This is a genomic window from Streptomyces sp. NPDC048659 (assembly GCF_040650575.1).
In the GTDB taxonomy this organism is placed as follows: domain Bacteria; phylum Actinomycetota; class Actinomycetes; order Streptomycetales; family Streptomycetaceae; genus Streptomyces.
This window is the reverse complement of record NZ_JBEZHM010000002.1, coordinates 1-57127: the sequence shown is the minus strand read 5'-3', so window position 1 is coordinate 57127 and position 57127 is coordinate 1. Positions and strand designations below refer to the sequence as shown.

The following is a 57127-nucleotide window of genomic DNA, read 5'->3' as shown; positions in this document are numbered from 1 at the left end:
CCTCCGGGTCCGGCGTCACTGGTCGCGCGGGCGGCCCGACGGCCCCCGCCGGTGATCTTATAGACCCGGTGCCGGGGTCTGCCGGGATGTCAGGACGGCTTCCAGGAAAGGCTCCACGGCCTCCCGCCAGGCGTCGGCGTGCTCGTAGTGCAGGAGGTGCCCGGCGTCGGGGATCTCCGCGTACGCCCCGCGCGGGAGGACGCGGACCATCTCCTGGGCCTCCGCGCGGCCCAGCTCGCCGTCCAGGCCGCGGACGACGAGGGTGGGGCAGCGGACCTGGGCGAGGGACTCCCAGTGGGCGTCGTGGACCCAGGTCTCCCGGGAGGTGAGCATCTGGTCGGGGTCGAAGACCGGGCGCCAGCCGTCGGGGTGCTCGGCCATCACCTCGGCGAAGAACTCGCCTCGGGCCGGGTGCGGGCGCTCGACCCAGGGGTCCGTGTCGCCGAACCAGGCGCGGACCGCGTCCAGCGAGGCGAAGGGGACGGGCCAGCGGCGGAACCAGTCCCGCCACTCGCGCTGGGAGGCGGCGCCGAGGGCGGAGGCGCGCATGTCGCAGATGACGAGGGCGCGCACGAGGTCGGGGCGCTCGGCGGCGAGCTGCCAGGCGGTGAGGGCGCCCATGGAGTGCCCGACGAGGGTGACGGGGCCGAGGCCGAGGCGCTCGACGACGGCCGCCGCGTCGGCGACGTACGCCTCGCGCGTGAAGGGGCCCGCGGCGGGCTTCTCGCTGCCGCCGTGGCCGCGCTGGTCGAGGGCGACGGTGCGGTGGCCGCGGCCGAGGCGGGTGGCGGCGCGGGTCCAGTGGGCGGCGTGGCCCATCAGTCCGTGGAGGAGTAAGACCCCGGAGCCGTCGGCCGCCGCGGGGGCGGTGCCCTCCGTGAAGTCCCAGGCCACCAGGCGTACGCCCTCGGCCCCGGTGACGTCGAGTCGTCGCACCATGCTGCTCGGCACCCCCTCTTTCCCTTGGAACTGCGCCAGACTATCGAACCCGTATTCGAAAATGCGCTGCTGCCGCTCAACACCCCTCGTTCGAGTGACAACGCTCAAGGATTGGCGGGCGCGGCCGAGGGGAGATCTTCAGCGGGAGGCGGACCGCTCGGGGAAAACGGTCCGTGGGGAACGACCCTGGGAGCTCGGGGCTCCGGGTCGGCACAGGGGAGGACGGGCCCCGGCGCCGCACGGCGCCGGGGCTCTTCGTCGCGGTGACGCGCTGCTCATGAAGGCCGGCCCTCATGCCCCCAGCGTGGCACGCGCGGGGGCGGGGGCGTGGCGATTCCGCCGTAAAACGGGCCCCTGGGGAGGGGAGGCGGGAAGGAAGCCGGGGGTGAGGGGGCGGTGCCGCCCCCTCTCGGCTCAGCGCTTCGCCACGAAGACGTGCGCCGCCACCTCCGAGTCCAGCTCCGCCGCCTCGCCGCTGCTGCCCACCAGGACGCCGCCCGGGGACTCCGTCACCGAGACGACCGAGCCCGGCTGCACGCCGGCCCGGCGCAGGGTGTACATGAGCTGGGCGTCCGTCTGGATGGGCTCGCCGATCCGGCGGACGATCACCGTCTTGCCCTCGCCGCCCGCGTCCAGGTCGGCCAGCGAGACCATCGAGTCGTCCAGGAAGGACTCCGCCTCGGCCTTCTCGCCCAGCTCCTCCAGGCCCGGGATGGGGTTGCCGTACGGCGACTCCGTCGGGTGCCGCAGCAGCTCCAGGACCCGGCGCTCCACCGCCTCGCTCATCACGTGCTCCCAGCGGCACGCCTCCGCGTGGACCTGCTCCCACTCCAGGCCGATCACGTCGACGAGCAGGCACTCGGCGAGCCGGTGCTTGCGCATCACGCGGGTGGCCAGGCGGCGGCCCTCCTCCGTGAGCTCCAGGTGGCGGTCGCTGGCCACGGCCACCAGGCCGTCGCGCTCCATCCGGGCCACGGTCTGGCTCACGGTCGGACCGCTCTGGTCCAGCCGCTCGGCGATCCGGGCACGCATGGGCACCACACCTTCCTCTTCGAGCTCAAGGATGGTGCGGAGATACATCTCCGTGGTGTCGATCAGTCCGGACATACGTGCCCCTCGATGAGTCGTGCGCTGGCCCTGCCCCAATTCTGACGCATCGCGCCGACAACCGGGGGCGTCCCGGGGTGAGGCGGTATTGACAGAGCAATGGTCCAGACCGCACCGTGATCGGCGACCACGACGAGAAGGAGCCGCCGCCATGGGCGAGAGCAAGCTGGCCGGACAGTTCTTCGACGCCGCGATCGGCCTGCTCCAGAAGGTGCGGGACGAGGAAGCGGACGCCGTCGCCGAGGCCGGGGCGGCCATCGCGGAGGCGGTGGCCTCGGGCAACCGGCTGTTCGCCTTCGGCGCCGGCCACTCCTCGCTGGCCGCGCAGGACGTGGTCTACCGCGCGGGCGGCCTCGCCCTGATGAACCTGCTGGCCGTCCCTGGTGTCGTCGGCGTCGACGTGATGCCCGCCACCCTCGGCTCCGCCCTGGAGCGGGTGGACGGCCTGGCCGGCGCGGTCCTGGACTCCTCCCCCGCGCGGGCCGGCGACGTGCTGATCATCATCTCGCTGTCCGGGCGCAACGCGCTGCCGGTCGAGATGGCGATGAACGCGCGCGCCCTCGGCCTCACCGTGATCGGCGTGACCTCCGTGGCGTACGCGACGGAGACCCGCTCGCGGCACGTCTCGGGGTCGTACCTGAAGGACCACTGCGACATCGTGCTCGACTCCAAGATCGCCGTCGGCGACGCGGAGCTCACCCACGAGGGCATCGAGGCCCCCTTCGCCCCCGCCTCCACGGTCGTCACCAGCGCCCTGATGCAGGCCACCATGGCCGCCGCCGCCGAGGACCTGGTCCGCCGCGGCATCGAGCCGCCGCTGCTGCGCTCGGGCAACGTGGACGGCGGGCACGAGTGGAACGGGCGCGTGATGACGGAGTACGGGGACCGGATCTTCTTCCGGCACTGATCCGTAAACCCGGGAGGGGGCGATGGCGAACACTCGCCATCGCCCCCTCCTGTGACTTCCGGAGCCTCCCGCGTCTCCTACGAGACGTAGTACCCGGCCACGTCCGCCAGCAGGTCCACGGACCCCGCGTGGTTGTAGAAACTCACCTTGCCGTTCACCACGGGCACCACGACCAGGTTGGGGATGGTCGTCCCGGCGGTGAAGTTCAGGTTCGACGCCGAGGTGCGGACCGTCCCGTCCGGGAAGACCGACACGAAGCCCCCCGCGGTGGGGGCGACCGCCGTCACGTTCATGACGACCGCCGTGACCCCGGTGGCCGGGATCCCGCCCACGCCCGCCACGTCGAGCGTGACCGTCGACTTGGCCCCGACCCTCGCCTTGGGCACACCGAGCCCGGCACGGGTGTCCATGAGCCGGGTGGGGGTGATCGGCCGGTAGGCGGAGCCCGTGGCGTCCATGGTGAAGTAGCCCGCCACGTCGGCGATCAGGTCCACGGTCCCGGTGTGGTTGTAGAACCTCACCTCACCCGCTTCCGAGACGGGCACCACCACGAGGTTCGGGATGGTCTGCCCGGCGGTGAAGTTCACGTTCGACGTGCCGACGGAGTAGTGGTCCCCCGGTCCGGCCGAGACGTACCCGGCCGCGGTCGGCGCCGCCGCCGTCACGTTGAGCACCACGGCCGTGACCCCGGTGTCGGGAAGGCCGCCGGCGCCCGCCACCTTGAGCGCGACGCTCTCCCGCGCCCCGAGCCGCGCCTGCGGCACGCCGAGGCCGGAACGCGTGTCCATCAGCCGCGCGGGCGTCACGGGCTTGTACGTGGCTCCCGAGCCGTCCGTGACGTAGTAGCCGGCGATGTCGGCGACCAGGTCGACCGAGCCCGCCTTGTTGTAGAAGGTCACCGCGCCGTCGCCGGCGGCCACCGGCACCACCACCAGGTTCGAAATCGTCTGGCCCGCCTTGAAGTTCAGGTTCGAGGCGGAGGTGCGGGCCGTGCCGTGGGGGTACGCGGAGACGAAACCGGCGGCGGTGGGTCCGGTCGCCGTGACGTTGAGGACGACCGCGCTGACCCCCTTGGAGGGGACCCAGTGGCGGTTCGTCACCTGGACGGTGACCGTGCCGCCGGGGCCCACCTTGGCCCGTGGCACGTCACCGGTGCCGTAGCGGGTGTCCATCAGCCGGGTGGGGCCGAGCGGTACGAAGCTGCCGAGGCCGGAGGTGGGCGGCGTGACCGTGAACGTGCCGGGCTTGGCCACCGTCCCGTTCGCGTGGACCTTCACCTGCCAGTCGCCGAGGGAGGCGACGCTGAGGCCCACCGTCACGGTGAGGGACCGGCCGTCGGGGGAGAGCGCGGCCGGCGTGGCCCGCAGCGTCTTCCCGTCCTTGGTCAGCTCGACCGTGTCCCTCTTGCTCAGGGAGGTGCCGTGCACGGTGAGGGTCGCCAGCGAGCCGCGCGGGGCGGACGCCGGGGAGACGGACGAGACCGACACCGGCACCCCGCCGCAGACCCGCCGGGAGTTCCGCTCCGTGTCGCAGACGACCTCGCCCGTGTACGACACCTGGGACGTCGACTCGGGCAGGCCGAGCACCAGGACCGCCGGGGAGGGCACCCCGGGCGCGGTCCCCGCGCCGATCGCGCAGCGGTAGCCCCGCGCGGTGTTGCCGCACGCGTTGTTCAGGCCGGTGTCCCAGAGCGACGGAACGGCCGTGGCCGCCGTCCCCTCGGGGTCGCTGATCCTGGCCCAGAACTCGTCGCCGGTCACGGTGGGCAGCACGGCGCAGACCGCCGTGCGCTCCTCGTCGAGGGTCCCCGCGGGCGGACGGTACCCGTCGCGGAGGTTCAGCACCCGCGCGCACTCGGGGGCCGGGCCGGCCGGGGTCGCGATCCGCAGCGCGTCGAAGCGGTACGTGGCACTCGGCCGCTGGACCGGGGCGGAGACGAGGACCGCGTACCGGGTCGAGCCGGTGACGTTGCAGCCGTCGGCGCAGCGCGTGGTCCGGCCGGCCTCGTCGACCACCGTGGCTCCCGCCCCGTGGTCGCCCCGGAGGTTGAGGTACAGCACGTCGCCCGCGTCCCGCGTGGTCACCTGCCGGCAGCCGAGCGAGCCCGAGATGCCCTGCTTCCCCTCCTGCGAGGGGCCGCCCACCGCCGTCGCGGGCTGCACCGCGCAGCCGGGGGCCGCGCCGGTCAGGTCACGCCGTACGACGTTGAAGGCGTCGAGCGGATCGGTGCGGACGAGCACGGTGTAGGCCGTGCCCGGCGCGAGCACGCAGACCGCGTCGCAGACCCGCGTCCCCCGGGCGTCCAGGACCGTGTGCTCGGCCCAGGAGTACCGGGTGGGAAAGCCCTGGCCAGGGCCCGTCTGGACCCACTCGCCGTCGCTCGCCTCGGTACCGATGGCCTCGCGCCTCGTCCGGTCGTCGGCGGGGATCGTGAAGCAGTGCGCGAAGTCGTCCGCCCCGCCTCGCACCGCCGTCTTCGCGGTCGACTCCGTGAAGTCGCCGAGCGGGACGACCGGGCAGTCGTTGGGCGTGTCCGTTCGGTAGACCGCCAGGCGGTACGGGCCGGCCGGCGCGTGCGTGGCACCGGTGGAGACCAGCACCCGGTGCGGGGCGGGACCGGTCAGCTCGCAGGTGGTCGCGGCCAGGGCGCCCGCCGCGCAGACGCGCGTACCCGTGCCGTCGACGACCTCCGCGACGGCGCCGGACTCGCGCGGGGTGAGGGCCTCCATCCGGGCTCCCCCGGGCAGGGACAGGGTCAGGCAGTCGATCCCGCCGCCCGCCTCGATCGTGCCCGTGAGCTTGCCGGGGCCAGCCTCGGCGCAGCCCTGCGCGGAGGACCGGTCGAGGATCAGCGTCGGGTCGCCGGTGGCCACGCGGTAGGTGCCCTCGGCCGTCAGCAGGCACCCCTCCGCCGCGGCGCACACGAGCGTGCCCGCCGCGTCGTACACGGCGAGCCGGACGCGCGAGTCGGCCGGGGTGACGCCGAAGACGTCGTACGGGCCCGTGGCCGGCGCGGTGAACTCCTTGCAGGTCGCGGCCGGCTCCGTGGCCGTCGGCGCGGAGCCGTACGCGTTCACGGGCACGACCGCGCAGTCCCCGCCGACCGGGGCGTCCGCCGCCCACGCGGCTCCCGCCGGGAGGACGGGGGTCAGCAGGGCGAGCACGGTGACGAGCGTGGTGAGCAGAGTGGTGTACGGCCCCGATCTGGCTTCCGTACACGAAAGTTGGGACATTCCCGTTCCCCCCGGAGCGGTGTCAAACCGACGCGCGGTTCGGTTCCGCGGTTCGGATGTGCGGTGATGATCGCACAGCCGAACGACAGTCCCGCCGGAAGGGCGACGGGGCCGTCAGCCGCCGTCCAGCGCCGCCGCGACGCGGCCCGCCACCGTCTCCGCGTACACCGCGTCGTCCCGCTCGAAGGCGGGGCGGGACGGGGAGCGCAGGAAGGTGGCGACGCCCAGCGTGCGCGCGCGGGCGCGGAGCGGGACGCACAGGGCGTGGGCCATGCCGGGGGGCCATAGGAGCCCGGCGGACCAGTCGGGGGCCGGGGCCGCGCCCAGGGGCCCCGCGGCCCCCGGGCGCTCCGTGGTGGCGCTCGCGCGGGTCGGGCCCGGGCCTGTCAGGGAGCGGAGGGCCGGGTGGGTCGGCGGGTACGGGAGGGGGATGCCGCCGGTGGCCGTGCGGGTCACCGGGCCGGGGGCGCCCGACGGGGTCGCCAGGGCGCGGACCAGGCGGCCGTCCGGGAGGGCGCGGTCGACCAGGACGTGGTCGGCGAAGCCCGCCACGGCGAAGTCCAGCAGGACCGCGGCGGCGTCCTCCGGGTCCTCGCACTCCGCCGCCGCCACCCCCGCGCGGTGCAGCTGGTTCCAGCGGAAGCGGAGCCGGTCCGCCTCCCGCTCGGCCAGCCGCGCCTCCGTGACGTCCTGGAAGAGCCAGCCGACCCCCAGCGGGACCGGCTCCGGCTCCTCGGCGAGCGGGGAGGAGAGCCGTACGAAGCCGGAGCGCCAGCAGCGGCGGCGCTCCCCGCGCGGGCCGTCGAGCGTCACCCACAGGTCGGCGGGCGCGGGCGGCGCCCCGGCGGCCAGCACGTGCTGGACGGCGGCCTCCAGCTCCTCGGCGCCCCGGGTCACGAGCTCGCCCAGCGGGCGGCCCAGCGGCGTGGTGCGGGCGGTGCCCAGCGCGCGGGCCGCATAGGCGTTGACGACCGCCGGGCGCAGGTCGACGTCGACCAGGACGACGCCCCAGGGCGCCTCCCCGAACAGGGCCTCGCTGAGCGCGAGGGAGCGCTCCAGGTCGACCTGGACGTGCACCTCGCTGAACGCGCAGTACACCCCGGCCGGTGCGCCGTCGGGGCCGCGCACGCCTGCCGTCTGGGTGCGGACCAGGACCCGCCCGCCGTCCTTGCGCAGCAGCGCGAACTCGTGGACCTGGCGGCCCGGCGCGGTCATCGCCCGCATCAGGCGGGCCAGGGTGTCCTCGGCGTCGGCGCTGCGGGCCGCCCAGCCGTCGAAGCCGCGCCGGCCGACCGCCTCCCCCGCCGACCAGCCGAGGATCCGTTCGGCCTCGCGGTTCCAGTGGGTGACCATCCCGTCGGCGTCCAGCGCGCACAGCGCGGCGTCCATGCCGTCGAGCAGCGCGGCCAGCAGGTCCGCCCCGGGAACACTCGCCGTCGAAGCACTCATCCGACACCCCCCGCCTCATTGAACTGGAAACGTGACCCAGGACACAGCCCGTTGCGGAAAATAGGTTGAGCGGGCGCGCGGAGCTTCCTATGGTGAAGGCACACGTGAAAGGAGGTGATCCGAAAAAATGGTTTCTTTTCGGACTCGTGAGGTGACTGCGGGCTAGCGCCTGCCGTCGCACTCTTGTGCACCTCGGCAGGCCCTCTGCCGACACCATCGCAGTCACCCGACCCGTGGGCCGCCGGTCAGTCCGGCCGGCTCCCGTCCGAACTGCAGCGGACGGGACCAAGGCCCACGGGTCGTCTGCGTCTGCGAAGGCGCGGACGCCCCGGACCGTTCAGGGCGCCAGGCGCTCGACCCGCCAGGTCTCGCCGTCCGCACCTTCCATGCCCTCGGGCCCCGCCTCGCGCACGTACCGCAGCCGGTCGTGCAGCCTGTTCTCGTGGCCCTGCCAGAACTCCACCGTCTCCGGCACCACCCGGAAGCCGCCCCATTCCGGCGGCACCGGCACCTGCTCGCCCTCCGGGTGGCGGGCGGCCAGCTCCTCGTACCGGGTGAGCAGTTCGGCCCGCGAGCCGATCACCGACGACTGCGGGCTGGCCCACGCGCCGAGCTGCGAGCCGTACGGGCGGGTGCGGAAGTACGCCGCCGTCTCGTCCCGCCCGACGCGCGCCGCGCGGCCGGTCACGACGACCTGCCGGGCCATCGGGTGCCAGGGGAAGAGCAGCGAGACGTACGGGTTCGCCGCCAGCTCCCGGCCCTTGCGCGAGCCGTAGTTGGTGAAGAACACGAAGCCCGCCGCGTCGTAGTGCTTGAGCAGCACCGTGCGCGAGGACGGGCGGCCGTCGGGGGTGGCGGTGGAGACGACCATCGCGTTCGGCTCGTGGATCGCCGGGGTCGCGGCGGTCTCCTTGAACCAGCGCGAGAACTGTTCGACCGGTTCGGGTGCGAGGTCCGCCAGGGTCAGCTCCATGGTGCGGTACTGCTCGCGCATGTCGGCGGGATCGAGAGCGTCGGTCACGGGGGCCATCCTGCCGTAGCGCCCGAGTCTGCCCGGCACCACGGGTCGCTAATCCTTCATCGCCGATTCGGCGCAGTGTGCCGGATGTCACGCTTCCCCGCATCATCGGAACCGTACAGACTCATGCGCTGGATCACTGTTGCGTCCCGCCAACCGGCCGACGGAATGATTGATCATCGATCAGGCAGCGCTCGCACCGCCCGCACAGCGGGTGCGGCGCACACATCGCTATGGAGGAGCCGCCTCATGTCTGACTTCGTACCGGGGCTCGAAGGAGTCGTCGCGTTCGAGACGGAGATCGCCGAGCCCGACAAGGAGGGCGGCTCGCTGCGCTACCGCGGCGTCGACATCGAGGACCTGGTCGGTCACGTCTCCTTCGGCAATGTCTGGGGCCTCCTGGTCGACGGCGCCTTCAACCCCGGCCTGCCGGCCGCCGAGCCCTTCCCGATCCCCGTCCACTCCGGCGACATCCGCGTCGACGTGCAGTCCGCCCTCGCCATGCTCGCGCCGGTCTGGGGCCTCAAACCGCTCCTCGACATCTCCGCCGAGCAGGCCCGCGACGACCTCGCCCGCGCCGCCGTCATGGCCCTGTCGTACGTCGCCCAGTCGGCCCGCGGCCAGGGGCTGCCGATGGTCCCGCAGAGCGAGATCGACAAGGCCGAGACCGTCGTCGAGCGCTTCATGGTCCGCTGGCGCGGCGAGCCCGACCCCAAGCACGTCAAGGCCGTCGACGCCTACTGGACCTCCGCCGCCGAGCACGGCATGAACGCCTCCACCTTCACCGCCCGCGTCATCGCCTCCACCGGCGCCGACGTGGCCGCCGCCCTCTCGGGCGCCGTCGGCGCCATGTCCGGCCCGCTGCACGGCGGCGCGCCCTCCCGCGTGCTCGGCATGATCGAGGAGATCGAGCGCACCGGCGACGCCACCGCGTACGTCAAGCAGGCCCTCGACAACGGCGAGCGGCTGATGGGCTTCGGCCACCGCGTCTACCGCGCCGAGGACCCGCGCGCCCGCGTGCTCCGCCGCACCGCCAAGGAGCTCGCCGCGCCGCGCTTCGAGGTCGCCGAGGCCCTGGAGAAGGCCGCCCTGGAGGAGCTGCACAACCGGCGCCCCGACCGCGTCCTCGCCACCAACGTCGAGTTCTGGGCGGCCATCGTCCTGGACTTCGCCGAGGTGCCGGCGCACATGTTCACCTCGATGTTCACCTGCGCCCGCACGGCCGGCTGGTCGGCGCACATCCTGGAGCAGAAGCGCACCGGGCGCCTCGTCCGGCCGTCCGCGCGCTACACCGGCCCCGGCGTCCGCGACCCGCGCGAGATCGAGGGTTACGAGGACATCGCGGGCTGAGCGGGCTGGGCCTGCCGGCCCTGGTCGAGGAGCAGGTCCGCGTGGTGGCGGGCCGCCGCCAGCGGATGGGCGCGCAGCTTGCCCTTCAGCTCGTTCCGGCCGTACTCGGCGAACAGCGGGTTCGCCGGGTCGGCCGTGACCCCGGGCGCCGACCCGGCGTACGGGAAGACGAGCGGGGCGATCCGCGCGTCGAGCCGCGGGTTGTAGAAGAACGGGACGGAGAACCGTTCCGTCGCCCCGGGCGGTGAGACCACGCGGTGGTGGGTGGCGACGAGGTAGCCGTCCGTCGCCACCTCCAGGAGCTCGCCCAGGTTCACCACGAACGCGCCCGGCAGCGGCGGCACGTCGTGGAAGACGCCGTCCTCCCGCTCCACCTGGAGCCCGCCCACCTGGTCCTGGAGCAGCAGCGTCAGGAAGCCGTAGTCCTTGTGCGCGCCCACGCCCTGGTCGTCGCCCTCGCCGCTGCTGCCCGGGTAGCGGACCAGCTTCAGGTGCGGGTGGGCGCGCGGGCCGAAGGCGTCGGCGTAGAAGTCGGGCGCGGCGCCGATGGAGGCCAGCAGCTCGCGCAGCAGCCGCTCGGCGACGCCGCTGAGCCGCTCGATCCAGTTCAGCGCGGCGAGCCGCAGCTCCGGGAGGGCGGCGGGCCACTGGTTGGGGCCCTGGAGCCACCAGTACGGGGGCTCCTGCGGGCCCGGCACGTGCGCGGGCCGCTCGGCGCCGATGTCGAGCTGGTCGCGCCAGTCGCGGGCGCCGCCGGTGCGCTCGTCGCCGATCCGGGTGTAGCCGCGGAAGTGCGGCGAGTTCGTCGTGTCCAGGGCGAGCCGGTCGGCCTCCGGCAGCGCGAAGAAGGCCCGCATGGCGCCGGTCAGCGCCCGCGTCTCGGCCTCGGTCACGCCGTGCCCGACGAGCTGGAAGAAACCCACGTCATGGGCGGCGGAGTGGAGCTGGGCGCGCAGCAGCCGGCGGGCCTGCGGGCCACGGTCCGCTGCGGAGAGGTCGACGATGGGGAGCTGCGAGGTGTAACTCATGGTGTGCGTCCGCGGGGGTGTACGGCGCCCGTCTCCGGTGCCGGACGCGCGGCGGGCCGTGCCGTGCCGCGTCGTCCGCCCCGGACCGGGCGAGGGGGTCGGGCCTGGGGTCAGGGACGACCCGGACAGCCCATGCTCGCGACGCGGAGCAGGTCCACGTGGCGACGACGTACGAGCGAAAGCATGGCACCAGCGTACTGCGGGGGGCGCGGAGCGGGAGTGGCTGTGGCCGCCGTCACGCGGGTGTGTGGGGGGTACGGGGCGGGGGCGGGCGGAGCCCGGTTCGCGCGCGGTGGTGCGGGGCCCGGCTCGCCCAGGCGCGGGTCGGCCGCCGGTCACCCGCCGGTCAGCCGAGGGTCTCGTCCAGGATGCGGGCCCACTGGGCGACGACCCGGTCGCGGCGGGCGCGGTCGTCGGTGAGGAGGGTGGCGAGGCCGAGGCCGCGGGCCATGTCGAGGAGGCCCTGGACGGATTCGCGGACCCCGGGGCGGGACTCGTCGGCGCCGAGGAGCTCGACGGCCATGCGGTGGGACTCGCGGCCGACGCGGGCTTCGAGTTCGGTGACGCGGGCGCGCAGCGGCTCCTGGTCGGAGGCGGCGACCCACAGGTGGAGGGCGGCCCGGAAGAGGGGGCCGGTGAAGAGGTCGACGAGGGCGGCGACGGCCTCCTGGCGGCCGGTGGCGGGCAGCTCGCGCAGGGCCTGGGAGCGTTCCTCGGCGACGTACTCGACGGCGGCGGTGAACAGGTCCTCGCGGGTGGGGAAGTGGTGCTGCGCGGCGCCGCGCGAGACGCCGGCCCGTTCGGCGACGACCGCCACGGTGGAGCCCGCCCAGCCGTGCTCGGCGAGGCAGGACACCGCGGCCTCCAGGAGCCGCTGCCGGGTGGCGCGGCTCCGGTCCTGCTTCGGGCCGGTCAGAGCCGCCATGCTGGGTCCCGTCGTTCGAGGAAGGCCGTCATCCCTTCGCGTGCCTCGGCCGAGGCGAACAGCGACGCGGACAGCTGGACCAGCTCCTCCGCGTCCCGCTCGAAGGCTTCCAGGACTCTAGCCGTGACCAGCCGCTTCGAGGCGCGCAGCCCCTGCGGCGAGGCGGCGCGCAGCCCGTCCAGTACGGCGTCCAGGTCGGCGGCGGGGGCGGTCACGAGGCCCATGGCGCGGGCCTGCTCGGCGCCGAAGCGCTCGCCGGTCAGGTAGTAGCGGGCCGCCGCCCGCTGGTCCAGCTTGGGGAGCAGGGTCACCGAGATCACGGCGGGCGCGACCCCGATCCGTACCTCCGTCAGCGCGAAGTCCGAGGTGTCGGAGGCCAGCACGATGTCGCAGGCGCCGAGGAGTCCGAGTCCGCCCGCGCGGGCGTGCCCGTCGACGACGGCGACGACCGGTTTGGGGAGTTCGACTATCTGTCGCAGGAGGTCGACGAAGGCGTACGGCCCGGGCGGCGCCTTCAGGTCGGCGCCCGCGCTGAACGTGGCGCCGGTGTGGGTGAGCACGACCGCCCGTACCTCGGGGTCCTTGCCGCAGGCGGCCAGCGCCTCGGCGAGCTCGGCCACGAGGGGCGCCGAGAGCGCGTTGCGGGTGGCCGGGGAGTCCAGGGCGAGGGTGGTGACGCCCCGGTCGGCGGTGATGTCGATCAGGCTCATGTGCGGTCCCTCGGTTCTCTCTGCTCGCGCAGCTCTCGGCGCAGGATCTTCCCCGACGCTGCCCTCGGGACCGCCCCGATGAACTCGACTCGGCGGATCTTCTTGTACGGGGCGACCCGCGCGGCCACGAACGCCGCCACCTCCTCGCCGGTGAGGTCGGCGGCCGACGGCTGGCGGACCACGAACGCCTTCGGGATCTCCCCGCCGTCCTCGCCGGGCACCCCGATGACGGCGGCGTCGGCGATGCCCTCGTGGGTGAGGAGGAGCGCCTCCAGCTCGGCGGGGGCGACCTGGAAGCCCTTGTACTTGATGAGCTCCTTGACCCGGTCGACGACGTACAGCCAGCCGTCCTCGTCGACCCGCCCGATGTCGCCGGTGCGCAGCCAGCCGGCCTCGTCGATCATGGCGGCGGTGGCCTCGGGCCGGCCCAGGTAGCCCTTCATCACCTGCGGGCCCCGGAAGGCGATCTCGCCCTCCTCCCCCGGACCGGCGTCCCGCGCGGGGTCGTCGAGCGAGACCAGCCGCATCTCGGTGGAGGGCAGCAGCTTGCCGACGGTGCCGGGCGGAGGGTTCCCGGCGGCGAGCGGCACGAGGTGGGTGGCCGGGGACATCTCCGTCATCCCGTACGCCTGCCGGACGGGCGGCAGCCCGAGCCGCGCCGAGCACGCCTCGGCGAGGGCGGCGTCGAGCGGGGCGGCGGAGCAGACGATGTAGCGCAGCGAGGACAGGTCGTACGAGGCCACCGCCGGGTGCTTGGCGAGCGCGAGGACGATCGGCGGGGCCACGTACAGCGCGTTGATGCGGTGCTTCTCGATGGCGGCGAGGAAGCCGTCGAGCTCGAAGCGGGGCAGCACGACGACGGCGGCGCCGCGCCGCAGGGGGGCGTTCATGAGCGCCGTGAGCCCATATACGTGAAAAAAGGGCAATACGGCGAGAATCCGGTCCCCCGGGCCCATCGGCATCAGCGGTTCGAGCTGGGCCAGGTTGGTCGCGATCGAGGCGTGCGTGAGCATCACGCCCTTGGGGACGCCGGTGGTGCCGGAGGAGTACGGGAGGGCCGCGAGGTCCGCCGCCGGGTCGATGTCCGGGACCGGCTCGGGCGCGGCCGAGCCCAGGAACTCCTGGAGCGAACGGCAGTCCTCGGTGGTGTCGCAGACGAAGATCTCCCGCACCCCGCCCGCGAGTTCGGCCGCCGCGCGGGCCGTCGCCAGCAGCGGCGACACGGTGACGATCCACCGCGCGGAGGAGTCGCTCAGCTGCTTGGCGAACTCCTCCGGCGTGGCCAGCGGGTGCACGGTGGTCACGGCGGCCCCCGCGCGGGTGGCCGCGTAGAAGGCGACCGGGAACAGCACCGTGTTGGGGCTGTGCAGCGCGAGCACGTCACCCGCCCGCACCCCCGCCTCGGCGAGCCCGGCGGCGACCCGCCGATGGAAGGCGTCGAGCTGCCCGTACGTGAGCGTCAGCTCCCCCGCCCCGGCCGCCCCGTCGATCAGCGCCGGAAGGTCGCCGAACTCGGCGGCGCCGCCGAGGACGGCGTCGTGGATGGGGAGGGAGACGGCCGGGACGTCCGGGTACTCGCTGTGAAACACCATGCGTGCGTGCCCCCTGATGGTGGGTGGATGGGTGGTGCCGAGGACGGGCGGGACGGCGTCGCTCAGTACGACTTCGGCAGGCCCAGGGACTGGTGGGACACGAAGTTGAGGATCATCTCGCGGCTGACCGGGGCGATCCGGGCCACCCGGGCGGCGGTGATCAGGCGGGCCAGGCCGAACTCCTTGGTCAGGCCGTTGCCGCCCAGGGTGTGGACGGCCTGGTCGACGGCGCGTACGCACGCCTCGGCGGCGGCGTACTTGGCCATGTTCGCCGCCTCGCCCGCGCCCATGTCGTCGCCCGCGTCGTACAGCGCGGCGGCCTTGCGCATCATCAGGCGGGCCAGTTCCAGCTCGATGTGGGCCTGGGCCAGGGGGTGCGCGATGGCCTGGTGGGCGCCGATCGGGGCCTTCCAGACCTGGCGCTCCTTGGCGTACCGCACCGCCTGCGCCAGCGCGTAGCGGCCCATGCCGATCGCGAACGCCGCCGTCATGATCCGCTCGGGGTTGAGCCCGGCGAAGAGCTGGAGCAGGCCCGCGTCCTCGTCGCCGACCAGCGCGTCGGCCGGCAGGTGCACCTCGTCCAGGACCAGCTCGAACTGCTTCTCGTCGGCGGCCAGTTCCATCTCTATGTGACGCCGCTCGAAGCCCGGGGTGTCGCGCGGGACGATGAACAGGCACGCCTTCAGGCTGCCCGTGCGGGCGTCCGACGTGCGGCCCACGATCAGGGTGGCGTCCGCGATGTCCACGCCCGAGACGAAGACCTTGCGGCCGTTGAGGACCCAGCCCTCCTCGGTGCGGGTGGCCGTGGTGGTGATCCTGTGCGAGTTGGAGCCCGCGTCCGGCTCGGTGATCCCGAAGGCCATCGTGCGGCTGCCGTCCGCCAGGCCGGGGAGCCAGGTCCGCTTCTGCTCCTCGGTGCCGAAGCGGGCGATGACCGTGCCGCAGATCGCGGGCGACACCACCATCATCAGGAGCGGCGCGCCGGCCGCGCCCGCCTCCTCCAGGACGATGGACAGCTCGGCCATGCCGCCGCCCCCGCCCCCGTACTCCTCGGGCAGGTTGACGCCCAGGTAGCCGAGCTTGCCCGCCTCGGCCCACAGGCTCGCCCGGTCGAAGCCGGGGCCGTGCCGGTGCCCCAGGGCGGAGACGGCGGCGCGGAGCGCGGTGTGTTCCGGGGACTCGATGATGCTGCTCATGCGGTCTGGTCCTCCTGGGCTTCCTGGGGTTTCTGGGCTTTCTGGACTTCCTGGACTTCCTGGGATTCCTGGGCTTCGGCCGGTACCGGCTGGTCCGGCCGGTCGTCCGGCTGTACGACGGCGAGCAGGGTGCCGACCTCGACCTGGCGGCCGGGGGCGGCGTGCAGGGCGGTGAGCGTGCCGGAGGCGGGCGCGGTGACCCGGTGCTCCATCTTCATGGCCTCCAGCCAGAGCAGGGGCTGCCCGGCCGCGACCCGGTCGCCCACGGCCAGGCCCTCGGCGACCCGCACGACGGTGCCGGGCATCGGCGCGAGCAGCGAGCCGGGGGCGGTCTGCTCGTCCGGGGCGGGGAAGCGGGGGGCGGCGGTCAGGCGGTGGCGGCCGACGTAGACCGTGCCGTCGTGTTCCGCGACCTCGAAGGCGCTGACCACGCCGTCCGCTTCGAGGCTCACCCGGTCCGGCGCGACGGACACCGCGCGGATCCCGGGCGGGGCCGTCACCTCGTGGCCGCCGGTACGGGTCGGGCGGTAGCGGACCTCGTGCGCGGCGCGGCCCTCGTACGTCCGCGTCTCGTCCCGCGAGCGCACGTTGCGCCAGCCGCCGCCGAAGCGGCCCCCGCCCCGCGCCGCCGCCGCGAGCGCGGCGGCCACGGCGGCCCGCTCCTCCCCGGCGGGCGGCTCGGTGACCGCGTCCAGGTGGTGCTCGTAGAAGCCGGTGCCGAGGCGCTCCGGGTCGGTGAAGCCGGGGTGCCGGAGGGAGGCGACGAGCAGGTCCCGGTTGGTGACGGGGCCGTGGATCCGGGCCCGTTCCAGGACGTGGGCCAGCCTGCGGGCGGCCTCGGCGCGGGTGGGCGCGTGCACGACGACCTTGGCGAGCATCGCGTCGTAGTGCACGCCCACGGTGTCGCCGGAGGCGTAGCCCGTGTCGACGCGGACGCGGGTACGGGGGCGGGCGCCGGGGGCCTCCTCCGTCGCGTCCGGGAACTCCAGCGTGTGCAGCACCCCCGTCTGCGGGCGCCAGCCCGCCGCCGGGTCCTCCGCGTACAGCCGGGCCTCGATGGCGTGGCCCCGGGGCGCGGGCGGCTCGGGCGGCAGCGGGGTGCCCTCGGCCACCGCGAGCTGGAGGGCGACCAGGTCCAGGCCGTGGACCTCCTCGGTGACGGGGTGCTCGACCTGGAGGCGGGTGTTCATCTCCAGGAAGTGCGCCCGCCCGTCCGCGACCAGGAACTCGACCGTGCCCGCGCCCGTGTAGCCGACGGAGCGGGCGGCGGAGGCGGCGGACGCGTACAGGGAGTCGAGCAGCTCCGGCGGGAGGCCGGGGGCCGGGGCCTCCTCGATGACCTTCTGGTGACGGCGCTGGAGGGAGCAGTCGCGGGTGCCGAGCGTCCAGACCGTGCCGTGCGCGTCGGCGAGGACCTGCACCTCGACGTGCCGGCCGTCCTCGACGTACGGCTCGACGAACACCTCGCCGTCCCCGAAGGCGCTCAGCGCCTCGGCCGAGGCCGCCGCCAACTCGCCCTTCAGCTCGTCCAGTTCGCGGACTATCCGCATCCCGCGCCCGCCGCCGCCCGCCGCGGCCTTCACCAGGACGGGCAGGTCGGCCTCGGTGACCTCGCCGGGGTCGAGCGGCGGGATGCCGAGGAGCTCCTTGGCGCGGGTCTTGGAGGCCATCGCCTCGATCGCGGCGGGCGGCGGCCCGATCCAGGTGAGCCCGGCGCCGGTCACCGCCTCCGCGAATTCCTTGTTCTCCGAGAGGAATCCATAGCCGGGGTGGATCGCGTCCGCGCCCGCCGCCCGCGCCGCCGCCACCACCAGGTCGGCGCGCAGATACGTCTCCGCCGGTGTCGCCCCCGGCAGCCGGACGGCCGCGTCCGCCTCCCGTACGTGCAGGGCGCCGGCGTCCGCGTCGGAGTACACGGCGACGGTCGCGATGCCCAGCTCGCGGCAGGTGCGGAAGATCCGGCAGGCGATCTCGCCCCGGTTCGCCACAAGGACGGTGGAAATCACGAGAGCCCTCACATTCGGAAGACGCCGAAGCCGCCGCGCGCGCCCTCGACCGGTGCGTTGTGGATGGCGGACAGGCAGAGCCCGAGGACGGTGCGGGTGTCCCTCGGGTCGATGACCCCGTCGTCGTACAGCCGCCCGGAGAGGAACACGGGCAGCGACTCCGCCTCGATCTGCGCCTCGACGAAGGCGCGCATCCCGGCGTCCCCCTCCTCGTCGTACGGGCGCCCCTTCGCCTCCGCCGAGGCGCGCGCCACGAGCGAGAGGACGCCCGCGAGCTGCTGCGGGCCCATGACGGCGGACTTGGCGCTCGGCCAGGCGAAGAGGAAGCGCGGGTCGTAGGCCCGGCCGCACATGCCGTAGTGCCCGGCCCCGTAGGAGGCGCCCATGAGGACGGAGAGGTGCGGGACCTTCGAGTTGGCGACCGCGTTGATCATCATGGCGCCGTGCTTGATGATGCCGCCCTGCTCGTACTCCCTGCCCACCATGTAACCGGTGGTGTTGTGGAGGAAGAGGAGCGGGATGTCGCGCTGGTTGGCGAGCTGGATGAACTGCGCCGCCTTCTGCGACTCGGCGCTGAACAGCACGCCCCGCGCGTTGGCGAGGACGCCGACCGGGTAGCCGTGCAGCGCGGCCCAGCCGGTCACCAGGCTCGGCCCGTACAGCGGCTTGAACTCGTCGAACGCCGAGCCGTCGACGATCCGGGCGATCACCTCGCGCGGGTCGAAGGGCGTCTTCAGGTCGCCGGGGACGATGCCGAGCAGCTCGTCCTCGTCGTACTTCGGGGGCGCCGCCGGCAGCGGATCCGGCAGCGCCTTGCGGTGGTTGAGGCGGGCGACGATCCGGCGGGCCTGGCGCAGCGCGTCCGGCTCGTCGACGGCGTAGTGGTCGGCGAGCCCGGAGACCCGGGCGTGCATCTCGGCGCCGCCCAGCGACTCGTCGTCGCTCACCTCGCCCGTCGCCATCCTGACCAGCGGCGGCCCGCCGAGGAAGACCTTCGACCGCTCCTTGATCATCACGGTGTGGTCGGACATGCCGGGGACGTACGCGCCGCCCGCCGTCGAGTTGCCGAAGACCACCGCGATGGTGGGGATGCCGGCGGCGGACAGCCGGGTGAGGTCGCGGAAGAGCGCGCCGCCCGGGATGAAGATCTCCTTCTGCGAGGGCAGGTCGGCGCCGCCGGACTCGACGAGGGAGATCACCGGGAGCCGGTTGGCGAACGCGATCTCGTTGGCCCGCAGCGCCTTCTTCAGCGTCCAGGGGTTGGAGGCGCCGCCGCGCACGGTCGGGTCGTTGGCGGTGATCAGGCACTCGACCCCCTCGACCACCCCGATGCCGGTGACCAGCGAGCCGCCCACCGGGTAGTCGCTGCCCCAGGCGGCGAGCGGGGACAGCTCCAGGAACGGGGTGTCCCGGTCGACCAGCAGCTCGATCCGCTCGCGGGCGAGCAGCTTGCCGCGCCGCCGGTGCCGCTCGGTGTACTTCTCGCCGCCGCCCGCGAGGGCCTTGGCGTGTTCGGCGTCGAGCGCGGCCAGCTTCTCCAGCATGGCCGCGCGGTGCGCCGCGTAGTCGGGTCCGCCGGTGTCGAGGGCGGAGGCGAGGACGGTCACAGCAGTTCCTCCGGTAGGTCCACGTGCCGGGAGCGGAGCCATTCGCCGAGCCCCTTGGCCTGCGGGTCGAACCGGGCCTGGGCGGCGACGCCTTCGCCGAGCAGCCCGGTGACGGTGAAGTTGAGAGCCCGGAGACCGGGCAGGACGTGCCGCTCGACCGCGAGTTCCTTCGTCTCCGGAAGCAATTCCCGGAAGAGCTCGACGGTGAGGGTGTGCGCGAGCCAGCGCCAGGCCCGGTCGTCCCGGACCCACACCCCGACGTTGGCGTCCCCGCCCTTGTCGCCGCTGCGGGCCCCGGCGACGAGCCCGAGCGGCCCGCGCCGGGTGGGCCCCGGCGACGGCGGCGCGGGCAGCGGCGGCTCCGGTACGGGTTCGAGCTCCCGGCTTTCCGGCGGTACGGGCACGGCGACGCGGGTCCCGTCGGGCAGCACCGCCGTGTGCGGGACCTCCCCGGCGGGGACGTACGCGGTCTCGAACACTCCGTAGGGGGCGCCCTTGCCGGGCGGGGCGGTCACGTGGAAGCCGGGGTAGCTCGCCAGCGCCAGCTCGATCGCCGCCCCCGACAGGGCCCGGCCGACGGCCTCCGGGTCCGGGTCGCGGACCACGAGCCGCAGCAGGGCGCTCGCCGTCTCCTCGGTGTCCGCGTCGGGTCGGTCGGTGCGGGACAGCTCCCAACGGACGTCCCCGGGGCGGGCCTTGACCGACGGGTCCGCGAGGGCGTCGTCGATCTGGGCGCGGACCAGGGCGGCCTTCGCCTCGATGTCGAGCCCGGTCAGGACGAACACGACCTCGTTGCGGAAACCGCCGAGCCGGCACAGGCCCGCCTTGAGCGTGGGCGGCGGGGCCTCGCCCCGCACCCCGGAGATCCGCACCCGGTCCGGGCCCTCCTGCGCGAGCCGCACGGTGTCGAGCCGGGCGGTGACGTCGGGTCCCGCGTACCGCGCGCCGCCCGTCTCGTACAGCAGCTGCGCGGTGACCGTCCCGACGTCGACGAGGCCGCCGGTGCCGGGGTGCTTGGTGATCACCGCGCTGCCGTCCTCGTGGAGTTCGGCGAGCGGGAAGCCGGGGCGGCGCAGAAGGTTCGGGTCGTGGGCGGCGAAGAAGGCGTAGTTGCCGCCGGTGGCCTGGGTGCCGCACTCCAGGACGTGCCCGGCGACGACGGCGCCCGCGAGCCGGTCGTAGACGCCGGACTCGCCGGGGCGTCCGGGCCGTCCGGGCTGCCCCGGCTCCCCGGACTCGTCGAGCTTGCCTGGATCGCCTGGCTTCCAGCCGAAGAACCATTGCGCGGGGCCGGTGACCAGGGCCGCGTCGGTGACCCGGCCGGTGACGACGATGTCGGCGCCCGCTTCGAGGCAGGCGGCGATCCCGGCGCCGCCGAGGTAGGCGTTGGCGGCGAGGACGCCGTCCCGCGCGGGCAGCCGGTCGCCCTCGACGTGGGCGATCCGGGCCGGGATCCCGAGCCGCCCCGCGAGCGCGCGCAGCGCCTCCGCGAGCCCGGCCGGGTTGAGCCCGCCCGCGTTGGCGACGATCCGGACGCCACGCTCGTGGGCGAGCCCGAGGCCCTCCTCCATCTGGCGCAGGAAGGTCTTGGCGTAGCCGGTGGAGGGGTCCTTGAGGAGGTCGCGGCCGAGGATGAGCATGGTCAGCTCGGCGAGGTAGTCCCCGGTGAGGACGTCCAGGCCGGGGGCGGGGGCGGGGCCGGTGACGGCGTCGGTGCCTCCACCGGCACCCCCGCCGGTCGTGCCTCCGCCGGTCATGCCTCCGCCGGTCGTGCCTCCGCCGGTGAGCATCTCTCGGACGGCGTCGAAGCGGTCGCCGTAGAAGCCGGAGGCGTTGCCGATCCGGAGGACCCGGCCCGTGCGGCCGGAGGGGCTGATGGGGCCGACGGGGCTCACGCGGCGCCTCCTTCCGCACGCTCCCGCGCGCCGCCCTTCGGCGCATCGGCCTCCCCCGCGCCGCCCCTCGGCGGGCGCCCCGGGCCCGCCGGGCCCGCGAACGCCTGGGCGAAGCCGAGCCAGCGGGTTGCTTCCGCTCCGAGCGGAACGAGGGCCGTGTCGTCGACGTGCACGCGCTGGGTGACCAGCAGGCAGAAGTCGAGCGCGGGCCCCCTGACCACCTGGGCCGTGCCCTCGGGGCCGTACGTCCACGGCTCCCCGTCGGGGGCGGTGAGTTCGAGCCGGAAGGGCTCGGCGGGCGGCGTCAGCCCCCGCACCAGGTAGGCGTAGTCCCGGGCCCGCAGCCCGATCCAGGCCACGTGCCGCAGCCGCGCGGTGGGGGTGCGGACCACCCCGAGCGCGTCGGCGACGTCCTGGCCGTGCGCCCAGGTCTCCATCAGGCGGGCGGTGGCCAGGGACGCGGCGCTCATGGCGGGCCCGTACCAGGGGAAGCGCGCGCCGGGCGGGGCCGCGCGCAGCACCGCGAGGAGCCGTTCGCGGCCGTCCCGCCAGCCGGCGAGGAGTTCGGCGGGCGGCAGGGCCGCGCCCTTCTCGGCGCCCTCGTCGACGAAGGTGTCCGGCGCGGCGAGCGCCTCGGCCGCCTCGGCGGCGAAGGCGGCGGGGTCGGTGGCGGCGAGCAGCGCAGCCCGGTCGGTCCAGGCGAGGTGCGCGATCTGGTGGGCGACCGTCCACCCGGCGGCGGGGGTCGGCGCGGCCCACCGCGCGGCGCTCAGCCCCCGGACCAGGGAGTCGGCCTCCTCGCTCTCGGCGGCCAGGTCGTCGAGCACGGCGGCGGGATCGGACACGGAGCGCTCCCCTCGGGGATCTGCGGTCACGGGCGGTGCGGGAACGGGACTCACGGGCGGTGCGGGAACGAGACTCACGGGCGGTGCGTGGACACGACCCACGGGCGGTGCGGGAACACGACCCACGGGCGGTGCGCGGGCGGACCGCACACGTGCGTCGCGAGGAGCATGGCAGCGCCCCAGGAAACAATCAAGCACGCTTGCATGATTTTCGGATGACCCCGCGTCATCCTCCGGACGTACCCGCCCGCCCCTCCCCCGACGACTCCCGGATGACCCCGAATCGTGCCTCGCGGGGCCGAGAACGACCCTTCCCCGCTCCTAGCGTGGAGGCATGTCGTCGTCCCCGTCCCCCTCCCGGTCCTCCCGGTCCTCCCGCCCCGCCTCGCTGCTGGGCTTCACCGTCAAGGACTTCCGGGCCCAGCTGCGCCAGCTCGTGCTCACCGGCGCCGCCGTCGCCGTCGGCGTCGCCTTCCTGGTGCTGTCCGTCGGCGGCGCGGGCGCGCTCGTCCAGTCGTACGAGCAGTCGGCGGCGGCCGACGTCGGCACCGCGCCCGTCCAGGTCGCCGGCCGCGACGGCGCCCCGCTGCCCGCCGGCACCGCCGCCCGCGCGGCGCAGCTGCCGCAGGTCGCCGGGGTCGCCGAGCGGCTCGTCGGCCACGCCAACGTGCTCACCCCCACCGGCCGCCCGCTCGACGACCGGGCCCTGGTCACCTCCATCGCCGCCGACCCCGCCCTGCGCTGGCAGCGCCTGGACTCCGGCCGCTGGCCCGAACGCCCCGGCGAGATCGTCCTCGACCGGGACAGCGCGTCCCGGGCCGGCGCGGCGGTCGGCGGCACCGTCCGCGTCACCCGGGCCGCCGGCGGCACCACCGAGGCGCGCCTCACCGGCCTCCTCGACACCTCCGCCTCCCAGGCGCTCGGCTCCCAGCCCGCGATCGGCGTCCCGTACGCCCAGGCCGCGACGTACGCCACCGGGCTGCGCGCCACCCACCTGGACCTGAGCCTGCGCCCCGGCGCCGAGCCGCTCGCCGTCGCCAAGGCGGCCAAGAAGGCGCTCGGCGGCGAGATCACCGCCCGTACCCACGCCGGGGCGGTCGAGGAGACCAAGCAGAACAGCCGGAGCATGTACGCGGTGGTGCTCGCCGCCGCGCTCTCCTTCGTGCTCATCGCCATGGCCGTGGCGCGGATGGTCGTCACCAACACCTTCTCCGTCGTCCTCGCCCAGCGCGCCCGCCAGCTCGCCCTGCTGCGCTGCGTGGGCACCGACCGCGACCAGCTCCGCAAGATCATCCGCCGCCAGGGCCTGATGCTCGGCGTGCTCGCCTCCGCCACCGGGCTCGCGGCGGGCGCGGGCGCCTGCGCCCTCGGCACCCTCGCCCTCAACGGCCTCGCCGACCTCGGCCCCGTGGAACTGACCCTGATGCCGGGCCGCTGGACCTTCGTCCTCGGCGGGCTGTTCGGCGTGCTGCTCACCTTCTGGGCGGTCCGCAAGCCCGCGAAGGCCGCCTCCGCCGTCCCGCCCGTCGCCGCGCTCGCCGCCAGCGGCGCGGCGGCGCTGCCCGAGCCCGGCAGCCGCGCCGTGCGCGAGGCCGTCTCGGTCCTCATGCTGGTCTCCGGCGCGGGCCTCCTCGCGGTCGGCGCCCTCGGCGGCTCGCCGATGGCGCTGCTCGCGGTGACCCTCGGCTCGATCCTCACCTTCTTCGCGGTGCTGCGGTACGCGCGGTACGTGCTGCCGCCGGTCGTCGGCCTGATCGGGCTGGCCCTGCGCCGCCGCTTCGGCACCGTCGGCCGGCTCTCCGTGCAGCAGCTGCGCGCCAACGCGGCCCGCACCGGCGCCGCCGCGTCCGCGATGCTGGTCGGCGTGACGGTGGCGGTGTCGGCGGTGACCGCGATCGGCGTCACCAAGGGCGGCCTGGAGGAGCTGCTGGCCGGGCGGACGCCCGCGGTGTTCGCGCTGGACTCCGACGACGACCGGATCCCGGCCGACGCGCTCACGGCCCTGCGCGCCGCGCCCGGCCTGAAGGTCACCCCGGTCCGTACCGCCACCCTGACGGTCGACGGGAAGCGGACCGTCGTCGCCACGGCGGACCCGGCCGGCCTGAGCCGCGACGCGGAGGGCGTCACGGCGGCCGGCGGCCTGAAGGACGGGCAGGCACTGTCCCTCGGCGGCCCGGGAACCCTGACGGTGAAGGGCGGTGCGGCCACGCCCGCCACCCGCCTGACCGCCGTCGGCGAGAGCGGCTCGATGCTGGCGGTCTCGCTCTTCCCGGAGGCCACCGTGTACGTGAACGGCGCCACCTTCGACCGGCTCGCCCCCGGCGCCGCGGCCCGCCTGTCGACGGTCCTGGTGAACCCGGGCGAGAGCACCGGCCACGACGAGGCCCGTGCCACCGTGGACCGCGCGCTCGCCGCGTACCCCGGCATCCGGATCGCGGACACCGGCTCCGACGCCGTCATGGTCCGCACGATGCTGGACCGGATGATGCTGGTGGTGACGGTGCTGCTCGGCTTCTCGATGTGCATCGCCGCGCTGGGCGTGGCGGCCACCCTGATGCTGACGGTGGAGGAGCGCACCCGCGAGTTCGGGATGCTCCGCGCGATCGGCCTCACGGGCGACCAGCTCCGCCGGATGCTGACCCTGGAGTCGGTGCTGCTCGCCCTGTCCGGCGCCGTCGCGGGCACAGCCCTGGGCCTGGTCTACGGCTCGCTCGCGGCCCGCTCGGTGATGAGCGACAAGGTCGCCCCGCTCCAGCTCCTCGCCTCGTCGGGCGGCACGGCCCTGACGGTCCTCGGCATCCTGGCGGCCACGGTCCTCACGGGCATCGCGGCCTCGGTGCTGCCGGCCCGGCGGGTGCGGCGGATGGGCGTGGTGGACGCGCTGCGGGCGGAGTAGCGGCCTCGGGGGGCCGGGGCCTCGGACCACGGCGGCCCCGGGGACCCGGGGGGCCTCGGACCACGGCGGCCTCGGGGGCCGGGGCCTCGGACCACGGCGGCCCCGGTGCTCAGACGGCGGCGGCGGCCGGGCCCCGGCGGGGCCGGGCGACCAGTTCGCCCCCGCAGTTGGGGCACACGTCCCGCATCGCGTCCGCGCACGGCACGCAGAAGGTGCATTCGTGGGAGCAGATGCGGGCGGGGCCCCCGGGGGTGAGGGGGGTCGTCTCGCAGCGTTCGCAGATCTCGCGCATGTCCAGAGCCATGCCCCCATCCTGCGAAAAGGCCCGCGGGCGGGAAACCGCCCACGGGCCAGACATCGACAGGATCGGGACGGCCCGATCCTGTCGGTCCCCGATCGGGATCAGGCCGTGGTTCCGGCCGCCCGCTTCACCTGGGTGCGGACCGCGCCCATGCTCGCCGCGATGACGAGGGCGATGGCGAGCGCGTCCGTCACGCCGAGGGCCTGGTGCAGGACGAGGAATCCGGCGGTGGCGGCGATGGCCGGTTCCAGGCTCATGAGGATGGCGAAGGTCGGCGCGGGCAGGCGGCGCAGGGCGAGCAGTTCGAGGGTGTACGGGAGGACCGAGGACATCAGGGCGACGGCGAGGCCGAGCCCGATGGTGGACGGTACGAGGAGCCGGTCGCCGGCCTCGACGATGCCGAACGGCAGGCTGATCACCGCGCCGAACGCCATCGCCAGCGCGAGCCCGTCGGCCTGCGGGAAGCGGCGGCCGGTGCGGGCGCTGAAGACGATGTACGTGGCCCACATGACGCCCGCCGCGAGCGCGAAGCCCGCCCCGGCGGGGTCGAGCCGGTCGAAGCCGCCGCCGCTGAGCAGGACGACACCGGCGAGGGCGAGGCCCGCCCAGAGCAGGTTGGACAGGCGGCGGGAGGCGATGACGGAGAGGGCGAGCGGGCCGAGCACTTCGAGGGTGACGGCGGCGCCGAGCGGGATCCGGTCGAGGGCCAGGTAGAACAGGATGTTCATGCCGGACATGGCGGTGCCGAAGGCGACGACGGTGCCCCAGTCGGCGCGGCTGTAGCCGCGGACCTTGGGGCGGCAGACCAGCAGCAGGACGGCGGCGGCGAGCACGAGCCGCAGGGTGACGACGCCGAGGGCGCCGGCCCGGGGCATGAGCAGCACGGCGACGGCGGAGCCGAACTGTACGGAGAGCCCGCCGGCGACGACGAGCGCGACGGGCCCGAGGCGGGTGGCCCGGGACGGGCGGGCGGCGGGCGCGGCGGTCCCCACGGGCACGGGCGTGGCCGTGGGCACGGCGGCTGTCTCCTTGACCGGGCTGTCCACCGGCGCACTCCTCAGCAACTCAACAAACGATCAAGAGTCCATTACTCTGAACCAATCGGTCCAGAGTAATGGACCGACCCCCGAGGCTCCAACCCTCACGCTAAGAGCCTCCGCGTGGCATGTGAAATGCCGATTGATCTGTGGTTATGCTCCGAAGACATGAGCCGGACGACCATCGAGCTCCGCCACCTCCGCTGCTTCCTCGCCATCGCGGAGGAAGGCACCCTCACCCGCGCGGCGGCCCGCCTCCACCTCACCCAGCCGGCCGTCTCCCGCACCCTCGCGGCCCTGGAGCGCCACCTCGGCGCCCGGCTCGTCGACCGCAGCACCCACCACCTCGCCCTCACCCCCGAGGGCCGCGCCTTCCACGATCGGGCCGTCGCCGCCGTCGCCGCCTTCGACGCGGCCGTCGACCCGGAGCCGCTGCGGCGCCGCCCGCTGCGCCTGGGCCACGCCTGGTCGGCCTTCGGCCCGTACACGATCCCCCTGCTGCGCCGCTGGCAGGCCGAACACCCGGGGACGCCGCTGGAACTGCGCCGGATCGACGACCGCACCGCCGGACTGCTGCGCGGCGAGGTCGACGCGGCGCTGCTGCGCGGGCCGGTGGAGGCGGCGGGGCTCGCGACCGAGGAGCTGCTCAGCGAGGCGCGGGTGGCGGCGGTCCCGGCGGACGGCCCGCTGGCCGCGCGCGCGTCGCTGACCCTCGCGGACCTGGCCCCCGAGACGGCGGTCCTGAACCCGGTCTCCGGCACCACCACCCTCGCCCTGTGGCCCGCCGCCGCCCGGCCCCGCGCCACCGTGACCGTCGCCAACACCGACGACTGGCTCGGCGCCATCGCCGCCGCCCGGGGCATCGGCGTGACCGCCGCCTCGACGGCCGCCCTCCACCCCCACCCCGGCGTCGCCTACCGCCCCCTCACGGACGCCCCACCCGTCCCCGTCCTCCTGGCCTGGCGCACGACCGACCAACACCCGGCGGTCGCACAACTGGCGGCACTGGCCCGGGAGATCGCGAACGGAGCGGAGTCCCCCGCCCCTTAGGCGGTGCCCGGCCCCCGCTCCTCCAGCGCCTCCGCCAGGATCTCCGCCATGTGCCGGGCCGGGTGGTCCGGGGCCGTGTGGGCGATCTGGGTGCGGCAGGAGAAGCCGTCCGCGAGGATCAGGGTGTGGGGGGCGGCGGCGCGCAGGGCGGGGAGCAGGCGGTCCTCGGCGCAGGCGGCGGAGACCCGCTCGTGGCCCGGTTCGAAGCCGAAGTTGCCCGCGAGGCCGCAGCAGCCGCCGACCGGCTCGCCGGTCAGGCCCGCGCGGGCGCGCAGCCTGCGGTCGGCCGCGTCGCCCAGCACCGCGTGCTGGTGGCAGTGGGTCTGGCCGGTGACCGGGCGGTCGACGCGGGGCGGGGACCAGTCCGGGGCCAGCTCCTCCAGGGCCTCGGCGAAGGTGCGGACGGCGCCGGCGAGGAGGGCGGCGCGCGGGTCGTCGGGGAGGAGGGCGGGCAGGTCGGCGCGGAGGGCCGCCGCGCAGGAGGGCTCCAGGACGACCAGGGGCCCGGGGACGGCGAGGGCCACCGCCTCACCCGTACCCGACGGGTCCTCCGTCAGGACGTCGAGCGTGCGGCGCAGGACCTTGCGGGCCGCGTCCAGGCGGCCCGTCGACAGGTAGGTGAGCCCGCAGCAGACCCGGCCGGGGGGCAGCGCGACGCCCAGGCCCGCGTCCTCCAGGACACGGACGGCGGCCCGGCCCGCCTCGGGGGCGAGGTGGTCCGTGAAGGTGTCGGGCCACAGGGTGAGGGCGGGCGGCCGGTCCGAGGCGCGTTCGGCGAACCAGGCGGTGAGGGTCTCCCCCGCCACCCTCGGCAGCCGCCGCTCCGGGCTGAGGCCCGCGAGCCGCGCCGCGAACGGCAGCCGCGCCGCCGCGTTGAGCGCCGGGCCGAAGTGGTCGAGCAGGCGCGGCAGTCCGCCCATGGTCCAGTGCGCGCGGGGCCGCGCCCAGGTGCGCCCGGCGTAGTGCTCGTCCAGGAAGCGCGCCTTGTACGTGGCCATGTCGACACCGGCCGGGCAGTCGCTGTGGCAGCCCTTGCAGGACAGGCACAGGTCGAGCGCCTCGCGGACCTCCGCCGAGCGGGCGCCGTCCGTGATGATCTCGCCCAGCGCCATCTCGTGCAGCAGCCGGGCCCGGCCGCGCGTGGAGTGCCGCTCCTCGCCGGTCGCCCGGTAGGACGGGCACATCACGCCGGGGCCGGAATCCGGGCCCGTGGTACGGCACTTGGCGACACCAACGCAGCGGGCGACCTCGCGCCCGAGGCCCACCACGGGCAGCTCCGCGAAGCGCAGCCCGGAGTCGAGCGGCTCGGGGCGGACCAGCATCCCCGGGTTGAGGCCGCCCGCCGGGTCCCACAGGTCCTTGACCTCGCCGAACAGGCGGACGAGCTCGTCCCCGTACATGCGCGGGAGCAGTTCGGCCCGCGCCTTGCCGTCGCCGTGCTCGCCGGAGAGGGAGCCGCCGTGGGCGACGACGAGGTCGGCCACCGCCTCGGAGAAGCGGCGGAAGTGCCGTACCCCGGGCGCGGTGTAGAGGTCGAAGTCGATGCGGACGTGCACGCAGCCGTCGCCGAAGTGTCCGTACGGGACGCCCCGCAGCCCGAATTCCTTCAGCAGCGAGCGGAACGAACGCAGGTACGCGCCGAGCCGGGCCGGCGGCACCGCGCAGTCCTCCCAGCCGGGCCACGCCTCGCCGCCGCCGGGCAGCCGGGTCGCGGTCCCCGCCGCGTCCTCCCGGATCCGCCACAGCGCCCGCTGCCCGGCCGGGTCCGCGACGACCCGCGAGTCGAGCGCGTCGGCCGCCCGCACCAGGGCCCCGGCGGCCCCGGCTCCGTCGGTCTCCACGAACAGCCAGGCCCCGCCCCTCGGCAGGCCCGCCGCCGCGCCGGGGTCGCGGACCAGGTCGGCGGCCATCCCCTCGACGGTCAGCGGCCCGAGCGGCAGCAGCCCGGCCGCCGCGTCGGCCGCCGCGCCCTCGTCGGGGTAGCCGAGGACCACCAGGGTCGGTTCCGCAGGGAGCGGAACCAACCGCAGCTCGGCCTCCGTCACCACGCCCAGCGTCCCCTCGCTGCCGCAGAGGAAGCGGGCCACGTCGGCGCCCCGCTCCGGCAGCAGCGCGTCCAGGGCGTAGCCGGAGATGCGCCGGGGCAGCCCCTCGGGGTAGCCGGTGCGCAGCGCCGCCAGGTTGCGGCCGACCAGCTCGCGCAGCCCGGCGGGCGCCCCCGCCCCGTCGCGGCCCGCGCGCAGCCGCTCGCCGCCGTAGGTGACGACGTCGAGCCCGCGCACGTTGTCGGCGGTGGTGCCCCAGGCGACCGAGTGGGAGCCGCAGGCGTTGTTGCCGATCATGCCGCCGAGGGTGCAGCGGCCGTGCGTGGACGGGTCGGGGCCGAAGGTGAGGCCATGCGGGCGGGCCGCCTCCCGCAGCCGGTCGAGCACGATGCCGGGCTGCACGACGGCCGTGCGGGCCGCCGGGTCGAGGGCGACGAGGGAGCGCAGGTACCGGGTGAGGTCGAACACGACACCCGTTCCGGTGGCCTGTCCGGCGATGGAGGTGCCCCCGCCACGGGGGACGACGGGCACCCCGAACGTACGGCAGACGGCCAGCGCGGCGGCCACGTCGGCGGCGTCCCTGGGGGCGACGACACCCAGCGGCACCCGGCGGTAGTTCGAGGCGTCCATCGAGGTCAGGGCGCGGGCGGTGGCCGAGAAGTCGACGTCGCCCGCGAGCTCGGCGCGCAGCGTCCGCGCCAGTTCCACCGTGTCGTATTGGTGTGATCCCACCACTCCAGGATGTCTCAGTCCTCGTCTCATCGGGCGGACATGCCGCAACCGCGCCTCCACCGACCCGATACGCTCCGCCTCGTGGCCGATATCCAGATTCCCGCTGACATCAAGCCCGCCGATGGCCGTTTCGGCGCGGGCCCCTCCAAGGTGCGTACGGAGGCGCTGGACGCCCTGGCCGCCACCGGCACCTCCTACCTCGGTACCTCCCACCGCCAGCCCCGGGTCAAGAACCTGGTCGGCGAGGTGCGTACCGGCATCAGTGACCTGTTCTCGCTGCCCGAGGGCTACGAGGTGATCCTGGGCAACGGCGGATCGACCGCCTTCTGGGACGTCGCGACCCACGGCCTGATCGAGAACAAGTCGCAGCACCTCACCTTCGGCGAGTTCTCCTCCAAGTTCGCGAAGGCCGCGAAGCTGGCCCCCTGGCTGGCCGAGCCGACCGTGATCTCCGCCGACCCGGGCACCCACCCGGAGCCGGTGGCCGAGGCGGGTGTGGACGTCTACGCCTACACCCACAACGAGACCTCGACCGGTGTCGCCGCCCCGCTGAAGCGGGTCGCGGGCGCCGACGAGGGCGCGCTGGTCCTGGTCGACGCGACCTCCGGGGCGGGCGGCCTGCCCGTGGACATCACGGAGACCGACGTCTACTACTTCGCCCCGCAGAAGTCCTTCGCGGCCGACGGCGGCCTGTGGCTGGCGGCGTTCTCCCCGGCGGCGCTGGAGCGCGCGCAGCGGATCCACGCCTCGGGGCGGCACATCCCCGAGTTCTTCAGCCTGCCGACCGCGATCGACAACTCGCTGAAGAACCAGACGTACAACACCCCGGCGCTGGCCACCCTGTTCCTGCTCAACGAGCAGCTCAAGTGGATCAACGGCCAGGGCGGCCTGGACTGGGCCGTGGCCCGGACAAAGGAGTCCTCGGACGCGCTGTACGACTGGGCCGAGGAGTCCAAGTACGCGAGCCCCTTCGTCACGGACGCGGCGAAGCGCTCGCAGGTCATCGGCACGATCGACTTCGCGGACGAGGTCGACGCGGCGGCCGTCGCGAAGGTGCTGCGCGCCAACGGCATCGTCGACACCGAGCCGTACCGCAAGCTGGGCCGCAACCAGCTGCGCATCGCGATGTTCCCGGCGATCGACCCGTCGGACGTGCGCGCCCTGACGGCGTGCATCGACTACGTCATCGAGAAGCTGTAGCCGTAGCCGTTACGGGATACGTCCCGAGCGGCCGAGAGGCTGACGGGCCGAGGGCCCCGGCGCCGGTCCGATACGACCGGCGCCGGGCCCTCGGCGCGTCCGGCGCGGGCCCCGGTCAGCCGCGCCGGAACAGGCGCTTGGCGCCGATCACGAGGACGGTGGCGCCGGCCAGGACGAGGAAGCCGACCGTGACGTTGCCCTTCTCGCCCGGCGCGGCGGCGGCCGACGGGGTCTCGGGCGAGCCGCCCGAGGCCCCGGACGGCTTTCCGGACGCGTCCGTCCCGCCGCCCTGCCGCTCCACCCGGATCACCCGGCTTTTCTTCCCCTCCGAGCCGAACAAAAAGGCCGAGCCGTCCGGGGTGTATGTCGCCGACTCGGCCTGGCCCTGGAAGGGGGCGCCGACCGAGGTGCCGGGGCCGTCGATCCGGCCGTCCTTCCAGACGTACTCCTCCGCCAGGAGGTAGCCCCGCAGCAGCAGCCGGTCGCCGGACGGGGAGAAGGCGCCGTCGGTCACCCACGGGACCTCGCCGATGCGGCGGAAGACGTTGGTGCCGGAGGTGCTGAGGTGTTCGGGGCCCTGGTAGAGGCCGCCGCCGCTCTTGTTCTTGCTGGCGATGTAGACCCGGCCGGTCTTCGGATGGACCATCAGGGCCTCGGCGTCGCGGGCCCCGTCGGCGTACTTCACGTCGTACTGGGTGGCCCGGACGGTCTGGTCCTTCAGCTCCTTCGGCTCGGGGAAGCGGTAGATCCAGACGTGGTCCCAGGAGCCGTTGAGGTTGTCGCCGATGTCGCCCACGTAGATGTCGCCGTCCGGGCCGACCGAGATGGCCTCCATGTCGCGCGGGGTGCCGACGCCCTTCATGGTGAGGGTCGCGACCGTCTCGCCGGTGCGCGAGTCCACGCCGTAGATCAGCGGGGCGTCCTGGTCGTTGTGCGTCCAGTAGATCCCCGGGTGGGCGCGGCTCGCGGCGAGACCGCTGGACTCGGTGATCCTCGGGTCCTGGATGGTGAATTCGTGGTCGGGGTCCGCCGCGGCGGCGGGGACCGCCGAGAGCAGGACGAGGGCCGCCGTTCCCAGGGCGCACAGAGCAGGTCGCATGGACTCCAGCCTGCCACGGGCACCGCGGCCCGGCCGGGGGATCCGGGCGGCGGGGTCCCGCTGGTGGGGGGGGCCGGGTGGCGGGGATCACGTCGCAGGGGTCCGGCGGGGTCGGTGATGATGGTCGCCATGCGTTTTCTGTTCGTCGGCGACAGCATGACCATCGGACGCGCCGGCGACTTCACCTGGCGCTACCGCATGTGGCGGCACCTGGAGTCGGTGCGCCCCGGGGCGTACGAGATCGTCGGCCCGCGCGCCGCGCTCTACGAGCCCGGCGCCGACGCGCCCGTCTCGGACACCTACGCCGACCCGGCGTTCCCCGCCCCCGCCCGCCGCCACCTGGCCGGCTGGGGCGAGGGCTGGCTGCACATGGCCCCGCTGATCGGCCCGGCCGTGACGGCGAGCGGCGCGGACGTGCTGCTCGTCTCGCTGGGCCTGATCGACCTCGGCTTCTACACCAACAGCGACCAGACCACCGGCAACGTCCGCGCCTTCCTGGCCGCCGCCCGCGCCGCGAACCCCGGTGTCCGGGCCGTGCTGCTGCCGGTCATCCCGAACGTGCGGGCCGAGGAGGAGCCGGCCTTCGCCGCCGAGTGCGCCCGCTTCAACGAACTGCTCGCCAAGACCGTCGCGGACCTGGACTCGGCGGCCTCGCCCCTGCTGCTCGGCTCGGTCCCGGAGTCGTACGACCTCCGCGCCGACACCTACGACGGCACCCACCCGGGCCCCACCGGCGAGCACAAGCTGGCGGCGGCCTTCGCCGACGCGATGCACCAGGCGTGGGGGCTGGGCGGGCCGTACCGGGGCTGACCGGGGATGACCGGGGCTTGAACCGGCGCCGACCGGCGCCGACCGGTGCCGAGACCGTCCTACGGCGTGTCCGCGCCCGCGTCCACGATCGCGTCCACCTCGATCTCGACCAGCCAGCCCGGGTCGATGAACCGCGAGACCTCCACGAACGTCGTCACCGGGCGCACCGCGCCGAAGCGTTCGCCGTGCGCGCGGGCCGCCTCCCGCCAGGCCGTCACGTCGGTGAGCATGACCCGGGTGCGGACCACGTCCGCCCGCGACGCGCCCGCCTCCTTCAGCGCCGCCTCCGCGATGTCCAGGCAGCGCACGGTCTGGGCGTACACGTCGCCGGGGCCGACGAGCCCGCCGTCGGGGCCGATCGGCGCGGTGCCGGCGACGGCCACGTGGGCGCCCTTGCGGACGGCGCGGCAGAAGCCGATCTCGGGCTCCAGCGGGGAACCGGAGGGGACGTTCACGCGGGGGTGGGTGCTCATCGGCTGCTCTCGTCGGGGCGGTCGGGGGGATGGACGGGCTTACGGGTACGCGTACGGCCCGCCCGCCCGCATGGCCGCATGGCCGCTGCGGGACGGGCGGGCCCTGGCCGCCACCGACGACAGCGGCCCGGCGATGAAGCTGAGCGGCACCGAGGCCGAGTCGCTGGCCGCCCACGCCGCGCTCGACCCGTACGAGGGCTCCGCCGCCAGCAACACGGTCGCCCCGGAGTCCGACGGCTCCCCGGAGGCCACGGGCGACGGCGACGCCGCGACGGTCGGCGCGTCGACGAGCGCCGTCGACCCGGCTACCAAGGTCACCATGACCGCGAAGTCCACGCTGGAGGGCGTGCGCGGCATGGGCGCCACGGTGCCGATCGGCACCAAGGGCGAGTACTTCACCGTCAACAGCATGGGATACGTGCAGCGGCACGCCGCCGACGGCGGTGAGACGTGGGCGCGCACCAGCAGCTCCTTCTTCACCGACTGGCAGGTCAAGCCGACCCAGGTGTGGCGGGTGGAGCCGTACCCGGCGCAGATCCTGATGGGCTACAACGCGGTCTCGCCGTTCTCGGCCAACTCCGACTCCGGCTACTCCACCGGTGACCTGACCGGTGACGGCAGCCCGGACCTGGTGTTCTCCGCACAGGTCGGCACGAACCCCTACCCGCGCCCGTTCACCGTGCCGGGCTCGACGCTGAACACCGGCACGTTCGTCACCGTCCTCGACGGAAGGACCGGCCGGACGCTGTGGTCGAAGCTGTACAACCGCGCCTCCCTGGTGAAGATCGTCGACGGGACCCTGCTGGTCGCCGACGCGCCCCGGATGAGCGGCGACCCGCGCGTCCCTGCCGCCGCCACCATGACCCTGACCGGCATCCGCTTCTCCACGACCGCCGACGGCACACTCGCCCCGGCACAGACCTGGACGTATGACACCGGCGAGGCCCGGCGCGCCAACTGGGGCGACGTCCAAGACCTGGGCAGGGGCACGGTCGCCGTGTCCTGGAACCTGGCCAAGGCCACCGGTGTCGCCGGCCGGGGCCGCGTCCTCGTGCTGGACACGGCGGACGGCTCGGTGACCTGGCAGACCGACAGCATGCTGTACGCCCGGCAGCTGCGACTGGACGCCGGCCGCAAGCGGATCGTGGCGATCGAGCAGGCGGACACCACCGACGCCGTGCGCTACGAGGTCGCCGCGTACGGCCTCAAGGCCGGTCTGCGCTCGACGCTGGACAGCCGCGAGAACGTGCTGCCCACCGCCCTCGCGGTCGGCGACCTCGGCGCGAAGGCGGGCGACGAGTACGCCGTCGCGGAGTCCTCGCTCGACGAGAACCTGTGGATCAATGCCAGCACCGTCCGCGCCGTCGACGGCGCGGACGCGGGCAAGGTGCTGTGGTCGAGCACGACCAAGCGGAACGCCGCCAACGGTAAGGACGCGCCCAGCGTCTGGGGTCTGCGGGTGGCCGACGGCTCCTTGATCGCCTCCGCCCAGGACGACCGTGCCCTGGATGAGGCCGAGAACCGCGGCGGCCTGCGCTACGCCTCGCTGACCGTGTACTCCGGCAAAGGCGCCGTCAAGTGGCAGTCGAAGGGCGCCGCCGCGGCGCCCATGTACCAGGACGTCTTCACCGACGCCCGGGGCACGCACGTGCGCGTCGTCGACCAGTCGCAGAACGTCCGCACGTTCAAGCTGGGCAGCGGCAAGGCCGAGCACGTCACGCCGCTCCAGGGCGACATCGCCTACGCCAAGGGCGCCGACCTGAACAAGGACGGCATGTCCGACCTGATCATGGGCGGTTCGTCCGACGGCGTGTGGGCCTACTCGGGCCCGTCGCTCGTCGACGGCGGCAAGCCGCGGAAGCTGTGGCAGGCCACCGTCCCCGGCGCGGTCCACGACATCCAGACCGGTGATGTGAACGGTGACGGCCGGACCGAGATCGTGGTCGCCGCCGACACCGCGACGGTCGTCCTCGACGGAAGGACGGGCCGGACGCTCACCACCATCGAGGCCCCCGAGGGCCAGTTCGTCCGTTCGACGACGCTGGCCGACCTCGACGGCGACGACGAGCCGGACCTCCTCGTCCCGACGGACGCGCTCCGCGCCTACCGCGGCGACGGCCACGCCCTGTGGGCGTACCGCGCTCCCACCTCGGCCGGCGACGTGCGCTTCGCCGACCCGTCGGTGAACGACGGCCGGGTGTACGCCTCGTACGCGAGCCTCGACGCGTACGACCTCGCCGCCCCGGTGACGAACGCGGTCGCGCTGAACGCCGGCACCGGCGAGGTCCGCTGGTCCGTGGCGCCGACGCCGCCCGCCACAGCGGTCGGCGGCATCCGCACCGCCATCCCGAACGAGGGTGTCTTCGCCTCGAAGGAGATCCCCTACGCCGACGGGCACGCGGTGGTCTACCTGTGGGCCGTCAGCGCGCCCATCAAGTGGGACACCACCGCGCTCAGCCCGCAGAACTTCTTCGAGATCCGCGACGGCCGTACCGGCGAGGTGCTCCACTCCGGACTCGCGGGCGGCCTGTGGACGCACAACAGCTACTTCGCCAAGGACGGCGTGCTGTACGAGGGCGGTACGGCCTCGTTCCGGCGCTACCGGGCGAACGGCGACGACACGACGCAGCTCGTCACGCCGCAGTCGTACGGCGGTGGGTTCGTGACCGGTCCGGGCGGGCGTGCGCTCCTGGGAGCGGGCAGCGAAGCCGGCCTGTACCTCTGGGACCCGAGCATTCTCGACTCCGAGGACTCCTGGGCGCCGTCCGTCGGCAGCATCGGCAGCCTCATGGGCGCCCGCAACTACTTCGCGGGCGACCTCGACGGCGACGGCGTCGACGAGATGCTCACCCTCAACAGCGACGATCACGGCCGGGACCGTGCCGCCGCCCTGTTCGGCGGCGGGTACTTCGTCACCGACAACGGCATCCACCAGGTCACCGCGTACAAGCTCTCCTGAGCTCCCGCCGACGCGAGCCGTTGGACCGAGGCCCCCCTGGGCACACCGCCCGGGGGGCCTCGGCATGCTCGGTTACAGTGGCGCCCACATGAGCGAGCGACAGGGGAACCGGCCGGAATCCGCCGCTCCACTGCTCCGCCTGCACCTTTTCGGCGGTTTTCGCGCCACACGTGACCGCGGCCCCGCCCTCGCCGAACGCTGGCCACGGCCCGGCGCCCGCGCCCTGGTCAAGCTGCTCGCCGTGACACCCGGCCACCGCCTCCACCGCGATCAGGCCGTGGACGTCTGCTGGCCCGACGCCGATCCGCAGGCCGGGCTGCGCAGTCTGCGGGTCGCCCTGCACGCCGCACGCCACGCGCTGGAACCGGAGCTGGCTCCCCGCACCGCCTCGTCGTACCTGGTCTCCGACGGCTCCCTGCTGCTGCTCGATCCGCGGACCGTATGGATCGACACCGATCACGCGGAGGAGACGGCACTCGCCGCGCTCGCCGCCGGGGACATCTCCGCGCTGGCCCACGCCGCACGGCACTTCACCGGCGAGGTGCTGCCGGAGGACCGCTACGCGCAGTGGGCAGCGGCTCGCCGCGACCGGCTCGCGGGACTCGGGGAGCTGGTGCTGCTCGCGCTCGCGACGGCCCAGCTCGCGGCGGACGAGCATCAGGAGGCGACCGCCACCGTCGAACGGGTGCTCTCGGCGAACCCGGCCGAGGAGGCCGCCCACCGGATCCTGATGGAATCGTTCCTGCGCCGGGGGCTGCGCAGGCTCGCGGTGCGCCAGTACCACCTGTGCCGCGAGGCGCTCGACAGGGAGCTGGGAGTGCGGCCGAGGCCCGAGACGGAACGGCTGCACAGGCTGGCGCTCACCGACACGCCCGCGCCCGCCCTGTCCGCGCCGTCCCTGCCCGCACCCCTGCGGGCCCCCGCCGCGGCACCGCTGCGGGGCCGCGACGAGGTGCTGGCGCGGCTGCTCTCCGCCGCCGGGCCACCGGTGACACTGCTCACCGGCGAGGCCGGCGTCGGCAAGACCAGCCTGGCCCGCGAGGCGGCACGGCGGGCCGCGCGGTCCGGCACGGCCGTGCTGTGGGGCGGTGGACACGACGCGGAGGGGCACACGCCGTACGGGGCGTTCGCGGAGGCCCTGGACGGCTGGCTGGCCGAGTGGGACGCAGCGCGGCGCGCCCGGGTCGGCGCGGAGTATCCCGAGCTGGCAGCGTTCCTGCCGTCGCTGGGGAGTCTCCGGGCGGAGGACGAGCGGAGCCCTGAGGAAGAGCGGGACCGTCTGTTCCGGGCGAGCACCGCCCTGCTCGGCGACCTGGCCTCGGTCCGCCCGGTGCTGGTCGTCCTCGACGACCTGCACGCCGCCGACACCGGCTCGTACCAACTCCTCGGCCATCTCGCCCGGCGGGCGGCGGAACGCGGAACGGCGCTGCGGTTCCTGGTGACGTACCGGGAGGAGGAACTCCCCGAAGGCGACGCGCGCCGCTCGGTCATGGCCTCGCTCACGCGCCAGCGGCTCTGCGCGCGCGAGGAACTGGGGCGGCTCGGCAAGGAGGCGTGCCTGGCGGTGGTGCGCGACGCGACCGCCCACGCCCCCGGCGACGAACGGGCCCAGCAGGTGTGGGAACTCTCCCTCGGCAACCCCCTGTTCGCCCTCGAACTCGCCCGCCGCCTGCCCTACGGCGGACCTTCCGACAACGTTGCCCCCGACAGCGTGCGCGAACTGGTCGCCGACCGGCTCCTCCGGCTCGACGCGGACACGCGCCGGGTCGTCGAGGCGCTCTCCGTGGCCGGCGGGGAGGCCGCGCTGACCGAGCTGCTCGATGTCGCCGCACACGCGCTGCACCCCCCCGGTGTCCGACGCCGCGGCGACCGACGCCCTGGAGCGCGCCATCGCCGCCTCGCTCGTCGAGGAAAGGCAGGTGGTCATGGCCGGACGCCCTGAGGCAGGGGTGGCCTTCCGGCATCCTCTCGTCCGCCTCACCTGCTACGAACAGCTGTCCGTGGTCCGCCGCCGCCGGCTGCACACCGCTTTCGCCCAGGCGGTCCTGCGCCGGCGGCCGGACGCCGTCGACGCCCTCGCCTCGCACTTCGCGCGCGCGGACGACCCGCGCGCGGCCGCGTACCTGCGCCGCGCCGCCGAACGCGCCGCCGCGCTGTATGCCAACGACACCGCCGACCTCTACTACCGCGACCTCGTCGCCCGCCTCGACGTCGACGCCGCACGCGCACGGCTCGCGCACAGCCACGTCCTGCGCAGGATGGGCCACTTCGAGGAGGCCGCCGCAGCCCTCCGGCTCGCCCTGACCGAGTTCGAGCGCCGCGGCGACCACGACGACACGATCCTCGCCGCGGCCCTGCTCGCCGAGGCCCTCGCCAAGACCCGGGCCCCCGGCGCCGCCCGCCGGACGCTGCGCGAGCACCCGGTGACCGCCGACACCGCGCCGGAACCGGCGGCCGGCCACTTCCTCGCCCTGGCGGTCGTCCGCTGCACCCAGGGACGGTACGCGGCCGGAGCGGAGGCCGCCCGCCACGCCCTGACGGCCGCGCGGAAGGTCCCGGGAACACGGGGGCAGGGGCTGACGGCCCGTGCCTTCGCCCTTCAGGCCGCCAGTCTCGGCCTCGCCGGACACCTCGACCAGGCACGCGAGGCCGGTGACCAGGCGCTGGCGCCGGCCGAGGCGTACGGAGACCCCACGCTGCTCGGCTCGGTCCTCTCGACACTGCGCGAGAACGCGCGGCGCTCCGGCCGCCTGCGCGAGGCCGTCCGGATCGGAAGCCGGGCTCTCGCCCTGGCCGAGCAGTCCGGCGACCCGATCGCCGCCGCCTTCGAGCGCGCGAACCTCGCGGAGCTCCGTCTCCTGCTCGAAGAACCCGAGTCGGCCCGGGCCCTGGCCGAGCAGGCCGTGTCAGGCGCGGAGGCGTACGACGCCTGGTGCCTTCCGCACGCCCTCGCGACGATGGCGCGCGTGCGGGTGTTCCTGGGCGAGGCGGCGAAGGCAGCGGCCGTGGTGGACCACGCCGAGGCGGTCGCCACCACGCTCGGGGACCGGCAGGCGAGGCACGAGGTGCGCACGGCACGTGCCGAACTGGCGCTGTACGCGCGCCGCCCGGACGAGGCGCTGCGTGCCCTGGACGGCCACGCCGACGATGCCCCGGTGCTGGTGGCCTGGGCGGAACTCATGTCGGGACGCCCCGACACCGCGACGCGACTGGCGCGGGCCGAGGCGGCGCGAGCCGAGCGCACGGGCGAGCGGCTCGCCGAGATCGAGGCGCGGATCGCGCTGGGGACGGCCCTGCACCGGCTCGGCAGGACGCCGGAGGGCACCCGGGAACTGACCCGGGCCGTGGCATCGGCCGAGGCCCTGCCGTATCCGGCGGGAACGCGACGGGCGGCGTGGGCACGGGACCTGCTCGGCGAGACATCACAGGGCTGACCGGCCCGGCTCTGTATCCCCTTCCCCCGCCGTTACCGTCTTCGTGGCTCCGCAATGGGGCCTCCGGCCTTCGGGTCCGGCATGACATTCCCCCTGGTTGCGGTTGATGAGCGGTGCTGGTTGTGGTCGACCAGCCGGCCTCGATCGGGGCCCTGGCGCCGGCGGTCGCCCGGGACATGGGCTGCCCGGTCGCCTATCTGCCCGGGCTGACGATGCGGCGGATCGCCGAGCTGGAGATGATCGTCGGATTCGACGACGACCTCGCCGGCGAAGCGACCAGGGTCGCGAACCCGCTCCACGGCCTGCTCACGCAGATCCATCCATCGCCGGAGGCTGCTCAGGCGTCAGGCCGGTGCGAGTGGCGGCCTCGTGGAGCGGGGCGGCCGTCGAGGGCAGCAGGTGGAGCGGGAGCGCGAGCCGCGCTTCGCGCTGCGCGACCACGACGAGCAGATCGCCCCGGCGGACTCCAGGGCCGCCTGGAAGTGCGTACAGCCACCGAGGGCAGGGGCGCTGCCCGGAATGGGTGACTCCCCGCCGTGTCAAGCGGTTCAAGCCGTTTCCATCCTTGCGGACCCGAGATCGTCTCCGTGGAAAGACGTGAGGTAACCCTGGTCCCACCAGGGACCTCTGCCTTGACTGCACCGGGTTCGGTACCGGAGCCGTACAGCTTGCCCGCCCGCCTCACACGATCACTTGTCACTGTTCCGCGTCTCCACTCGGCTACGTTCCGTGCCGACACCGGCGCGGTGGGTGTGCTCGATGGTGGGTTCCGTGTCTTCTTCAGCCCCAGATGTCCTAGGTCCTGTCGTCAAATGTCACGCCCACATCAGGAGTGAGGCGAGGGTGACGGCGGCTTCGTAGGACTGGGCGGTCTTGTCGTAGCGGGTCGCGATGCCCCGCCACTGTTTCAGCCGGTTGAAGCACCGTTCCACCGTGTTGCGGCGCTTGTAGGCGTCGCGGTCGAAGGCCGGCGGGCGGCCTCCTCGGCTGCCGCGCCGGACCCGGTTGGCGATCTGGTCGGCCCGTTCGGGAATCGTGTGCGGGATCGCTCGGCGGCGGAGCCAAGTGCGGATCGCTTTCGAGCTGTAGCCCTTGTCGCCCAGGACGTGATCGGGCCGGACCCGGGGCCGCCCGGGTCCGATCCGAGGCACCCGGATCGCTTCCATCACCGCGGTGAACCGGGTGCAGTCGTTGGTGTTGCCGCCGGTCACGACGAAGCCGAGCGGACGGCCCCGACCGTCACAGCCCAGGTGGATCTTGCTGGTCAGACCGCCTCTGGACCGGCCGAGGGCGGGGTCGAGGAGCCCCCTTTTCGGGCCCCGGCCGCGTGCTGGTGGGCGCGGACGACCGTGGAGTCGACCGATACCAGCCAGTCGATGTCGCCCGCCGCGTCCGCCTTGGCCTGAGCGGCCCGCAGCATTCGGTCGAACGTGCCGTCCGCCGCCCACCTGCGGAAACGCGTATGCAGCGTGGCCCACGGCCCGTAGCGCTCGGGCACATCCCGCCAGGCCGTCCCGGTCCGGAACTTCCACACGATCCCGTTCAGCACCCGGCGGTCGTCCAGCCGCTTCCGCCCCCGCAACGACTCAGGCAGCAACGGCCGAACGAACTCCCACTCAGCATCCGACAGTTCATGACGACACATCACAACACCATGATCCACCAATGGTGATCATTTGAAGACACCGCCTAGGAGCGTCATATGACGGAAGAGCATCGCCCCGACCACGTGATCGTGGTCGGCTCCGGCATCGCGGGAACGGCCGCTGCGTTCCGGCTGCGCCAGGCCGGGCGCACGGTGACACTGCTCGAACGGGAGGGGCACGTCGGCGGCCGGATGTCCTCCCGTGAGGTGGCCGCCGGAGACCTCGTCTACCGGCTCGATCGCGGCGCGAGCTGGCTCTCCCGCAACTACGCTCCGATGATCGGGCTGTTGAAGGACGCCGGGCTCGCCGGACGGATGCTGTCCTGCTCGGACGAGCTGGCCGTACTCCGCGACGGACGGGTCCACCGGCTGTCCCTGGTGCAGACCTCGGATCTGCTGCGGACCGGTCTGCTCGGGTGGCGCGCCAAACTCAAGGCGGTGCGTCTGCTGCGGGACCTGACGGCGGCGGGCCGTCGGCTGAGCTGGGAGGACATGTCCGCCGCTGCCGGGCTCGACAGAGAGAGCGCGCGGGAGTACGCGCTGCGCCGGCTCGACCGGGAGCTGTTGGACTACCTGGTGGAGCCCCTGTGCAGCAGCCAGTTCCTCGCCCCGGCCGATGAGGTCTCCGCCGTCGGAGCCTTCTGCGTCATGTGGGGGACGTTCGGCGCCGCGAGCTTCACCTTCGACGGCGGGGTCGGACGCCTCCCCGGGCTCCTCCTCGACACCACCGTGATGCGCTCCCCGGAGACACGGGTCGAACTGGGCGCGCACGTCACCGAGGTGCGCCGGGACGGGGACACGGCTCTGGTCTCCTGGGAGCGGGACGGCGAGGTCCGCACGGAACGGGCCGGCGCCTGCGTGGTCGCCGTCCCCGCCCCGGCCGCGGCCCGGATCGTGACCACCCTCGACGAGCCGCAGCGCCGCTATCTCGAAGCGGTGCGCTACACCAGCGACGTGCAGGTGACCTTCGGAGTGCGCCGGGCGCCCGTCGAGAGCGCGCTGGGCGTCGCCGTACCGCAGCGGGAGTACCCGGACCTCGCCATCGTGCTGTACGAACACAACCTGGGCCCTGGTCGGGCACCGGAGGGCCGGGGCCTGGTCACCCTGATCTTCCGGCACCACTGGAACAAGGCCCGGATGACCGCCGCGGACGACACCGTGACCGCCGACGCCCGCGCGGCGCTCGCCCAGGTGATGCCGGACCTCGCCGCCCACCTGGACGAGCACAGCGAGATGGCCACCGTCCAGCGCTGGGAGATCGCCGTGATCGCCCGTCCGAAGGGCGGTTACCGGGACCTCGCCGCCTTCACCGCGAGCCTCGACACGGCCTCCCCCGTCCAGCTGGCCGGTGACCACTTCTCCTACAGCACCACCAACGCCGCCCTCGCCTCGGGTGAACGGGCCGCCCGCCGCATTCTCAACCGGCCGGTCACCACCCGTGCGCGGAGGACGGACTGAATGAAGTCGTTCCTCCAGCCCGAAAGGAGCCGGCCCCATGGCGAACGGACCGTCGGAGACGCATGAACTCCCCTCGTACGGGGACGAGGTGTTCTCCTTCACTTACCCGGCGCAGACGGAACGGCTGGACTCGCTGGGAGATGTGTGTGATCCGGCGACCACAGCCGATCTCGCGCGCTGGGACCTTTCGCCCGGGGCGCACTGCCTGGAGATCGGCGCCGGGACCGGCAGTCTCGCGCTGTGGCTGGCGGACCGGTGCCCGGACGGGTCGGTGACGGCCACCGACACCGACCTCCGGTTCCTGAGCGGGCTGGACCATCCGGCTCTGCGCGTACTCCAGCACGATGTCCGGACGCAGTCGTTCCCACCCGAGTCCTTCGACCTCGTCGTCGCCCGCAGTGTGCTGTGCCACCTGCCCGAGCGGGCCGCACTGCCGGCGCGCATGGCGTCCTGGCTCAAACCGGGCGGACGCCTCTACATCGAAGACCCCTCCTTCTTCCCGGCCGCCTCGTCACCCGATCCCGTCGTACGGCGCCTCGGTGAGGCGGTCACCACCACCCTCGCCCGGGCCCTCGGCAGCGACGTCGCCGCCTGGGCCCGTTCCTTCCCCGCCCCGTTGAACGCATCCGGCCTCGTCGGCATCGGCATGCGGATCCACTGCCCGACCCTGACCGCGACGAACACAGCCGGACGCGCCTGGGCTCTCTCCATCGCCGATCTCCTCCCGACCATCGAACGGGAAGGAGCGCTCACCCGGGACGAAGGCGTCGCCGCTCTGGAGCATCTCGCCCGTCCCGGCTTCATCGACACCGCGCACGCGATGATCGCGATGTGGGGGGTCCGGCCACCGAATCCGCACACGGAAGTGAGACACACGGGATGATCCAGGAACTCACGCGCTCGGCCATCTGGGGCGTACCTGCACGGTGCGGACCTCATGCCGAAGCCGCCGATACGGACACCTTGGAATGGGCCCAGGGCATCGGGATCTGCGAAACACCCGAGGAACTCCAGGGTCTCGGCGGCATCCGGCCCGGCCTGCTGGCCGCCTGGTGCCACCCCCGGGCCCATCGGGCGGACAGCGTACTGGTGGCGAAATGGATGGCATGGCTGTTCCTCCTCGACGACCTCATCGACGAGAGCGACCTGGGGAAGGACGCCGACCTCCTCCACGAGCACCTGCGCGACATGCTCGAAGTCGCCATCGGCAAAGAAGCGGCCGACTCGCCCATGGGACGGGCTCTGGAGGAGATCATCACGCAGGCATCCCATGGAATGGCGAACGACTGGCAACTGCGATTCCGCAGGCATGTGGCCGACTACCTGTCGGCGTGCGTGTGGCAGGCCGCCCACCGCCAGCACGGGCAGATGCCGAGCCAGGAAGCGTTCCCCGCCAAACGGCGGGAGTTCGGCGCGATCCTGCCGTCGTTCGATCTGGTGGAGCGGACGGAGGCGAGCTGCCTGCCCCCGTCCCTGTACTACTCCCGCCCCTACCAGGACCTCCTGATCGCCGCAGCCGACGTGGTGTGCTGGACCAACGACCTCATGACGGTGGAGAAGGAGGCGGCCCAGGGCGACCCGCACAACCTCGTCCTCGTCACCGCCCACCACCGCCGCCTCGACCGGCACGCCGCCACCCTCGCGGTGGCGGACGCCTGCGAGAAACGCCTGCTCGCGCACGAGCGTGCCCACCGGGACCTCACCGTCCTCACCCAGACCCTCGACGCACCGCCCTCCGCCCGGCGAAACGCCGACCGGTGCGCCCGAGCACTCATCGGCTGGGCGCGAGGCCATCTGGAGTGGGGCGCGGCCACACCCCGGTACGACGCCACGACGGCCGCCCCGCGAGCGGAGGCATCATGACGACACAGCCCGCCAGGACACCCGCCCCGCCACCCCGCGCCCCCGGCGGCCTTCCGCTCATCGGGCACGCCCTCCAACTGGTCAGGGCGCCACTGGCCTTCCTCGACACCCAGCGAGCCCACGGCGACGTGGTCGAATTCCGTATCGGCCGCCGACCCGCCTACCTCCTCAACCACCCGGACCTGGTCATGGACCTGCTCACCGGTCCCGGAGGGCGCTTCGACCGCGGCGAGATCTTCACCAAGGCCCGCCCCCTGTTCGGCACGGGCGTCGCCGTGGCCAACGGCACCCACCACTGGGACCGCCGACGCGTCGTACAGCCTCTGCTGAGCGCGGCCCGGCTTCCCGGATACCTGGACACCCTGGCAGAACTCGCCACGACCCTGGCCGACTCCTGGCACTCCGGCCAACGCCTCGACCTCAACGCCGAGACAGCTCGACTCGCCCTGAACGCCGTCGCCGCGATCCTCTTCGACCGCCCCCTCCCCGACGGGTTCGCGGACACGGTCCACCGAGCCCTGCCCACCGTGGTCACCGGACTGGGCCTCCGCGCCTACGGGCCCGCAGCCACCCTCCTCGACCGCTGGCCCGGCGGCGAACGGCGGCGCTACCGAAGGGCCTTGGCCGACATCCACCGAGTCGTGGACACCCTCATCCAGACAGATCCCACCACCCCCGCCCTGACACGCCTGTCCGCCGGCGCCGACCGCGCACAGCTCCATGACGACGTGACCTCGCTCCTCATCGGCGGCTCCCACACCAGCGGAGCCGCGGCGGCCTGGCTGTTCATCCTGCTCGCCCGCCACCCGGCCATCCGCCGCCGGGTCCACGACGAGGTCGACCGGGTTACCGGCGACCGCCCCGTCACATCGGCCGACCTGCCGGCGCTCGACCTCACCGGCCGCGTGGTGCGCGAGACACTCCGGCTCTACCCTCCGATCTGGCTCTTCCCCCGCCACGCCGCGAACCCCAGGGAACTCGGCGGCCACCGGCTCCCCGCCGGAGCGCAGATCTTCTACAGCCCCTACGCCCTGCACCGGGACCCCCGCTGGTACCGCAGACCCACAGCATTCGACCCCGACCGCTGGAACCCCGAACAGCACCCCGTTCCCCCACGCGGTGCCTATCTCCCTTTCGCCGCTGGAGTGCACGGCTGCCCCGGTGGCGACTTCGCCCTGGCAGAACTCACCCTCCTCACCGCAGCGGTCACACGCCGATGGGAACTGGACCCGATCCCGGGCAGCCGCCCCCGCCCGGCGGCCTCGGCGACCCTCGGCCCCACGCCGCTCAGCATGACCGTCACCGACCGCTCGGCCACCTAGGAGGGGTCCGGAAAGTTATGGGAGTCAGAGGCGGAGGCAGGCGAGGGTGACCATGGCCTGGTATTGGCGGGCTCGCTTGTCGTAGCGGGTGACCAGGGCCCGGTTCTGCTTGAGGCGGCGGATGCGACCGTTGATCTGGTCGATCCGCTCCGGGATCGTGCAGGCGATGCCGCGTCGTCGCAGGCCAGATGGATCTTGCTGGTCAGGCCGCCCCTGGACCGGCCGAGGGCTTCGCCTTCCCAGGGCCCCCTTTTCGGGCCCCGGCCGCGTGCTGGTGAGCCCGTACCGTGGTCGAGACTGGCGGCATTCGTGCACGATCAACGCGTACCCCTACCCAGCCAGCCAGGACTCCCGAACGGCTCCAGGAGGACTCCAGGAGGGAGTTTTCGCAGGTCAGCCCCGACAGTCATTTAGCGACCCTCCGGCCTGGCCTGCGAACCTTCACCTTGAAGATCAAAAGAAGCTCTGACTGTGGGTAAAGGCTCGCCTGAGCGTCGGCGTCGAGGAGATCATGCGTCTGGCAGAACGGCATGCGAGTCTGAGGGGGACGCGGGATGACGCGGATGATCCGGCGCGGAGCGGCGGACAGCGGCTCTGACGAGCTGGACGCCTACCAATACGCCTGCCTGGCCGGTGGGAGCCTGCGGGTCGCGGAGAGTGCGGTCGTCTCCCTCGTTGAGCGCGGGACGCTGTCCTTGGGCGCCGCTCGGCTACGCGTCATCGGTGAGGAGCGTCCCGGGCACCCGGTGGAACTCGCCGTCATCACCGCCTGTCCGCGCAGCAAGCCGGTACGGGAGGTGATCGAGGCCGTCCGGCGCTCCTCCGAGGTCGACGAACTCGCTCGCCACCTTGTCTCCCTGCGTCTCCTGCGCCGCGGACGACGCAAGCCCACCCGCGCCGGACGGCGAAGCCTCACGGACGCCGCCTCGACGGGGCGTGTGCCCGCGTACGTGCTCCACGGCCCCGCCGGACTCTCCCTCGGCTCTACCCGACGCGGGCCTGCCGGCACTCACACCGTCCCCGACGCCCTCGGGCGCACCCTGATCCGTATGGGCAAAGCCCTCGACGGCGACCACGGTGACGCAATGGACAACGGCGCGGACGGAGGCGGCTTCGGCGGTGGCGGTGGCGGTGACTGACAGCGGTAGGCATTTGCTTTCCGCTGGCGGACTCCCGGTGAAACGAACCGCCGGCTCGACGAGCGGCGCCTCACCCGCGCCCTCAGTCTCCCCGAGGTCCGTGGGCTGGTCCTCCAGCAGGACTGTGGCGTCCAGCCACTGGGCGGCTAACACTTCGTCCTGTGGGGCCAGGACTGCCGTCTGCGACGTCGTGTCTCTCCCCGTCCGGGTCCCGGCGTCCGGCTGCCTAGTGGGGGCGTCGGCGGGTAGCGTTTCGGCATGACCGAGCAGATGGAGCTGGGCAAGGGCAAGGTGCCCGACTACCCGCCGAAGACTCCCCCACCTCCGAAGAAGCCGGTCGAGCTGCCCCGCCCGGACCCGAAAGGCCCTCACAACCCGCGCCCCGACCAGCGCGCCGCCGTCATGCGGAACCGACGGGGAGTGAACTGGCCCTTCGAGTCGGCCCCTTGGGCAGCGGGACGCGCCGCTTCCCGGGTCCTGGACCAGCTCACTGCTTGGCGCTTCCCCCTCGACGACAGGCAGAAGACACAGGTCGACCAGGTCGTCCGGATCCTGGTCGCGGCAGCTGTGCGGGACGGCGGCAAACGCATCAGCGTCCACCTCGCCGACAACAACAGCGCCGCCGCGGCTATCGCCGTCTACAGCCACGACACCACACCGGTCCCCGCTCCCTCCCTGCTCGCGCTCGCGGAACTGCGCGCCGCCGGGGTATCCGACTGCGGCACCGAAACCGACCTCCAAGGCCGCTGCCACTGGGCCATCTACGAGACCGCTTAGGCAAGCCGAGCAGCGGAAGAGGGGGCCCGGCCAACACGGGGACCAGCACGACCCGCCCCCAGCACCCGGCAGCCTCGACCCCGTGGGTGATTGGATAGCGTGCCCGTCCCCGCCGTCGTGAGGGCTACGGCGGGGATCGTCGCGATGGCCAGACCGTCGGGGTGTCGTCGAGGCTGCCCGCGACCTGCCGAGCCGCAACCTGCTGCTGTACGGGCTCGGTGGCCTGGTCCTGTGGTTCATCGGCATCAAGCTGATCGACCTGCTCGTGTCGATGGTCCCGGGCCTCGGATGACTCCTCGTCAGGGAGCCGTCAGGGAAAGCCCTTCCGGCTTGCCCGGGGACGCGGCCAGGGATTGGATCAGGATCGTGAACAGCGCGTGGCTCCTCCTCGACCGGCCGCCTCATCAGGCGTCGCCGCGTCGCACGCCCCGCTGCCGACCGGGCTCGTCCGCCCTGCGCTGACACCCGCCCGCGCCGCGTCACAGGGGCGCCGTGACCCTCGTCAACCGGTCACGGCGCCCCTCTTCTCGTACCCCATCCACCTTCCCTTGGACGAACCATGTCTCCTTCCCCTCTGTCCGGACGCACCGTCCTCGTCACGGGCGCCACCTCCGGCATCGGCCACCAGACCGCCCGCCTGCTCGCCGAACGCGGGGCGACGGTCCTCGTGCACGGCCGTACCACGGAGGAGGCGCTCGCCGCCGTGGACCGGCTCGTCACCCTCTCCGGCGTACCGGCCGAGCGTCTGTGCGCCTACGGGGCCGACTTCACCCGCCTGGAGGAGGTCGAGGCCCTGGCCGCCCGGGTCGCCGCCGCTCACCCGCGACTGGACGTCCTCGTCAACAACGCGGGCATGGCCGCGCCCGAGCGGCACACCGTCACCGCCGACGGCAACGAGATCGCCTTCCAGGTCAACTTCCTCGCCCACTACCTCCTCACCCACCTCCTGGAACCCACCCTGACCAGCGGCGCCGGGGGCCGCGTCGTCAACGTGTCCTCGTCGCTGCACCGCACCGGCGCCATCCAGTGGTCCGACCCCAACCGCGTCCGCCGCTACTCCCGGCTCGCCGCCTACGCCCAGTCGCAGCTCGCCCTCACCGTCTTCGCCGCCGACCCGCGCGTCACCGCCGTCTCCGTACACCCCGGCATCTGCGCCACCAGCCTCCTGCCGCTGTACGCCCACGAAGGCGTCGCGCCGGCCGAGGGCGCCGCCCACGTCGCCCGCCTCTGCGACCCGGCGGTCGAGATCGTCAACGGCGCCTACTACGACCGCGAACACCGCGTCGCCCCGGCACCCGCCGCCACCGAGGAGCGGACCGTCAAGCGCCTCAACAAGCTCGCCGACGTCCTCGTCGGCCACACCGCCTGAAGGAGCATCCGGCCATGTCCAAGCGCGCCCGCAAGAAGAAGGCCCGACGCAAGAAGAAGGCGAACCACGGCCGCAAGGCCAACGCCCGCTGAAACCCCACCGGGGCGGCCCGTCCGGGAGGGCGGGCCGCCCTGTTGCCGTACCGGAGTGTTTCCGGGCCGTCCCCTCAGGGTGGGGCCGTGTCGGTACGTCGGATCCGTCACGGGCCCGGCGGGAGAGACCGCCGGCGGGATGTCACGCTGCTCCGCGCGGCATCCGGCCTGCCTCGCCGGAGAGCACGGTGCGCAGGTCTTCCACTCCGGGCGCGCCTTCGACTCGGCCCGCCTCGTCTCGGTAGAGGCGGCAGGCCATACCGGCCGGCGTCCCCGGCACCGCGAAGGGGTCCACGTCGCCGACGAGGATCGTCGGTGACCCGGTCATGCCGAGCCGGACGGCCTCCGGCTCGTCCGTCACCTCGACCAGCTCCACGTCCGCCGGGCGCCCCTCCAGGGCGGCGGCGATCCGCTCCAGCGCCACTGGGGCGTGGGGGCATCCGGGAACGGTCAGCACGGTGATCTTCAGGGCGTCCATTTCCATGTCCGTATCCGTATCTGTGTCTATGTCCGTGGGGCGACCGTAGTCCTTGGACGCGGGGCCGTCCCCGTGGGCGCCTCGGAGTCCGACTGGCCGGCGGGTAGGGCAGGGACCCCGGTCCTGGCGCTACACCTCGATGTGCGAGCCCATGAGGACGGTGCGGTCGCCGGGGAGCCCGAAGTGTTCGGCGGCGTCCGCCGTGAGGTGGGAGGTGGCGATGAAGAGCCGCTTGCGCCACGGTGCCATGGTCGGGGCCTTCCCTCGCCTGAGTTCGACCTTCGACAGGTAGTACGAAGCCTCGTCAAGTCGCAGTCCGCCCTCCGTACGGGCCGGGTCGAGGCCCGCCAGGACCGACGGCACGTCCGGTGCCTCCATGTAGCCGAAGCGGCCGGTGACGTGGATGATCCCGTCGTCGGTGTGGCCGAGGTCGTCGACGACGCTGCGCTGGTCCGGCGGGACGCGCGGTACGGGTTCGGTCTCCAGGGACAGGATGACGACGTGCTCGTGGCGCACGTGGTTGTGCCGGACGTTGGCCCGCAGGGCGAGCGGCGTCGTGGCCTTGCCGCGGTTGAGGAAGACGGCGGTGCCGGGGATGCGGAGCGTGGGCACCCGCCCGCTGTGCAGGTCCTCGACGAACTCCTGGAGCGGGCCCTCCCTGCGTTTGCGTTCCGCGGTGACGACCTGCCGGCCGTGCTGCCAGGTGGTCATCACGGTGAAGGCGAGGACACCGATGAGGAGGGGCAGCCAGGCGCCGTGGACGAGCTTGGTCACGTTGGCCGCCACGAACAGCAGGTCCACGGTGAGCAGCACCGTGCCGCCGCCGATGAGTGCCCACAGCGGGGTTGCCCATCTGGCGCGGGCGACGAAGAGAAAGAGGAGGGTGGTGATGGTGATGGTGCCGGTCACCGCCATGCCGAAGGCGAAGGCGAGCGCGGCGGAGCTGCGAAAGGCGAGGACCAGGGTGAGGACGGACACCAGCAAGAACCAGTTGACCCAGGGCACGTACACCTGGCCGACGCTCGACTCCGAGGTGTGCGCGATGCGCAGCCGGGGCAGGTAGCCCAGCCGTGCGGCCTGGGCCGCGACCGAGTACGCGCCCGTGATCACCGCCTGGGAGGCGATCACGGTGGCGGCCGTGGCGAGCAGGACCATCGGCAGGCGCGCCCAGTGAGGGGCCATCAGGAAGAAGGGGCTGCTGATGGTGCGGGGATCGTCGAGGATCAGCGCGCCTTGGCCCAGGTAGCTGAGCGCGCAGGCGGGGAAGACCAGGAACAGCCAGCCGCGTGTGATCGCCCGGCGGCCGAAGTGGCCCATGTCGGCGTAGAGCGCCTCGGCTCCGGTCACGGCGAGGACGACCGCCGCCAGGGCGAAGAAGGCGGTGCCGAAGTGGGAGGTGAGGAAGCCCACCGCGTAGGTCGGTGACAGTGCCTTCAGGATGTCGGGGCGCCTGGCGATGCCGGCCGCCCCGCAGACGCCAATGGCGGTGAACCAGACGACCATGGCCGGGCCGAAGACCCGGCCCACCGCTGCCGTCCCCCTGCGCTGGACGACGAAGAGCACGATGAGGATCACCGCCGTGATCGGTACGACCGCGGGTTTCAGGGAGGGTTCCACGACTTCGAGGCCCTCGACCGCGGACAGCACCGAGATGGCGGGAGTGATCATGCTGTCGCCGAAGAACAGCGAGGCGCCGAAGATGCCGAGCGCCGCCAGCACGGCGGTGACGCGCCGGCTGCGTCCGCCGCCCCATCTGCGGAGCAGGGTGATCAGCGCCATGATGCCGCCCTCGCCGTCGTTGTCGGCGCGCATGGCCAGCAGCACGTAGGTGACCGTGACGATGACCACCACCGACCAGAAGACCAGCGACACGACGCCGAAGACGCTGTCGGTGCTGACGGGCACGGGGTGCGGGTCGCCCGGGTTGAAGACCGTCTGCAGGGTGTAGAGGGGGCTGGTCCCGATGTCGCCGAACACCACGCCCAGCGCACCCGTCACCACGGCGAGCCGTACCGCGTCCCGGGTGCCTCCGGGGCGTGCGCGCGATGGCTCGGGCGGGGAAGGCGGTTCGGTCATGGGATCCTCCTGCGCGTCACGGGTCCGGCTGTCCACAACGTCGGTCATCTCCCGCCTCCGGACAACGCGAAACGGGTCGGCGCCCTGAAGGAACGCTCTCTTGGCGCTGCTACGGACACGCGACTGGCCGGGTGGGTCACAGAGGCGTTCCCGCTCGCCGTTCTCCCAGTCCCGCACCGCTCGTACCGCTCACACCCTTCGGGCGCATCGCACCCCGTTCGAGGAGCGTTCGTGTGCGTCAGCCGCGAGGTGGTCGCGGTGTTCGGCGCGCTCGCGGGCATCGTCCCCGTGCTGGCCGTCGCCACTGCGTTCGCGGAGGCCGGACCGCTACGGACCGCTCTGGATGGCCCCGTACCTGCCGCTGCCCCACATCTTCACCTTGGGCGACCCGGCCGCTGACCTCTCCGACCGCATCGTGCTCTTCGGCCTCGGCAGGATCGGCACGCGGGTCCTGGCCCAGCTGCGTACCGACCACGAGGTCGTCGCGATCGACCGCGACCCCGCCGCCCGGAGTGTCGCTTACGCGCGCGAACAGGGCGTTCCGGTGCTGGAGGACGCCACCGACCCCGGAGTCCTCCACCGGGCCCGGATGCGGCAGAGCAACTCCCTCCTCGTGCTCGCCCGGGAGGAAAGCCGCAACCTCGACGTGGCGATGGCAGCCAGGGAGGCGAATTCCCCGATCCGTGTGTGATGCGTCTGTACGACGACCATCTGGCGAGGGGACACCCTGCCCCGCACCGGACGATCAGCGGTACGTCAGGCCGGTGGCACCGGATCCGGTGCCGGTGCCGTGTCCTGCGGCGTGGACCGCTGTTTACACCATCCATCCAACCGCCCCCTCGGAGTCGCGCTCAATATGTGCCCCACGCATTTGACGACACCTGTACGCGGCCAGGGCACCGTGCGCGCGCCGCCGCCGGTTCGGCGCGGTCAGCCGGTCGCGGCCAACCCCTGGGCACGCTCGATCACGGCGGCGGCCCGCCCGGCCAGATCGACGGCGACCAGGCGGGAGGCAAGGGGCCGCGGGATGCTGCCGGGCGCCGGGGTCATCATGTCTCGGCCTAGATAGTGGCCCGCGGCGACGGCGCGCAGTTCGATCTCGCCCTCGGGCCAGCCCTGCCGGTCCACGTCCACGCCCAGCCCTCCACCCATAGCGACCCGTCCGCCTGGAGGCGGGCTGGCCGGCCGGTGAGCCGCCCGTACTCGAAACGGCAGCCGCTCAGCTCCAGCAGAGCCGTGAGCTCCTCCCCCACATACCGTACGAACTCCTCGGGGGTGCGGCTGGAACCGGCGAGCCGAGTCGCCGTGTGGGGAGGCGTTGTAGGTGGACGGCGTCCGTGAAGGCGGCGGCGCCCACTAGGCAGGCCCGGGCGGCGAGATGGGAGACGATCAGACCGACGGCCAGGAGCAGGACCGTCGTCTCGACATCGGCCCGGTCGTGGATGTGGAGGCTCTGGGACGGGACGGCGGCGTGCAAGAAGCCGAACCAGACCGCCGCGGACAGGGCGGCCGCGTCACGGAATCCGATGCTCATCGTCCACCTCCAGGGGCCCACTTCAAAGGTCCCCGCAACGGCGCCGGGGCCGCCGCGTACGGGAAAGGCTGACGCATCCCTGACGGGGCACCCCTCGGAACGGCCCCGTCGAAGGCCGCCCGCCCCCCACTGGTCCGCTTGACGTGACTGCCACGTGGTGACGTCCGCCCGAGGCCGGCGGGCTCGTCCGGTCCGTGGTCCCCCTCGTGGCCGCGGACCGGAACGCCCCTCGTGTCGTACGCCCGTCCCCTGCGGTGTCCCGGCGTCGGTCCGGGCCGTCGATGCCGGGCCGTGCGCGGTGCCTGTGGCAGCCGCACGCCCTCCCGCCGCTCACTGTGGACGGGCGTCCGCTCCCCCGTGAGGGGATCAGTCTGCGATGGGAATCCCGCCGGAAGACCGTCATTGACGCGGCCCTGGCGTCTCCCCGGGCCGCTTTGACGCGCGCTTGACACCTCGGACCGGCTCCGCCGGAGGGCGGGGTCCAACGGCTTCGGCTCTCTCCCCTGGAGCGGGTCTGCCGTCCCGGGGAGGCCGCTGGCAGACTGTCCGCGATTCCGCCGAAGGAGCGACCCGTGTCCATGATCGACCGTCTGCGCAGTGCCGTCCGCCGGACGTACAAGAGAGCGGTGGACCTCAGCCACCCGGCCCGCTCACCCCTCGGGAGTTCGGTGGTCAACTGCGTGGTCTACCAGGAAGGCGTGCGCCGGGACCCGGTCCGCTCCGTCGAGGAGGCCGTGCGGCGAGCCCGCAAGGCGGGCGACGGATTCGTGTGGATCGGCCTGCACGAGCCGGAGGAGAAGGAGTTCGCGGGCCTCGCGGAGCTGTTCGGGCTGCATCCCCTGGCGGTCGAGGACGCCGTCCACGCCCACCAGCGGCCGAAGCTTGAGCGGTACGGCGACGTGCTCTTCGCCGTCTTCAAGACGGTGCGGTACGTGGAGCACGACGAGCTCACCGCCACCAGCGAGGTGGTGGACACCGGCGAGCTGATGGCGTTCACCGGCCCCGACTTCGTGATCACGATCCGGCACGGCGGGCACGGCTCCCTCGGTCCGTTGCGCGAGGCCCTGGAGACCGAGCCCGAACACCTCGCCAAGGGTCCCTCCGCCGTGCTGCACGCGATCGCCGACCATGTCGTGGACGACTACCTCGCCGTCACCGACGCGGTCCAGGACGACCTGGACGCCATCGAGACTGCGGTCTTCTCCCAGCAGGGGCACCGCGGCGACGTCGGCCGCATCTACCAGCTCAAGCGCGAACTCCTCGAACTCAAGCGGGCCGTGACGCCCTTGGGCCAGCCGCTCCAGCGGCTCGCGACCGATCCGCTGCCGTGCGTCGCGCCCGGGATGCGCCCGTACTTCCGGGACGTGGCCGACCACCTCGCGCGGGTCGTCGAGCAGGTCACCTCGTACGACGCCCTGCTCGACTCGATCCTCCAGGCCCATCTCGCGCAGGTGACCGTGGCCCAGAACGAGGACATGCGCAAGATCACCGCCTGGGCCGCGATCGTCGCCGTCCCCACCATGGTCTGCGGCGTGTACGGCATGAACTTCGAGCACATGCCCGAACTCCGCTGGACCTACGGCTATCCCCTCGTATTGAGCGTGATGGCCACCGCCTGCCTCCTCATCCACCGGGGGTTCCGCCGCAACGGGTGGCTCTGACCCGCGCCGGTCACCGCGGAGCGGCGCGCTCCGATGCCGGGAGAAGCCTCGCCAGCAGGAGTCGACGGCGCCGACTCCGGCTCCGGCGCCGTCGACCGGGAGCGTCCCGCCCAGCGCCTCGGCGAGGTCCCGGTACAGGCGCACGGGCAGGCCGTCGGCGCGGTGGCGGTGGTGACGTACACGCTGCGCGGGCGGGAGCAACCGGGAATGCTGAGGCTGCTCGGTGACGCGCTCGTCGTGCAGGGACTGCACCAAGGCGATGAGATCGTCCCCGTCTCCCTGGCCTCGCCCGATACGGACGTCACGGAGCACGAGATCGAGGGCGCGCCCGCCCTGATGGAGATGATGTCGTCGCCCGGCTCGGCGACCAGCTAATTGACCCGTCGTTCACGGGCGCCCTCGTCGAGGTCATCGCGCGAAGGCCAAACACGGGGACGCCTGCGCCCGCGGTGTGCGCGAGCGGCCGAATCGCGATGTGCCCCCGGACATATCAGGTGGCACCCTGCGTTCGGGGCGCGGCGGCGCGCTCGGAAGCCCTGCGCCGTCCAAGTGACGCAGGGCTGGGACCGTGGGGGTGAGGTCAGAGAGCCAGCAGGTCCCGGCCGAGGCCGCTGAGGGGGCCGCCGGTGTCGAAGAGGGGAGCGCCTTCGGCGAGGGTGCCGGTGTCGACGGCCTGGAAGCCGGCGCTGTCGGCGAGGTCGGCTACCCGGCGCTTGGCGTCGCTGTCGTCGCCGGCGAGCAGGACGATGCGGCGGCCGTTGTCGATGTCCGGCTCCTTGGGCAGTGCCTGGGCCAGGTAGGTGTTGAAGCCCTTGACCACGAGGGCGCCCGGCAGGAGTCCGGCGACGATCTCGGTGGGCGGGATCCCGCCGGTGTCGACGACCTCCAGCCCGGCGGCGGTGTCCCGCAGCGGGTTGACCGGAACGAGGACCGTGCGGCCCTGCCAGAAGGGGACCGAGGCCGCGGCGTTCTCCTTCTGGTCCCATGGAACGGCCAGGACCACGACGTCTCCGAAGTCGGCGGCCTCCTGCGGTGTCCCGGCGGAAGCGTTCGTCCCCAGTTCGTCGACGAGTGGCGCCAGCGCGCGTGGTCCCCGTGTGCCCGACACCATCACCTTGTGTCCCGCCCTGGTGAAGACGACGGCCAGGGCCGTGCCGAGACGACCGGCACCAATGATTCCCACATCCATGCCATCACGCTCACACACTCCGGCCCCTCCCACATCCCGACGCCCCGTCTCCTGTTCCACTCGGGTGCCCGGCCGCGGACCCGCTGGAGGAGCCCACCGCGACAGCCTGGAAGCCCCTTGGAGAGCAGTCGGGCCGGACACGGTCCACGCAACAACCAGCTGGGGAACGGAGGTGTCGGCAGCTGCCGGTGACGTCGGCGCAGCCGCAATACGGGTGGCGGGTTCCAGGACGTTCGCCCCCGGCAACGCCCGGCTGAACGGCCGCGATCAGCTGCGGCTCGGCACCAGCGGGGTCTTCGTGGTCTACGCGAGGCGCCGGGGACGACGTCCAAACGACCGGACTGCTCGTCGTACGCGACAGCTCGGACGGCGAGTTCGGGCGCAACCGCGGCGGGGCCAGGGCCCCACCGCGGTCGAGAGCGCTGCCGCCGACGGCAGCGGCGACCGGGCCGGGCTCGGTTGTCAGCCCGGCCTGCCTGCCTCTCCAGAGTTTGGGAGGGATCGTCAACCAGGCCCGCCCGCACCCGGGGCCGGCATCGAGACCGCAGTGTCCTCCCGGCTCACCCCTCGGCATTCCGCTGCGGGAGCGTGCGCGAGTGATCCCGAGGCGCGGGACCGGCCCGTAAGGACCGATCTCCGGCCCGCAGGCGGATGGGGAGCGGTCCGGCGGGTCATCCTGGC

Annotated in this window: 43 protein-coding genes and 4 pseudogenes; 20 read left to right on the top strand and 27 right to left on the bottom strand. The window is 73.6% G+C overall.

The features are described from left to right. Positions 1-57: 57 nt before the first annotated feature. Entirely contained in the window at positions 58-939 is an 882-nt protein-coding gene (locus AB0C99_RS01850; protein ID WP_362468194.1) for an alpha/beta hydrolase, read from the bottom strand. Positions 940-1353: 414 nt separating this feature from the next. Then, complete coding sequence (locus tag AB0C99_RS01845; RefSeq protein WP_128983937.1) at positions 1354-2046, bottom strand: metal-dependent transcriptional regulator; 693 nt, start codon at positions 2044-2046, stop codon at positions 1354-1356. A gap of 151 nt (positions 2047-2197) precedes the next feature. Here AB0C99_RS01845 and AB0C99_RS01840 point away from each other — a divergent pair, with 151 nt between their 5' ends. Beyond that, positions 2198-2953, top strand: a complete 756-nt coding sequence (locus tag AB0C99_RS01840) for an SIS domain-containing protein (protein ID WP_362468192.1) — start codon at positions 2198-2200, stop codon at positions 2951-2953. 77 nt (positions 2954-3030) lie between these two features. Here the strand turns inward: AB0C99_RS01840 and AB0C99_RS01835 are convergent, their stop codons facing one another. From AB0C99_RS01835 to pdxH, 3 genes are all read right to left on the bottom strand, one after another. After that, complete coding sequence (locus tag AB0C99_RS01835) at positions 3031-6186, bottom strand: hypothetical protein (protein WP_362468190.1); 3156 nt, start codon at positions 6184-6186, stop codon at positions 3031-3033. A gap of 114 nt (positions 6187-6300) precedes the next feature. Further along, positions 6301-7635 carry a PAS domain-containing protein gene (locus tag AB0C99_RS01830; RefSeq protein ID WP_362468188.1) on the bottom strand — a complete coding sequence of 445 codons (1335 nt, stop codon included), beginning with the start codon at positions 7633-7635 and terminating at the stop codon, positions 6301-6303. Positions 7636-7972: 337 nt separating this feature from the next. Then, complete coding sequence (pdxH, locus tag AB0C99_RS01825; protein ID WP_362468186.1) at positions 7973-8656, bottom strand: pyridoxamine 5'-phosphate oxidase; 684 nt, start codon at positions 8654-8656, stop codon at positions 7973-7975. A gap of 246 nt (positions 8657-8902) precedes the next feature. Between pdxH and AB0C99_RS01820 the strand changes: the two genes are divergently transcribed. Then, the gene (locus AB0C99_RS01820) at positions 8903-10003 is read left to right on the top strand and encodes a citrate synthase 2 (RefSeq protein WP_362468184.1); all 1101 of its coding nucleotides are present in this window, start codon (positions 8903-8905) and stop codon (positions 10001-10003) included. Here AB0C99_RS01820 and AB0C99_RS01815 read toward each other — a convergent pair. The 9 genes from AB0C99_RS01815 to AB0C99_RS01775 all read right to left on the bottom strand — a co-directional run bounded on the left by AB0C99_RS01815 (position 9982) and on the right by AB0C99_RS01775 (position 21807). Continuing rightward, entirely contained in the window at positions 9982-11031 is a 1050-nt protein-coding gene (locus AB0C99_RS01815; protein WP_362468182.1) for a 2-oxoglutarate and iron-dependent oxygenase domain-containing protein, read from the bottom strand. The genes AB0C99_RS01820 and AB0C99_RS01815 overlap by 22 nt on opposite strands. A gap of 346 nt (positions 11032-11377) precedes the next feature. Continuing rightward, the gene (locus AB0C99_RS01810) at positions 11378-11956 is read right to left on the bottom strand and encodes a TetR/AcrR family transcriptional regulator (protein ID WP_362468180.1); all 579 of its coding nucleotides are present in this window, start codon (positions 11954-11956) and stop codon (positions 11378-11380) included. Further along, positions 11944-12666, bottom strand: a complete 723-nt coding sequence (locus AB0C99_RS01805) for an enoyl-CoA hydratase family protein (RefSeq protein ID WP_362468178.1) — start codon at positions 12664-12666, stop codon at positions 11944-11946. The genes AB0C99_RS01810 and AB0C99_RS01805 overlap by 13 nt, the downstream gene beginning before the upstream one ends. Beyond that, on the bottom strand, positions 12663-14258 hold the full coding sequence (locus AB0C99_RS01800; protein WP_362468176.1) for a 4-coumarate--CoA ligase family protein: 1596 nt from the start codon (positions 14256-14258) through the stop codon (positions 12663-12665). Before AB0C99_RS01800 ends, AB0C99_RS01805 begins: the two co-directional genes overlap by 4 nt. A gap of 62 nt (positions 14259-14320) precedes the next feature. Then, positions 14321-15454, bottom strand: coding sequence for an acyl-CoA dehydrogenase (locus AB0C99_RS01795; protein WP_362468174.1), 1134 nt, complete (start codon positions 15452-15454; stop codon positions 14321-14323). Continuing rightward, on the bottom strand, positions 15451-17460 hold the full coding sequence (locus tag AB0C99_RS01790; protein ID WP_362468172.1) for a biotin carboxylase N-terminal domain-containing protein: 2010 nt from the start codon (positions 17458-17460) through the stop codon (positions 15451-15453). Before AB0C99_RS01790 ends, AB0C99_RS01795 begins: the two co-directional genes overlap by 4 nt. A gap of 8 nt (positions 17461-17468) precedes the next feature. Continuing rightward, positions 17469-19067, bottom strand: coding sequence for a carboxyl transferase domain-containing protein (locus AB0C99_RS01785; protein ID WP_362468170.1), 1599 nt, complete (start codon positions 19065-19067; stop codon positions 17469-17471). Then, positions 19064-20962 carry an acyclic terpene utilization AtuA family protein gene (locus tag AB0C99_RS01780; protein ID WP_362468168.1) on the bottom strand — a complete coding sequence of 633 codons (1899 nt, stop codon included), beginning with the start codon at positions 20960-20962 and terminating at the stop codon, positions 19064-19066. The genes AB0C99_RS01785 and AB0C99_RS01780 overlap by 4 nt, the downstream gene beginning before the upstream one ends. Next, on the bottom strand, positions 20959-21807 hold the full coding sequence (locus AB0C99_RS01775; protein ID WP_362468166.1) for a TIGR03084 family metal-binding protein: 849 nt from the start codon (positions 21805-21807) through the stop codon (positions 20959-20961). Before AB0C99_RS01775 ends, AB0C99_RS01780 begins: the two co-directional genes overlap by 4 nt. 334 nt (positions 21808-22141) lie before the next feature. On the opposite strand from AB0C99_RS01775, the gene AB0C99_RS01770 reads away from it, so the two are divergent. Beyond that, positions 22142-24703, top strand: a complete 2562-nt coding sequence (locus tag AB0C99_RS01770) for an ABC transporter permease (RefSeq protein ID WP_362468164.1) — start codon at positions 22142-22144, stop codon at positions 24701-24703. 109 nt (positions 24704-24812) lie between these two features. On the opposite strand, the gene AB0C99_RS01765 is transcribed toward AB0C99_RS01770, so the two are convergent. Both AB0C99_RS01765 and AB0C99_RS01760 read right to left on the bottom strand, forming a co-directional pair. Next, positions 24813-25007: a DUF1272 domain-containing protein gene (locus AB0C99_RS01765; RefSeq protein WP_362468162.1), complete on the bottom strand. Its 195-nt coding sequence runs from the start codon at positions 25005-25007 to the stop codon at positions 24813-24815. Positions 25008-25105: 98 nt separating this feature from the next. Then, positions 25106-26002: an EamA family transporter gene (locus tag AB0C99_RS01760; protein ID WP_362468638.1), complete on the bottom strand. Its 897-nt coding sequence runs from the start codon at positions 26000-26002 to the stop codon at positions 25106-25108. A 207-nt stretch (positions 26003-26209) separates the two neighbouring features. Between AB0C99_RS01760 and AB0C99_RS01755 the strand changes: the two genes are divergently transcribed. After that, a complete protein-coding gene (locus tag AB0C99_RS01755; protein ID WP_362468160.1) occupies positions 26210-27091 on the top strand; it encodes a LysR family transcriptional regulator in 882 nt (293 codons plus the stop codon). On the opposite strand, the gene AB0C99_RS01750 is transcribed toward AB0C99_RS01755, so the two are convergent. After that, on the bottom strand, positions 27088-29898 hold the full coding sequence (locus AB0C99_RS01750; protein WP_362468158.1) for an FAD-binding and (Fe-S)-binding domain-containing protein: 2811 nt from the start codon (positions 29896-29898) through the stop codon (positions 27088-27090). The two genes, AB0C99_RS01755 and AB0C99_RS01750, sit on opposite strands and share 4 nt — an antisense overlap. Positions 29899-29949: 51 nt before the next feature. Between AB0C99_RS01750 and serC the strand changes: the two genes are divergently transcribed. After that, the gene (gene serC / locus AB0C99_RS01745; RefSeq protein WP_362468156.1) at positions 29950-31068 is read left to right on the top strand and encodes a phosphoserine transaminase; all 1119 of its coding nucleotides are present in this window, start codon (positions 29950-29952) and stop codon (positions 31066-31068) included. A gap of 115 nt (positions 31069-31183) precedes the next feature. Here the strand turns inward: serC and AB0C99_RS01740 are convergent, their stop codons facing one another. Beyond that, entirely contained in the window at positions 31184-32167 is a 984-nt protein-coding gene (locus tag AB0C99_RS01740) for a WD40 repeat domain-containing protein (protein WP_362468154.1), read from the bottom strand. Positions 32168-32296: 129 nt separating this feature from the next. Between AB0C99_RS01740 and AB0C99_RS01735 the strand changes: the two genes are divergently transcribed. Beyond that, a complete protein-coding gene (locus AB0C99_RS01735) occupies positions 32297-32977 on the top strand; it encodes a GDSL-type esterase/lipase family protein (protein WP_362468152.1) in 681 nt (226 codons plus the stop codon). A 59-nt stretch (positions 32978-33036) separates the two neighbouring features. Here the strand turns inward: AB0C99_RS01735 and AB0C99_RS01730 are convergent, their stop codons facing one another. Beyond that, the gene (locus AB0C99_RS01730; RefSeq protein WP_362468150.1) at positions 33037-33450 is read right to left on the bottom strand and encodes a RidA family protein; all 414 of its coding nucleotides are present in this window, start codon (positions 33448-33450) and stop codon (positions 33037-33039) included. A gap of 70 nt (positions 33451-33520) precedes the next feature. On the opposite strand from AB0C99_RS01730, the gene AB0C99_RS01725 reads away from it, so the two are divergent. From AB0C99_RS01725 to AB0C99_RS01710, 4 genes and pseudogenes are all read left to right on the top strand, one after another. Then, positions 33521-36409, top strand: coding sequence for a VCBS repeat-containing protein (locus AB0C99_RS01725; protein WP_362468148.1), 2889 nt, complete (start codon positions 33521-33523; stop codon positions 36407-36409). A gap of 88 nt (positions 36410-36497) precedes the next feature. Further along, complete coding sequence (locus AB0C99_RS01720) at positions 36498-38351, top strand: AAA family ATPase (protein ID WP_362468146.1); 1854 nt, start codon at positions 36498-36500, stop codon at positions 38349-38351. Further along, the gene (locus AB0C99_RS01715; RefSeq protein WP_362468144.1) at positions 38260-39843 is read left to right on the top strand and encodes a hypothetical protein; all 1584 of its coding nucleotides are present in this window, start codon (positions 38260-38262) and stop codon (positions 39841-39843) included. Before AB0C99_RS01720 ends, AB0C99_RS01715 begins: the two co-directional genes overlap by 92 nt. 110 nt (positions 39844-39953) lie before the next feature. Beyond that, positions 39954-40175 (top strand): annotated as a pseudogene (locus AB0C99_RS01710) (IS110 family transposase); the annotation flags it as partial. Positions 40176-40658: 483 nt separating this feature from the next. Here AB0C99_RS01710 and AB0C99_RS01705 read toward each other — a convergent pair. After that, positions 40659-41488, bottom strand: a pseudogene (locus AB0C99_RS01705) (IS5 family transposase). A 57-nt stretch (positions 41489-41545) separates the two neighbouring features. Here AB0C99_RS01705 and AB0C99_RS01700 point away from each other — a divergent pair. The 4 genes from AB0C99_RS01700 to AB0C99_RS01685 all read left to right on the top strand — a co-directional run bounded on the left by AB0C99_RS01700 (position 41546) and on the right by AB0C99_RS01685 (position 46131). Continuing rightward, positions 41546-42946, top strand: coding sequence for an FAD-dependent oxidoreductase (locus AB0C99_RS01700; protein ID WP_362468142.1), 1401 nt, complete (start codon positions 41546-41548; stop codon positions 42944-42946). A 37-nt stretch (positions 42947-42983) separates the two neighbouring features. Beyond that, positions 42984-43829 carry a methyltransferase domain-containing protein gene (locus tag AB0C99_RS01695; RefSeq protein WP_362468140.1) on the top strand — a complete coding sequence of 282 codons (846 nt, stop codon included), beginning with the start codon at positions 42984-42986 and terminating at the stop codon, positions 43827-43829. Positions 43830-44047: 218 nt separating this feature from the next. After that, positions 44048-44809 (top strand): terpene synthase family protein, encoded by a 762-nt coding sequence (locus AB0C99_RS01690; protein ID WP_362468138.1) that lies wholly within the window; start codon positions 44048-44050, stop codon positions 44807-44809. Next, positions 44806-46131 carry a cytochrome P450 gene (locus AB0C99_RS01685; RefSeq protein WP_362468136.1) on the top strand — a complete coding sequence of 442 codons (1326 nt, stop codon included), beginning with the start codon at positions 44806-44808 and terminating at the stop codon, positions 46129-46131. Before AB0C99_RS01690 ends, AB0C99_RS01685 begins: the two co-directional genes overlap by 4 nt. 24 nt (positions 46132-46155) lie before the next feature. On the opposite strand, the pseudogene AB0C99_RS01680 reads toward AB0C99_RS01685, so the two are convergent. Both AB0C99_RS01680 and AB0C99_RS01675 read right to left on the bottom strand, forming a co-directional pair. After that, positions 46156-46248 (bottom strand): annotated as a pseudogene (locus tag AB0C99_RS01680) (IS5/IS1182 family transposase); the annotation flags it as partial. 59 nt (positions 46249-46307) lie between these two features. Further along, positions 46308-46426 (bottom strand): annotated as a pseudogene (locus AB0C99_RS01675) (IS5/IS1182 family transposase); the annotation flags it as partial. Positions 46427-46685: 259 nt separating this feature from the next. On the opposite strand from AB0C99_RS01675, the gene AB0C99_RS01670 reads away from it, so the two are divergent. The 3 genes from AB0C99_RS01670 (at position 46686) to AB0C99_RS01660 (ending at position 49416) form a co-directional block, all read left to right on the top strand. After that, a complete protein-coding gene (locus AB0C99_RS01670) occupies positions 46686-47270 on the top strand; it encodes a TIGR04222 domain-containing membrane protein (protein ID WP_362468134.1) in 585 nt (194 codons plus the stop codon). Between the two features lie 258 nt (positions 47271-47528). Beyond that, complete coding sequence (locus tag AB0C99_RS01665; protein ID WP_362468132.1) at positions 47529-48047, top strand: hypothetical protein; 519 nt, start codon at positions 47529-47531, stop codon at positions 48045-48047. A 559-nt stretch (positions 48048-48606) separates the two neighbouring features. Beyond that, on the top strand, positions 48607-49416 hold the full coding sequence (locus AB0C99_RS01660) for an SDR family NAD(P)-dependent oxidoreductase (protein ID WP_362468130.1): 810 nt from the start codon (positions 48607-48609) through the stop codon (positions 49414-49416). A 234-nt stretch (positions 49417-49650) separates the two neighbouring features. Here AB0C99_RS01660 and AB0C99_RS01655 read toward each other — a convergent pair whose 3' ends face one another. Continuing rightward, on the bottom strand, positions 49651-49986 hold the full coding sequence (locus tag AB0C99_RS01655; protein WP_362468128.1) for a thioredoxin family protein: 336 nt from the start codon (positions 49984-49986) through the stop codon (positions 49651-49653). A 129-nt stretch (positions 49987-50115) separates the two neighbouring features. Next, positions 50116-52062 carry a KUP/HAK/KT family potassium transporter gene (locus AB0C99_RS01650; RefSeq protein WP_362468126.1) on the bottom strand — a complete coding sequence of 649 codons (1947 nt, stop codon included), beginning with the start codon at positions 52060-52062 and terminating at the stop codon, positions 50116-50118. A 343-nt stretch (positions 52063-52405) separates the two neighbouring features. On the opposite strand from AB0C99_RS01650, the gene AB0C99_RS01645 reads away from it, so the two are divergent. Beyond that, the gene (locus AB0C99_RS01645) at positions 52406-52753 is read left to right on the top strand and encodes an NAD(P)-binding protein (RefSeq protein WP_362468124.1); all 348 of its coding nucleotides are present in this window, start codon (positions 52406-52408) and stop codon (positions 52751-52753) included. 239 nt (positions 52754-52992) lie between these two features. On the opposite strand, the gene AB0C99_RS01640 is transcribed toward AB0C99_RS01645, so the two are convergent. Together AB0C99_RS01640 and AB0C99_RS01635 are read right to left on the bottom strand one after the other, a co-directional pair. Continuing rightward, complete coding sequence (locus AB0C99_RS01640; protein ID WP_362468122.1) at positions 52993-53214, bottom strand: hypothetical protein; 222 nt, start codon at positions 53212-53214, stop codon at positions 52993-52995. 67 nt (positions 53215-53281) lie between these two features. Continuing rightward, on the bottom strand, positions 53282-53596 hold the full coding sequence (locus tag AB0C99_RS01635; protein WP_362468121.1) for a hypothetical protein: 315 nt from the start codon (positions 53594-53596) through the stop codon (positions 53282-53284). A gap of 578 nt (positions 53597-54174) precedes the next feature. On the opposite strand from AB0C99_RS01635, the gene corA reads away from it, so the two are divergent. Both corA and AB0C99_RS01625 read left to right on the top strand, forming a co-directional pair. Further along, the gene (gene corA / locus AB0C99_RS01630; RefSeq protein WP_362468636.1) at positions 54175-55257 is read left to right on the top strand and encodes a magnesium/cobalt transporter CorA; all 1083 of its coding nucleotides are present in this window, start codon (positions 54175-54177) and stop codon (positions 55255-55257) included. A 33-nt stretch (positions 55258-55290) separates the two neighbouring features. Beyond that, positions 55291-55632 carry a hypothetical protein gene (locus AB0C99_RS01625; protein ID WP_362468119.1) on the top strand — a complete coding sequence of 114 codons (342 nt, stop codon included), beginning with the start codon at positions 55291-55293 and terminating at the stop codon, positions 55630-55632. A gap of 205 nt (positions 55633-55837) precedes the next feature. Here the strand turns inward: AB0C99_RS01625 and AB0C99_RS01620 are convergent, their stop codons facing one another. After that, complete coding sequence (locus AB0C99_RS01620) at positions 55838-56446, bottom strand: NAD(P)-binding domain-containing protein (RefSeq protein ID WP_362468117.1); 609 nt, start codon at positions 56444-56446, stop codon at positions 55838-55840. Positions 56447-57127: the final 681 nt, after the last annotated feature.

Excerpts from the sequence above, each read along its gene's own strand:
- AB0C99_RS01820 (WP_362468184.1), top strand. The coding sequence starts at position 8,903 with ATGTCTGACTTCGTACCGGGGCTCGAAGGAGTCGTCGCGTTCGAGACG.
- AB0C99_RS01805 (WP_362468178.1), bottom strand. The coding sequence starts at position 12,666 with ATGAGCCTGATCGACATCACCGCCGACCGGGGCGTCACCACCCTCGCC.
- AB0C99_RS01740 (WP_362468154.1), bottom strand. The coding sequence starts at position 32,167 with ATGCGACCTGCTCTGTGCGCCCTGGGAACGGCGGCCCTCGTCCTGCTC.
- AB0C99_RS01645 (WP_362468124.1), top strand. The coding sequence starts at position 52,406 with ATGGCCCCGTACCTGCCGCTGCCCCACATCTTCACCTTGGGCGACCCG.
- AB0C99_RS01655 (WP_362468128.1), bottom strand. The coding sequence starts at position 49,986 with ATGGACGCCCTGAAGATCACCGTGCTGACCGTTCCCGGATGCCCCCAC.
- AB0C99_RS01730 (WP_362468150.1), bottom strand. The coding sequence starts at position 33,450 with ATGAGCACCCACCCCCGCGTGAACGTCCCCTCCGGTTCCCCGCTGGAG.
- AB0C99_RS01770 (WP_362468164.1), top strand. The coding sequence starts at position 22,142 with ATGTCGTCGTCCCCGTCCCCCTCCCGGTCCTCCCGGTCCTCCCGCCCC.
- AB0C99_RS01670 (WP_362468134.1), top strand. The coding sequence starts at position 46,686 with ATGACGCGGATGATCCGGCGCGGAGCGGCGGACAGCGGCTCTGACGAG.
- AB0C99_RS01765 (WP_362468162.1), bottom strand. The coding sequence starts at position 25,007 with ATGGCTCTGGACATGCGCGAGATCTGCGAACGCTGCGAGACGACCCCC.
- AB0C99_RS01800 (WP_362468176.1), bottom strand. The coding sequence starts at position 14,258 with ATGGTGTTTCACAGCGAGTACCCGGACGTCCCGGCCGTCTCCCTCCCC.
- AB0C99_RS01750 (WP_362468158.1), bottom strand. The coding sequence starts at position 29,898 with ATGAGACGAGGACTGAGACATCCTGGAGTGGTGGGATCACACCAATAC.
- AB0C99_RS01830 (WP_362468188.1), bottom strand. The coding sequence starts at position 7,635 with ATGAGTGCTTCGACGGCGAGTGTTCCCGGGGCGGACCTGCTGGCCGCG.
- AB0C99_RS01650 (WP_362468126.1), bottom strand. The coding sequence starts at position 52,062 with ATGACCGAACCGCCTTCCCCGCCCGAGCCATCGCGCGCACGCCCCGGA.
- AB0C99_RS01700 (WP_362468142.1), top strand. The coding sequence starts at position 41,546 with ATGACGGAAGAGCATCGCCCCGACCACGTGATCGTGGTCGGCTCCGGC.
- AB0C99_RS01755 (WP_362468160.1), top strand. The coding sequence starts at position 26,210 with ATGAGCCGGACGACCATCGAGCTCCGCCACCTCCGCTGCTTCCTCGCC.
- corA (WP_362468636.1), top strand. The coding sequence starts at position 54,175 with ATGATCGACCGTCTGCGCAGTGCCGTCCGCCGGACGTACAAGAGAGCG.
- AB0C99_RS01660 (WP_362468130.1), top strand. The coding sequence starts at position 48,607 with ATGTCTCCTTCCCCTCTGTCCGGACGCACCGTCCTCGTCACGGGCGCC.
- AB0C99_RS01720 (WP_362468146.1), top strand. The coding sequence starts at position 36,498 with ATGAGCGAGCGACAGGGGAACCGGCCGGAATCCGCCGCTCCACTGCTC.
- AB0C99_RS01685 (WP_362468136.1), top strand. The coding sequence starts at position 44,806 with ATGACGACACAGCCCGCCAGGACACCCGCCCCGCCACCCCGCGCCCCC.
- AB0C99_RS01640 (WP_362468122.1), bottom strand. The coding sequence starts at position 53,214 with ATGGGTGGAGGGCTGGGCGTGGACGTGGACCGGCAGGGCTGGCCCGAG.
- AB0C99_RS01665 (WP_362468132.1), top strand. The coding sequence starts at position 47,529 with ATGACCGAGCAGATGGAGCTGGGCAAGGGCAAGGTGCCCGACTACCCG.
- AB0C99_RS01835 (WP_362468190.1), bottom strand. The coding sequence starts at position 6,186 with ATGTCCCAACTTTCGTGTACGGAAGCCAGATCGGGGCCGTACACCACT.
- AB0C99_RS01735 (WP_362468152.1), top strand. The coding sequence starts at position 32,297 with ATGCGTTTTCTGTTCGTCGGCGACAGCATGACCATCGGACGCGCCGGC.
- AB0C99_RS01725 (WP_362468148.1), top strand. The coding sequence starts at position 33,521 with ATGGCCGCATGGCCGCTGCGGGACGGGCGGGCCCTGGCCGCCACCGAC.
- AB0C99_RS01620 (WP_362468117.1), bottom strand. The coding sequence starts at position 56,446 with ATGGATGTGGGAATCATTGGTGCCGGTCGTCTCGGCACGGCCCTGGCC.
- AB0C99_RS01690 (WP_362468138.1), top strand. The coding sequence starts at position 44,048 with ATGGCATGGCTGTTCCTCCTCGACGACCTCATCGACGAGAGCGACCTG.
- AB0C99_RS01840 (WP_362468192.1), top strand. The coding sequence starts at position 2,198 with ATGGGCGAGAGCAAGCTGGCCGGACAGTTCTTCGACGCCGCGATCGGC.
- AB0C99_RS01795 (WP_362468174.1), bottom strand. The coding sequence starts at position 15,454 with ATGAGCAGCATCATCGAGTCCCCGGAACACACCGCGCTCCGCGCCGCC.
- AB0C99_RS01695 (WP_362468140.1), top strand. The coding sequence starts at position 42,984 with ATGGCGAACGGACCGTCGGAGACGCATGAACTCCCCTCGTACGGGGAC.
- AB0C99_RS01815 (WP_362468182.1), bottom strand. The coding sequence starts at position 11,031 with ATGAGTTACACCTCGCAGCTCCCCATCGTCGACCTCTCCGCAGCGGAC.
- AB0C99_RS01850 (WP_362468194.1), bottom strand. The coding sequence starts at position 939 with ATGGTGCGACGACTCGACGTCACCGGGGCCGAGGGCGTACGCCTGGTG.
- AB0C99_RS01625 (WP_362468119.1), top strand. The coding sequence starts at position 55,291 with ATGCCGGGAGAAGCCTCGCCAGCAGGAGTCGACGGCGCCGACTCCGGC.
- AB0C99_RS01810 (WP_362468180.1), bottom strand. The coding sequence starts at position 11,956 with ATGGCGGCTCTGACCGGCCCGAAGCAGGACCGGAGCCGCGCCACCCGG.
- AB0C99_RS01845 (WP_128983937.1), bottom strand. The coding sequence starts at position 2,046 with ATGTCCGGACTGATCGACACCACGGAGATGTATCTCCGCACCATCCTT.
- AB0C99_RS01635 (WP_362468121.1), bottom strand. The coding sequence starts at position 53,596 with ATGAGCATCGGATTCCGTGACGCGGCCGCCCTGTCCGCGGCGGTCTGG.